This is a genomic window from Helicobacter sp. MIT 05-5294, from assembly GCF_000765675.1.
GTDB lineage: Bacteria > Campylobacterota > Campylobacteria > Campylobacterales > Helicobacteraceae > Helicobacter_D.
The window spans coordinates 57672-115342 of the sequence record NZ_JRPA02000005.1 but is presented as its reverse complement, the minus strand read 5'-3'; the positions used below and the strand labels follow the sequence as shown (position 1 = coordinate 115342).

The 57671-nt window shown below is 38.0% G+C and carries 50 protein-coding genes, 1 tRNA gene and 1 pseudogene (2 of these 52 cut by a window edge); 19 read left to right on the top strand and 33 right to left on the bottom strand.

The window, feature by feature from the left end:
* The 8 genes and pseudogenes from LS69_RS04160 to ppsA all read right to left on the bottom strand — a co-directional run.
* Positions 1-147, bottom strand: a pseudogene (locus LS69_RS04160) (hypothetical protein); its annotated part reaches 917 nt to the left of the window's first position; the annotation flags it as partial.
* A gap of 43 nt (positions 148-190) precedes the next feature.
* Positions 191-1723, bottom strand: a complete 1533-nt coding sequence (gene purH / locus LS69_RS04155) for a bifunctional phosphoribosylaminoimidazolecarboxamide formyltransferase/IMP cyclohydrolase (RefSeq protein WP_138122430.1) — start codon at positions 1721-1723, stop codon at positions 191-193.
* 24 nt (positions 1724-1747) lie between these two features.
* Complete coding sequence (locus tag LS69_RS04150) at positions 1748-2821, bottom strand: LptF/LptG family permease (RefSeq protein WP_138122428.1); 1074 nt, start codon at positions 2819-2821, stop codon at positions 1748-1750.
* Complete coding sequence (gene pth / locus LS69_RS04145) at positions 2818-3495, bottom strand: aminoacyl-tRNA hydrolase (protein WP_138122426.1); 678 nt, start codon at positions 3493-3495, stop codon at positions 2818-2820. Before pth ends, LS69_RS04150 begins: the two co-directional genes overlap by 4 nt.
* A 1-nt stretch (position 3496) precedes the next feature.
* Complete coding sequence (locus LS69_RS04140) at positions 3497-4033, bottom strand: 50S ribosomal protein L25/general stress protein Ctc (protein ID WP_138122424.1); 537 nt, start codon at positions 4031-4033, stop codon at positions 3497-3499.
* Positions 4034-4093: 60 nt separating this feature from the next.
* Positions 4094-5104, bottom strand: coding sequence for a transaldolase (locus LS69_RS04135; protein WP_138122422.1), 1011 nt, complete (start codon positions 5102-5104; stop codon positions 4094-4096).
* A gap of 9 nt (positions 5105-5113) precedes the next feature.
* Positions 5114-5737: a phosphoserine phosphatase SerB gene (gene serB / locus LS69_RS04130; RefSeq protein WP_138122420.1), complete on the bottom strand. Its 624-nt coding sequence runs from the start codon at positions 5735-5737 to the stop codon at positions 5114-5116.
* A 128-nt stretch (positions 5738-5865) separates the two neighbouring features.
* Complete coding sequence (gene ppsA / locus LS69_RS04125) at positions 5866-8289, bottom strand: pyruvate, water dikinase (protein ID WP_138122418.1); 2424 nt, start codon at positions 8287-8289, stop codon at positions 5866-5868.
* A gap of 185 nt (positions 8290-8474) precedes the next feature.
* Between ppsA and purL the strand changes: the two genes are divergently transcribed.
* Positions 8475-10685 (top strand): phosphoribosylformylglycinamidine synthase subunit PurL, encoded by a 2211-nt coding sequence (gene purL, locus LS69_RS04120; RefSeq protein ID WP_138122416.1) that lies wholly within the window; start codon positions 8475-8477, stop codon positions 10683-10685.
* Positions 10591-11172: a hypothetical protein gene (locus LS69_RS10790; RefSeq protein ID WP_238699129.1), complete on the top strand. Its 582-nt coding sequence runs from the start codon at positions 10591-10593 to the stop codon at positions 11170-11172. The genes purL and LS69_RS10790 overlap by 95 nt, the downstream gene beginning before the upstream one ends.
* Before the next feature lie 100 nt (positions 11173-11272).
* On the opposite strand, the gene LS69_RS10785 is transcribed toward LS69_RS10790, so the two are convergent.
* The 8 genes from LS69_RS10785 to LS69_RS04080 all read right to left on the bottom strand — a co-directional run bounded on the left by LS69_RS10785 (position 11273) and on the right by LS69_RS04080 (position 19387).
* Positions 11273-11542, bottom strand: a complete 270-nt coding sequence (locus LS69_RS10785; RefSeq protein WP_238699127.1) for a L,D-transpeptidase family protein — start codon at positions 11540-11542, stop codon at positions 11273-11275.
* Between the two features lie 44 nt (positions 11543-11586).
* The gene (locus tag LS69_RS10780; protein WP_238699125.1) at positions 11587-11811 is read right to left on the bottom strand and encodes a L,D-transpeptidase; all 225 of its coding nucleotides are present in this window, start codon (positions 11809-11811) and stop codon (positions 11587-11589) included.
* A gap of 228 nt (positions 11812-12039) precedes the next feature.
* Positions 12040-13902, bottom strand: a complete 1863-nt coding sequence (gene rpoD / locus LS69_RS04105) for an RNA polymerase sigma factor RpoD (protein ID WP_138122414.1) — start codon at positions 13900-13902, stop codon at positions 12040-12042.
* Between the two features lie 177 nt (positions 13903-14079).
* Positions 14080-14865 carry a carbon-nitrogen hydrolase family protein gene (locus tag LS69_RS04100; RefSeq protein WP_138122412.1) on the bottom strand — a complete coding sequence of 262 codons (786 nt, stop codon included), beginning with the start codon at positions 14863-14865 and terminating at the stop codon, positions 14080-14082.
* The gene (gene xseB, locus LS69_RS04095) at positions 14862-15095 is read right to left on the bottom strand and encodes an exodeoxyribonuclease VII small subunit (protein WP_138122410.1); all 234 of its coding nucleotides are present in this window, start codon (positions 15093-15095) and stop codon (positions 14862-14864) included. Before xseB ends, LS69_RS04100 begins: the two co-directional genes overlap by 4 nt.
* Positions 15092-17506, bottom strand: coding sequence for a flagellar functional protein (locus tag LS69_RS04090; RefSeq protein ID WP_138122408.1), 2415 nt, complete (start codon positions 17504-17506; stop codon positions 15092-15094). The genes xseB and LS69_RS04090 overlap by 4 nt, the downstream gene beginning before the upstream one ends.
* A gap of 65 nt (positions 17507-17571) precedes the next feature.
* Positions 17572-18717, bottom strand: coding sequence for a metallophosphoesterase (locus tag LS69_RS04085; protein ID WP_138122406.1), 1146 nt, complete (start codon positions 18715-18717; stop codon positions 17572-17574).
* A gap of 79 nt (positions 18718-18796) precedes the next feature.
* The gene (locus LS69_RS04080) at positions 18797-19387 is read right to left on the bottom strand and encodes a hypothetical protein (RefSeq protein WP_238699123.1); all 591 of its coding nucleotides are present in this window, start codon (positions 19385-19387) and stop codon (positions 18797-18799) included.
* Between the two features lie 176 nt (positions 19388-19563).
* Between LS69_RS04080 and LS69_RS04075 the strand changes: the two genes are divergently transcribed.
* Together LS69_RS04075 and LS69_RS04070 are read left to right on the top strand one after the other, a co-directional pair.
* On the top strand, positions 19564-20184 hold the full coding sequence (locus LS69_RS04075; protein ID WP_138122402.1) for a hypothetical protein: 621 nt from the start codon (positions 19564-19566) through the stop codon (positions 20182-20184).
* Positions 20185-20385: 201 nt separating this feature from the next.
* Positions 20386-20586, top strand: coding sequence for a hypothetical protein (locus tag LS69_RS04070; RefSeq protein ID WP_138122400.1), 201 nt, complete (start codon positions 20386-20388; stop codon positions 20584-20586).
* Positions 20587-20622: 36 nt separating this feature from the next.
* Here LS69_RS04070 and alaS read toward each other — a convergent pair whose 3' ends face one another.
* From alaS to LS69_RS04050, 4 genes are all read right to left on the bottom strand, one after another.
* Positions 20623-23217 carry an alanine--tRNA ligase gene (gene alaS, locus LS69_RS04065; RefSeq protein WP_138122398.1) on the bottom strand — a complete coding sequence of 865 codons (2595 nt, stop codon included), beginning with the start codon at positions 23215-23217 and terminating at the stop codon, positions 20623-20625.
* Between the two features lie 142 nt (positions 23218-23359).
* On the bottom strand, positions 23360-25660 hold the full coding sequence (locus LS69_RS04060) for a flagellar hook-basal body complex protein (RefSeq protein ID WP_138122397.1): 2301 nt from the start codon (positions 25658-25660) through the stop codon (positions 23360-23362).
* 30 nt (positions 25661-25690) lie between these two features.
* The gene (flgD, locus tag LS69_RS04055) at positions 25691-26602 is read right to left on the bottom strand and encodes a flagellar hook assembly protein FlgD (RefSeq protein ID WP_138122395.1); all 912 of its coding nucleotides are present in this window, start codon (positions 26600-26602) and stop codon (positions 25691-25693) included.
* A gap of 10 nt (positions 26603-26612) precedes the next feature.
* On the bottom strand, positions 26613-28940 hold the full coding sequence (locus LS69_RS04050) for a flagellar hook-length control protein FliK (RefSeq protein ID WP_138122393.1): 2328 nt from the start codon (positions 28938-28940) through the stop codon (positions 26613-26615).
* 148 nt (positions 28941-29088) lie between these two features.
* Between LS69_RS04050 and typA the strand changes: the two genes are divergently transcribed.
* The 3 genes from typA (at position 29089) to LS69_RS04035 (ending at position 34739) form a co-directional block, all read left to right on the top strand.
* Positions 29089-30888 (top strand): translational GTPase TypA, encoded by a 1800-nt coding sequence (gene typA / locus LS69_RS04045; protein WP_138122391.1) that lies wholly within the window; start codon positions 29089-29091, stop codon positions 30886-30888.
* 86 nt (positions 30889-30974) lie between these two features.
* The gene (locus LS69_RS04040; protein WP_138122389.1) at positions 30975-33347 is read left to right on the top strand and encodes a ribonucleoside-diphosphate reductase subunit alpha; all 2373 of its coding nucleotides are present in this window, start codon (positions 30975-30977) and stop codon (positions 33345-33347) included.
* On the top strand, positions 33348-34739 hold the full coding sequence (locus tag LS69_RS04035; RefSeq protein WP_138122387.1) for a PhoH family protein: 1392 nt from the start codon (positions 33348-33350) through the stop codon (positions 34737-34739). It begins immediately after the preceding gene.
* Positions 34740-34783: 44 nt separating this feature from the next.
* On the opposite strand, the gene LS69_RS04030 is transcribed toward LS69_RS04035, so the two are convergent.
* The 8 genes from LS69_RS04030 to LS69_RS03995 form a co-directional block, all read right to left on the bottom strand.
* Positions 34784-35374 (bottom strand): YigZ family protein, encoded by a 591-nt coding sequence (locus LS69_RS04030; protein ID WP_138122385.1) that lies wholly within the window; start codon positions 35372-35374, stop codon positions 34784-34786.
* The gene (locus LS69_RS04025) at positions 35367-36047 is read right to left on the bottom strand and encodes a CheB methylesterase domain-containing protein (protein WP_138122383.1); all 681 of its coding nucleotides are present in this window, start codon (positions 36045-36047) and stop codon (positions 35367-35369) included. Before LS69_RS04025 ends, LS69_RS04030 begins: the two co-directional genes overlap by 8 nt.
* Positions 36048-36051: 4 nt before the next feature.
* Positions 36052-36882, bottom strand: coding sequence for a protein-glutamate O-methyltransferase CheR (locus tag LS69_RS04020; RefSeq protein WP_138122381.1), 831 nt, complete (start codon positions 36880-36882; stop codon positions 36052-36054).
* A 9-nt stretch (positions 36883-36891) separates the two neighbouring features.
* On the bottom strand, positions 36892-38904 hold the full coding sequence (ciaB, locus tag LS69_RS04015) for an invasion protein CiaB (protein WP_138122379.1): 2013 nt from the start codon (positions 38902-38904) through the stop codon (positions 36892-36894).
* A gap of 21 nt (positions 38905-38925) precedes the next feature.
* Entirely contained in the window at positions 38926-39765 is an 840-nt protein-coding gene (locus LS69_RS04010; protein WP_138122377.1) for a TerB family tellurite resistance protein, read from the bottom strand.
* Between the two features lie 9 nt (positions 39766-39774).
* Positions 39775-40002: a heavy-metal-associated domain-containing protein gene (locus tag LS69_RS04005; protein WP_138122375.1), complete on the bottom strand. Its 228-nt coding sequence runs from the start codon at positions 40000-40002 to the stop codon at positions 39775-39777.
* Between the two features lie 35 nt (positions 40003-40037).
* Positions 40038-40114: transfer RNA gene (locus LS69_RS04000), tRNA-Ile, on the bottom strand.
* Complete coding sequence (locus tag LS69_RS03995) at positions 40092-41219, bottom strand: FtsW/RodA/SpoVE family cell cycle protein (RefSeq protein ID WP_138122373.1); 1128 nt, start codon at positions 41217-41219, stop codon at positions 40092-40094. Before LS69_RS03995 ends, LS69_RS04000 begins: the two co-directional genes overlap by 23 nt.
* Before the next feature lie 66 nt (positions 41220-41285).
* On the opposite strand from LS69_RS03995, the gene LS69_RS03990 reads away from it, so the two are divergent.
* The 12 genes from LS69_RS03990 (at position 41286) to LS69_RS03935 (ending at position 54161) form a co-directional block, all read left to right on the top strand.
* Entirely contained in the window at positions 41286-42485 is a 1200-nt protein-coding gene (locus tag LS69_RS03990; RefSeq protein WP_238699121.1) for an RluA family pseudouridine synthase, read from the top strand.
* A gap of 150 nt (positions 42486-42635) precedes the next feature.
* On the top strand, positions 42636-43901 hold the full coding sequence (locus tag LS69_RS03985; RefSeq protein ID WP_238699119.1) for a fibronectin type III domain-containing protein: 1266 nt from the start codon (positions 42636-42638) through the stop codon (positions 43899-43901).
* 1 nt (position 43902) lies between these two features.
* Positions 43903-45309, top strand: coding sequence for a tRNA (guanosine(46)-N7)-methyltransferase TrmB (gene trmB, locus LS69_RS03980; RefSeq protein WP_138122371.1), 1407 nt, complete (start codon positions 43903-43905; stop codon positions 45307-45309).
* Positions 45310-45978 carry an ABC transporter ATP-binding protein gene (locus LS69_RS03975; RefSeq protein WP_138122369.1) on the top strand — a complete coding sequence of 223 codons (669 nt, stop codon included), beginning with the start codon at positions 45310-45312 and terminating at the stop codon, positions 45976-45978.
* Positions 45965-46771 (top strand): FtsX-like permease family protein, encoded by an 807-nt coding sequence (locus LS69_RS03970; RefSeq protein WP_138122367.1) that lies wholly within the window; start codon positions 45965-45967, stop codon positions 46769-46771. Before LS69_RS03975 ends, LS69_RS03970 begins: the two co-directional genes overlap by 14 nt.
* Positions 46772-46779: 8 nt before the next feature.
* Entirely contained in the window at positions 46780-48081 is a 1302-nt protein-coding gene (locus LS69_RS03965) for a peptidoglycan DD-metalloendopeptidase family protein (RefSeq protein ID WP_138122365.1), read from the top strand.
* Between the two features lie 313 nt (positions 48082-48394).
* Positions 48395-48790, top strand: a complete 396-nt coding sequence (locus LS69_RS03960) for a FlaG family protein (protein WP_138122363.1) — start codon at positions 48395-48397, stop codon at positions 48788-48790.
* A gap of 24 nt (positions 48791-48814) precedes the next feature.
* A complete protein-coding gene (gene fliD, locus LS69_RS03955) occupies positions 48815-50896 on the top strand; it encodes a flagellar filament capping protein FliD (protein WP_138122361.1) in 2082 nt (693 codons plus the stop codon).
* A 12-nt stretch (positions 50897-50908) separates the two neighbouring features.
* Positions 50909-51286: a flagellar export chaperone FliS gene (gene fliS, locus LS69_RS03950; RefSeq protein ID WP_138122359.1), complete on the top strand. Its 378-nt coding sequence runs from the start codon at positions 50909-50911 to the stop codon at positions 51284-51286.
* Entirely contained in the window at positions 51273-51524 is a 252-nt protein-coding gene (locus tag LS69_RS03945) for a hypothetical protein (RefSeq protein ID WP_138122357.1), read from the top strand. The genes fliS and LS69_RS03945 overlap by 14 nt, the downstream gene beginning before the upstream one ends.
* A 48-nt stretch (positions 51525-51572) precedes the next feature.
* Positions 51573-52475: a phosphatidylglycerol lysyltransferase domain-containing protein gene (locus LS69_RS03940; protein WP_138122355.1), complete on the top strand. Its 903-nt coding sequence runs from the start codon at positions 51573-51575 to the stop codon at positions 52473-52475.
* Positions 52476-52685: 210 nt separating this feature from the next.
* Positions 52686-54161 carry a glycosyltransferase family 8 protein gene (locus LS69_RS03935; RefSeq protein WP_138122353.1) on the top strand — a complete coding sequence of 492 codons (1476 nt, stop codon included), beginning with the start codon at positions 52686-52688 and terminating at the stop codon, positions 54159-54161.
* Between the two features lie 45 nt (positions 54162-54206).
* On the opposite strand, the gene LS69_RS03930 is transcribed toward LS69_RS03935, so the two are convergent.
* The 5 genes in view from LS69_RS03930 to LS69_RS03910 are tightly spaced (at most 23 nt apart) and all read right to left on the bottom strand, a layout consistent with a single transcriptional unit that may run on beyond the window.
* The gene (locus LS69_RS03930) at positions 54207-54872 is read right to left on the bottom strand and encodes a hypothetical protein (RefSeq protein ID WP_138122351.1); all 666 of its coding nucleotides are present in this window, start codon (positions 54870-54872) and stop codon (positions 54207-54209) included.
* Positions 54873-54877: 5 nt separating this feature from the next.
* The gene (locus LS69_RS03925) at positions 54878-55327 is read right to left on the bottom strand and encodes an AtpZ/AtpI family protein (protein WP_138122442.1); all 450 of its coding nucleotides are present in this window, start codon (positions 55325-55327) and stop codon (positions 54878-54880) included.
* Entirely contained in the window at positions 55317-56636 is a 1320-nt protein-coding gene (hemL, locus tag LS69_RS03920; protein WP_138122349.1) for a glutamate-1-semialdehyde 2,1-aminomutase, read from the bottom strand. The genes LS69_RS03925 and hemL overlap by 11 nt, the downstream gene beginning before the upstream one ends.
* Positions 56637-56659: 23 nt before the next feature.
* On the bottom strand, positions 56660-57496 hold the full coding sequence (locus tag LS69_RS03915; RefSeq protein ID WP_138122347.1) for an alpha/beta hydrolase-fold protein: 837 nt from the start codon (positions 57494-57496) through the stop codon (positions 56660-56662).
* Between the two features lie 6 nt (positions 57497-57502).
* A protein-coding gene (locus tag LS69_RS03910; RefSeq protein ID WP_138122440.1) for a glutathionylspermidine synthase family protein crosses the window boundary here: on the bottom strand, positions 57503-57671 show its 3' end. It continues 1001 nt past the right edge of the window; the window shows 169 of its 1170 coding nt (coding positions 1002-1170); its start codon lies off the right edge, out of view; its stop codon occupies positions 57503-57505.

The window sequence follows — 57671 nt, the reverse complement described above, 5'->3', positions numbered from 1 at the left end:
AATATTAGTGTTTTTCAAAAGGCTTTTAGGAGCGAGAAATAGGATATTTCCACTTCCCGAAAATGCGACTTTAGAATCTCGCAACACCTGCTCTAAAGGATTGAAATGGTAAATAACATTTCCATTTTCCATTAAGGTTTTAAACATTCTTGTTTCCTTGAAATTCCGAAATAGAATCCACTCCACACAATTAATGCAAGAAATGCCGCTTACCCGTGAAATAAAGTGCCATACCATAGGTATTTGCGCATTCAATCACTTCTTCATCACGAATGCTGCCACCCGGTTCAATCACAGCACTCACGCCGACTTTTTGCGCCTCTTCAATGCTGTCTTTAAAAGGAAAGAATGCCTCACTTGCCAACACGCAACCGCGCAAATCCAATCCCATTTCCTCCGCCTTTCTAATAGCAGACTTTGCCGCATCAATACGACTTGTCATTCCCATACCTACGGCTACCATTGCGGAATCCTTGACATAAACCACGCAATTTGATTTAACTAAACTTGCGATTTTATAGGCGATTTTCAAGTCTTGCATTTGCGCCTTTGTTGCGACTTTTTGGCTCACGCACTGCGCGTTTTCCACTTCATCTTCTGCGACTTTATCAGAATCCTGCAAGACAAATCCGCCTTCAATATGCTTAAAGTCTTGATTATCTTTGGGAAACTTCAAAAATTTGCCACCACAAACAAAAAGTTTGATTTTTTTCTTGGTTTCTAAAAACTCCAAAGCCTCTTTGGAAATATCCGCTGCGACTAATACCTCAATGAAGATTTTGCCTATTTCTTGCGCAAGTTCCAAATCTACGATTCCATTGACTGCCACAACTCCGCCAAAAGCAGAGATAGAATCACATTTGAGTGCTTCTATATAGGAATTTTTCAAAGTCTCTTTGATAGCAAAACCGCAAGGATTGGCGTGTTTTACGATACACACACTCGGAACTTCGCCAAAACTTGATGCAATTTTGACTGCGCTATTAATATCGGTAAGATTGTTGAAGCTAATCTCGCCTTTAAGAGTTTTGAAGTTTGTAGAATAAAAATCGCCAAACTCATAATACGCGCCTTTTTGATGAGGATTCTCCCCATAGCGCGTATGCGCGACAAGCTTCCCTGCGATGAAATGGGATTCTCCAAATCCCCCATTAAATCGCGCATTCATATAATTAGCAATCATACAATCATAACTCGCGGTGTGTTCAAATGCCTTAATCATCATGCGTTGGCGAAATTCCAATGTGTTTTGATTGTTTTTAAGGCGCACTAAAACCTCTTCATAATCACTAGGATTTGTCAAAACCAACACAGATTCAAAGTTTTTTGCAGCTGCCCGAACCATTGAAGGACCGCCAATATCAATGTTTTCAATAATTTCTTCAAAATCATTTGTGCGCTCTATCGTGGCTTTAAAAGGATATAAATTCACGCAAACCAAACTAATATCACGGATTCCAAATTCTTGTGCCTTTGTCCTATCCTCTGCATTTCCGCGCCGATGAAGAATCCCTCCATGGATTCTTGGGTGCAAAGTCTTTACGCGCCCATCAAACATTTCCGGACTTTGCGTGTATTGTGCCACATCTAATGCGGGAATCGCATTTTCTCCTAAAACTTTCAAAGTCCCGCCCGTGGATAGAATCTCATATCCTAACCCCACTAATTCTCGCGCAAACTCTACGATTCCTTGTTTATCACTTACGCTTAAAAGTGCCGTCATTTCTAACTCCTTTTGATAATTGATTTATGCTTTTAGAATCTTTAGCAAAACAAAAAAGCTTACCGAAAAAAGCACAAAAATCGGCAACAAAATACTAAATTCTGGTTGCAAAAACCCACTCATAGACAATCTTGAAAAGCTAAAAAATATCCCCCACAACATCAAAACGCCCAAAATCATACCCAATGTCATCAAGCTTAGATTCGCGTAACGATTGGAATTTGGAGTAAAATAGCTTAAACAAATCATTGCAAATGGAGCAAAAAGCGGAAAAAATATCAGACTATAAAGCAAACCACGAATTTTTTGGGTATTGACATTTTGCTCACCTAAAAGAGTGATTGCCTCATACGCATCAATAATAGAAATACTGCCGTTTTGCTCATAGATATTTTCCAAAATTTTAGGCTTAAATCCATGTAAAGTCGTATAAGAGTCTATGTGTTGGATCCTTAAAGGATTCTGCCCAATTTGCAAATCCTTATCCAAATCCACAATTGTAACATTTTGCAAAGTCCATTCTTCTCCATTAAAAATTGCTTTGGGGGACTCCACAATGCGCAGAATCTCGCTATTGTCTTGATTAAATTCATAAATATGCAATCCCTCTGCGCTTTGTAATAGAGGGAAAATCTTTTCAAGATAAATATAGGTGTTATCATATTTGACAAACAAATCGTTTTTGACACTTCCCAAAAACCCCCTATCAACAATCAAATCTACTTGTTCCTTAGCATAAGCAAAAGGCGTGGCATTGAGCGCAATAAAGCAAAACGACATCAAAGAACTAAGAAAAAAAATAGGCAAAAAGATTTTTAGCTTTGAATACCCTAATGCCAAAAATGCAGTCCATTGTGAGCTTTTAAGCAAAACAATCACAAGCACAATTTGTGCTAAAATCAAGGACAGCGGCAAGATGAATTGACTTGCATACATAAAATCATATACCATCAAAAGCACGATTAAATTAGCAGAATTAGGCAATTCGTCCAAATATTTCACTAAATCAATTACAACAAAAAAACATTCCAAAGAAACAAATAAAAAGAAAAAATATTTAAGGTATAAAAAGCCAATATAGCAAAAAAAAAGCTTCATGGATTCTCTTTGCAATGTTTTTGAGATAAAGCATAAGTTTGCATTGTAGAATCTTTAGGGTTTGGCTTGAGGTTTTTGGCTTGAGATTCTTTGTTTTTTGTATTTGAAGTGTTTGGATTTAATGTAAAAATACTAGAAATTTTGTTTGATAATTCTTTGGGTGATTCTAATGTGGCAATCTCCAACGACGCTTTTGCACAATGCGCAATAAGTTTTGGATTCTCCATTTCTTCTTCTTTGGAAAAATCATTCAAAACCCAATGAATCACTTGCTCTTTATTGCTTGGTTTACCAATCCCATAGCGGATTCTATAATATTCATTGCCACATAAAGAATCAATGGATTTTAAACCATTATGACCGCCACTTCCTCCGCCAAATTTAAATTTTACCGCACCAAAGGGCAAATCTAGCTCATCATGCACGACTGCAAAATCTGTAATTTTATAGAAATTCTTGACACTTTGCACAGATTGTCCCGAAAGATTCATAAAAGTTTGAGGTTTTAGAAAAAGAAGTTGGTTTGCTTTATAAACTTCACCTTGAAAGTTTTTATCGCTTTGCTTGATTGCATTAAAAGAGTAGATCAGAGAATCCAAAACTCTAAAACCGATATTATGTCGGTTATTTTGGTATTTCTGACCCGGATTCCCTAAACCTACGATTAAAAACATTTTAGCGAGATTTAATCACACCAACAATCGCAACATCATCTCGTTCTACAATTTTAACGCCATCAAACGCAGGTAAATCGCGCACAAGCACAACATCACCAACATCTAAATCTGTTACATTGATTTCATAGTCTTTAGGCAAATTTTCAGGTTTAGATTTGACTTTAATGCGTTTTTTGGACATCATCAAAACCCCTTTATTTTTAAGACCTTTTGGAGTGCCAACTGTGCGGACTTTTACAGAATATTTAGCCTCTACTCCTTGTTGTGCCAACATTAAATCCACATGGATAATTTCGCTTGTAACAGGATCTTTTTGGTATTCTTGGATTACCACAGGATATTTTTGTGTGCCAACTTCTACTTCAAAGATTAAATCCGTCTTGTTCTTGACTTCGCGAATAAAAGCATTGCGTTTAAAAGCACAATGGATATTTTCTTTGCCTTTTCCATAGATATTGGCAATTAGATAACCATTTTTTCTTAAAGTCTTAGCGTCGGACTTAGAAATACTCTCTCTAATTATTCCACTTAACATTTTGTATCCTTAAAAATTAAAATAAACTCGCCATTATAGCAGGGTTTAATAAAACTTAATTTAAATAGATTCTAAACTTGCTAAAATCTTACTAAAAGCGACTTTAAAATCTTCCAAACCCTGCTCTAAAAGCTCCTTGCTGACTTTATTTAAATCCACACCCGCTTCTTTCACACCAACAAAAAACTCTTCTAATTCCTCTAAACTTGGTAAGTAAGCTTCTTCTATATCCTCCAACTCTACAAACGCATTTAACGCGCTAAGAGGCGCAGTATTGACCGCATAAGGGTGATAAAGCTCTTTGATATAATATGCGGGTTCTAAATCGTTGCCTTTCACGCCTGTGCTTGCAAAAAGCGCACGCACTCCTGACAAAGAATAGCTGTTAAGAATATGATATAAATATTGCGCATTTTTAATCCCTAAAGTTGCATTTGGGATTCCGTGTTCTTGCAAGATAGAATCGCATTTGCGGTCAAAACGAGAAACAAAAATGCTCACAACCGCGCGTGGATAGTCTTTAAGCTCTTTTTTACTTGTTTGTTTGAATTGCTCATAGCCTCTTTTAAACGCTTCCATACAACCTACAACCTGTTCTTTACTGAAAACCAAAGTTGCATTAACAGAGATTCCTTGTGAAATTAGCTCTTCCATTGCGCCAAAACCCGCTTTTGTCGCAGGAATCTTTATCATTACATTCGGATAGCCAATATCATGAAACAAGCGCACACCCTCTTCAATGGTTGCCTTTGTGTCTTCGCATAGATTCGGATCTACTTCTATGCTAATATAGCCGTCATTAGGATTCGTATCATAAAGCGGTTTAAGCAACTCTGCAGCGCGTTGAATGTCTGTTTTAGCAAGTGCTTCATAAATTTCTTTTGCGCTTTTGCCTTTGAGCGAATTTTTTTGCTCTTGATAGCTTTCGTTTAAAAAAGCTTGTTGGAAAATCGCCGGATTGCTCGTAGCACCCTCTACCAAATCTCCCTCTATCATTTTGATAAAATCATTCTCCAAAAAATCCCTTTCAACAAAATCACACCAAAGTGAAAGTAAAGCACTTTCTTGCATATTTCCTCCTTAATCCAAATATTCTTTAATTAGCATAAGATTTTTTTCATCAATGATGATATTTGCGGCTTCTTTTAATACCGCATTCGCACAAAATGCGACCTTTTTTTCTGCATAATCAAACATAGAAACATCATTTGCTCCATCGCCAATAACAATAGTTGTTTGATAAGTTGCATTTAGTAGAATTTGCAATTTCTCTAGCATACGCCCTTTAGAGTATGCAAACATCATCTCGCCTCCCACTTCTCCTGTCAATACATTGTCCTTGCGATGCAAAGTATTGCTAAAATACATATCATAACCAAGCACTTTTTGCCCTGCACTCACTCCCTCATCAAAACCGCCGCTAAAAACAACGACTTTGTAATCCCGTTTTTTTAACTCTGCGATGAGTTCTTTTGCGCCAAAATTGTAATGAAGATGATTGCAAACTGCATAGACTTTTTCTAAAGGCATTCCTTTAAGTGTCGCTACACGCCTTTTGAGGCTATCATGAAAATCTAACTTTCCCGCCATTGCTTCTTTAGTGATTTGGCTTACTTCTGCTTCGCTATGATTTGCAAGTGCAAGTAAATCAATCGTTTCGCCGTCCATTAGCGTAGAATCAAAATCAAATACTGCAAGTTTCAAAAAAATCCTTAGAATCCAAAAATAATAAACATTATACAATGCACAAATTAAAAGTATTTCAAAAATGAAGTTTAGTTTATTTTTTTATCTTTTTTAAAGCAAGTAGAGCTTAGAAGCCCTACTTGTATTTAAGAGATTCCGAGTTTCTTTTCGAGTTGGACGATTCTATCCCAAGTCTCAATCATGGAATCCGGATTTAGAGAGATAGAGGTGATGCCATTTTCAACCAAAAATTCTGCAATTTCTGGATAATCACTTGGAGCTTGTCCGCAGATTCCGCAATATTTGTTGTGTTTCTTGCAAGATTCAATCGCCATTTTAAACATCTTCAGCAATGCAGGATTGCGCTCATCAAAAATATGACTTACTAGCTCACCATCTCTATCGACGCCAAGTGTCAGTTGTGTTAAGTCATTTGAGCCAATGGAAAATCCATCAAAGAGTTGCAAAAACTCATCAGCCAATACAATATTCACAGGCAATTCGCACATTACATAGATTTCCAATCCATTCTCGCCCTGCACTAAGCCATTTTTGCGCATTATATCAAGCACTCTGCGCCCCTCTTCAGGAGTTCTTAGGAATGGAATCATAATTTTCATATTAGAGAATCCCATTTCGTTTCTCGCCATAGCAAGTGCTTGGCATTCCCATTCAAAAGCTTGACGATATTGCTCGGAATAATAGCGACTTGCTCCTCTGTATCCAATCATTGGATTCTCTTCTGTTGGCTCGTAGTTTTTGCCACCTACCATACGACAATATTCATTAGATTTAAAATCACTCGTGCGCACAATAACGGGCTTCGGATAGAAAGCAGAAGCAATCATTCCCACGCCCTCTGCGATTTTTTTGATAAAGAAATCTTTAGGATTCGCATAGCCTGACATGATCTCTTGCACACCCTCAATGCCGTCAAATTCTTTGTTTCCATTATGCAAATCAATCAATGCCAAAGGGTGCGCTTTAATGTAGTTGTTAATAATAAACTCCATTCGAGCAAGTCCAACGCCATTATTTGGAATCATAGAAAAAGAAAAGGCTTTTTCTGGATTCCCAATGTTCATATAAATTTTGGTTTTGGGTTGTTCAAGAGTGCTTAAGTCAATTTTCTCCACTTCATACTCATAAACCCCATTATATACAAATCCATCTTCACCCTCTGCGCAAGAAACGGTAACTTCCATACCTGTTTCCAGCTTTTCTGTCGCGCCCACTGCTCCCACAATCGCAGGGACGCCAATTTCACGCGCAACGATTGCCGCGTGGCAAGTGCGCCCACCACGATTCGTAATCACCGCCGACGCTTTTTTCATCGCAGGTTCCCAATCAGGGTCTGTATTGTCTGTTACTAGAATTTCTCCTTTTTTCAACTCTCCCATATTGGAGATGTTATCAATCACGCGGATTTTTCCAATCCCGATTTTGCCTCCTACTGCTTTACCGGTGAGTAGAATCTCTTTTTCGCCTTTATCTTTAAAGAAATATTTTTCAAAGTTATTGCTTTGTTTTTTCATTTTTTGGCTTTGCACGGTTTCAGGACGCGCTTGGACGATGAAAATCTCTCCGCTATTGCCATCTTTTGCCCATTCCATATCCATTGGGCGATATTCTCCAGCTTCTTTAGAATAATGCTTCTCAATCAACATTGCATAACGCGCTAAAGTAAGCACTTCATCATCTTCCAATGAGAAACTTTTCAACTCTTCTTCGGTGGTTTCAATGTTTTTGGTAGGGTGTTTTGCGCCGGGTGCTGCATAAACCATTTTAATATTTTTGAATCCCAACTGACGCTTCAAGATAGGGCGTTTGCCTAATTCCAAAGAGGGTTTGAAAACATAAAATTCATCGGGATTGACCGTACCACCTACGACATTTTCGCCAAGCCCCCAACTTGAAGTAATGAAAACTGCGTCTTTAAAGCCGGTCTCTGTATCAATACTAAACATAACACCCGAACTTCCCTTGTCTGAACGCACCATTTTTTGCACACCCACAGATAACGCGACTTTGAAATGGTCAAAATTCCTTGACGCACGATAACTCACCGCTCTTTCTGTAAAAAGCGAAGCAAGACAAGATTTAACATAATGGATTAGCTCGGCTTCTCCACGCACACTCAAATAAGTATCTTGCTGTCCTGCAAAACTCGCATCAGGCAAATCTTCAGCAGTTGCGGAACTTCGGACTGCTACATCTGCTTCTTCCATTTTATATTCCGCACTTAAGATTCTATAAGCTTCTAAAATTTCTTCGCGCAAATCTTCTGGCAATGGAGTGCCAAAAATCATATCACGGATTTTTTTGGAGCGAACATTTAATACATCAATTTCGGTTACATCAATCCCCTCAAGTAATTCTCTGATTTTATCACGAATCCCTGCACTATCTAATAGATACCAATACGCTTCACTCGTAATTGCAAAACCATTTGGAACTTTGATTCCCATTGGCACAAGCTCTTGAAACATTTCTCCAATGCTTGCATTTTTTCCCCCAACAATAGGGACATCTTTATTGTTTAGCTCTTTGAAAAACTTGATGTATTTCATCTTAAATTTCTCCTTAAAAATTGCCTAGCGTGAAAATTGTTTTACAAAAATAAAACGCGCATATTCTACTGAATTTAACTTATCTCAATCTTAGGTTTATCTATACTTTATGCGTCATTTGATAAACTTTCAGTATATTTTGTAAATTTTACACACTAAAACAATGTAAAGCAAAAAGGAAAAAAATGGAAAATCTACCTCAAGTCTTAAAACAGCATAAGCTAACGCAAGAAGATTACGACAAGATTTTGAATATTTTAGGAAGAGAACCTAATCTAGTAGAACTTGGTATTTTTTCTGCAATGTGGAGTGAACATTGTAGTTATAAATCTAGCAAAATCTATCTTAGCGGTTTTCCAACCCGCGCTCCATGGGTGATTCAAGGACCCGGCGAAAATGCAGGAGTGATTGATATTGGCGGAGGCTATGGAGCGGTTTTTAAAATGGAATCCCACAATCACCCGAGCTTCATTGAACCCTACGCAGGAGCTGCGACAGGTGTGGGCGGAATTATGCGTGATATTTTCACAATGGGTGCTAGAGTGGTTGCAAGTCTTAATTCTATCCGTTTTGGCGATATTACCAAAAGAGATTCCATTGGTGCAAAACATCGTTATTTATTGCGTGGAGTTGTTGCAGGAATCGGAGGATATGGAAACTGCATGGGAGTGCCAACGATTGGCGGTGAAATGAGCTTTGAACCAAGTTATGATGGGAATATTTTAGTCAATGCCTTTTCGCTTGGAATTGTTAAAAACGATGAAATTTTCTATGGCAAAGCAGAGGGAATCGGAAATCCGGTGATTTATGTAGGCTCAAAAACAGGGCGTGATGGCTTAGGAGGCGCGGTAATGAGTAGTGATTCTTTCAGTGAAGATTCTAAATCTTTGCGCCCCACCGTGCAAGTAGGCGATCCTTTTACCGAAAAATTACTTTTGGAAGCTTGTTTGGAACTATTCAAGCAGGATTTGATTGTAGGAATCCAAGATATGGGCGCAGCAGGGCTTACTAGCTCTAGCTTTGAAATGGCAGGACGCAGCGGAAGTGGAATGATTATGCACCTAGATAAAGTGCCAATGCGCGAAAGTGGAATGACGCCTTATGAATTAATGCTTAGCGAATCGCAAGAAAGAATGTTGATTTGCGCTAAAAAAGGTTGTGAAGCAAGAATCATAGAAATCTTCTCTAAATGGGAGTTAGATTGCGCCATTATCGGAGAAGTTACTAATAGTGGCAAAATGGAGCTTTTTTGGTATAACGAAAAATGCGCCGAGATTCCTATCGCCCCTCTTAGTGAAAAAGCCCCAATACTAGAGCGCGAAGTGTGTGAAACTCCGCATTATTTGGATTCTATTGAAGCTTTAGATAAACAAAAATTAGAATCCCAAAACCCCCAACAAGTGTTTGAAACCTTGCTCAAAAGCCCAGAAATCTGCGATAAAGCTTGGGTTTATACGCAATACGATTCCACCGTGCAAACCAACACCATCATTCCTAGTGGCGCGGGAGGCGCGAGTGTGATTCGCGTCAAAGAAAATGGAAGAGGCTTAGGAATGAGTGTCGCGTGTCAAAGTAGATTATGCTATCTTGACCCAAAAGAGGGAGCAAAACAAGCTGTGGCAAAGGTTGGGCGCGATATTGCTTTACGCGGCGGACGCGCTTTAGCTATCACGGATTGTTTGAATTTTGGAAGCCCAGAGAATCCAGAAGTAATGTGGCAATTCAAGGAGTCTTGTGAGGGGATTAAAGAAGCTTGTAAAGCCTTAAATACTCCTGTTGTTAGCGGTAATGTCAGTCTTTATAACCAAACTAATGGCAAGGATATTTATCCCACACCAAGCATTGCGGGTGTTGGCGTGATTGACGCAGTGGATAATGTCTTAAAATCTTGTTTTGAAACTGCAGAATTGGAAGTTTATCGTCTCGCCCCTAAAGGAATCGCACCAAAATTTGGCGCAAGTCTTGTGGCGAAATATTGCGGTAATTCTCTCAAAAGTGAGATTGCGCAAATCAACTTTAAAGATGAATTGTTTTTATGGAGTTTCCTCAATGTAGCCAACGAACACGGACTTCTTAAAGCAGCAGTGGATATTTATCAAGGTGGCTTAGCACTTGCTCTTGCAAAGGCGTGTATCAGGGGAAATATCGGTGCTCAAAGCGTAACTAATCTCACTTTTGATATGCTTTTTGGCGAAGCTCCTACGCAAATTTTACTTGCTGTGGAATCCCAAAATATCCAAAAACTTAACTCTTTACTTCAAGATTCCAACCTAGTCCTAACCAAAATCGCAACGCTTGGCGGTGAAACACTCAATATCGGCGGAATCTCTCTACCGCTTCAAGAAGCTAAAAAAATCTTTTATCAACAATTCCAAAATGTTGTGGAATCCCTTTAAGCTTCCCTTTGGGATTCTAACAAAGAATCCCAAAAACAAAACAATCAATTTAAAAATTTTATGGATTATATTTTTCCCTTTATTTCTTATTGCGCAGGATTCCAAGATTCCTTTGATTCAGCCTAATTTTATGGATTTTGACCAATTTTACAATCAAGTTCATACGCAAACCCTCGCGCGTAACTTCGTGCGCTTTCGTCATCGTATTGTCGTTTCTCGTGAGGGTTATCATCGCCTAAGCCCCAAAGAAAAGGAAGTTTTAAACCAGCTCCACGCATTAGTGTTGGTTTTTAGCAAAATTTCTTGGTTTATTTATTTTAATGAACAAAGCGGAGTTGGAATCTCTACAAGTGCCAATAGCCATTTGCAGTTTGATATTCGCTATTATGAGACTTTACGCGATATTGGCATAGATGGCGACATCAAGGCAATGTGTGTGTTGCCCTATTTTGACAAATGTATTTTGTTGGGATTTAGAATGTTTTAGGATTCCGCTTAACTCCCCAAAAATCATTTTTGTTTTAATACCTTAAAGGAATCGCAATTTTAAGCAAATGCCAATGCTGTATTTCTGCACCCTCAAGACTTCAAGGAAGTATAGTAATGCGTGTGCCAATAGGAACGAGATTATAAATTTCTTGCATAGATTCATTATCAACAGCAATGCAACCATTCGTCCAATCACCATATAAACGAAAAGCCTCTTTAGCGAAGCCAAACCCATTAGGAAGCCCATGAATCTTAATATCTCCACCTGCACTTTTGCCAAGATTGTGCGCATATTCCTTATCAGCTTCATTAGGATAGCTAATGCCAAGATTCAAAAAAATAGCGCGAATTTGGATTCTTAGAATCAATCCAATATTCCCCTTCAGGTGTTTTTCTGTCTCCCTCAAATTGTTTATGTCCGATAGGATTCTCCTAGAGCAATAGGATAGGTTTTTATCACTTCATCTTTGGCATATAAGCTTAAGATTCGCTTGGATTTTTCTACTACAATATGAGTAATCTGTGCATTCTGTTGATTTTGTTTGGATTTTGGAATCTGTGTTGGTTTATCATAAAAAATCATCACTCCAACGCTTGTCAATAAAACTACTGCAATGATTGCGAAATATTTTTTCATAACTTTTACTTTTTGGGATTTTATTTTTGCAATCGCAATACTTATTTTATGCTTTTGATTGCAATAAGGATTCATTGCAACTAGATGAATTTCAAAGGCAAGACTTCATAAATTATTATAAGAATCCCATGGAGCATTTTATAAAATGTGCTTTAGGGCAACCAAAGATAAATAAGGATTTACCGCTATTTATCTAGTCTTTGCTAAATTACAACCTAGAATCCCACGCTATTCTTCAATATAATTCTTAAGTTTGCGCCCTACTTTTGGGTGTTTTAGCTTTTTAATTGCGCTAGATTCTATTTGACGCACACGCTCACGCGTTACATTTAGCTCCTTGCCAATCTCCTCTAAGGTTCTATCGGATTCATCATCTAACAATCCAAATCGCATACGAATCACAGCTTTTTCGCGCTCATTTAATTGATCTAGCACATCATCAATTTGGCTTTTCAAATCTTCTTTCAAGATATGATCCATAGGTCCAACTGAACTTTTATCCTCCACGAAATCCCCAAACTTCCCATCTTCGCCATTACCAATAGGTGCTTCTAAGCTGATAGGTTCTTTGGTTATTTTGATAACATTTTTCACTTTATCTACCGGCAATCCAACGCTTTCGGCGATTTTTTCCAAATCCGGCTCTTTACCCTCTTCTTGCAGGAACTTGCGCATAATTTTGTTAATACGATTAATGGTTTCAATCATATGGATTGGAATCCGAATCGTGCGGGCTTGGTCTGCGATTGCACGAGAAATGGCTTGACGAATCCACCAAGTCGCGTAAGTAGAAAATTTATAACCCTTTTTGTATTCAAATTTATCCACAGCTTTCATAAGCCCGATATTGCCCTCTTGAATGAGGTCCAAAAAGGGCAATCCGCGATTAGTGTAACGCTTAGCAATGCTCACAACAAGGCGCAAATTAGATTTTGCCATCTTGGTTTTTGCCTTATCTGCAATATCCTTACCGCGTTTGATTTGCTCCAAAATCTGTTTCAACTTTTCTGGCTCTAAATCAAAGCTTCCCTCACTTGCTGCTTTGGTTTGAAAAAGTTTTTTGATTTCCATATAGGTAGAAACCATCGTTGCTTCAGGCACAGCCGCCGTAATATCTGCCTTATTCATTTCTATAATATTATCTAAGATTTTTTTATGATTGTTCAATAAAATATCATTAAACAAAGGCAAACGATATTCCAAACGCTTTAATTCCTTTTCAAATCCCTCATCACTTTTAATCGTGTTTTCCATTGCTTTCACAAGCTCATTAATCAACTTACTTGTAGGTCCTAAATCTAGTAATTTTTCCTTTAAAAGCTGTTTTTTGTGTGCAAGAGTGAGCAGATAAAGCATATCCTCACAAGTTTCATTATCCTTTTCTTGTTCCCAAGTTTTAAGCCAGTCTTTTTTGGCTTTTTCTAACGCTTTGAAGCTGATGAGAACTTTCTCTATGCGTTTTTGGTCTTTTTTGCTAATGGGTTTTTTGGAATCTTCTCCGTCATTTTCCTCATTCTCGCTTTCATTTTCTTCCTCTTCACTTTCCTCTTCTCTGTCGTTTTCCTCATCGTCATCAAAGCTTTTAAATAGCTCTTTTACACGCCTCTCACGATTAATCAAGGCTTCTTTATAATCCAAAATAAAGTCAATCAAATAAGGCACGGAACAAATGGCGTCTAAGATAATATTTTCGCCCAATTCTATATTTTTGCTAAGCTCTACTTCGTCTTCGCGCGTCAAAAGCGGAATCTGCCCCATTTCGCGCAAATACATTCTAACAGGGCTATCGCTACGACTCCATTCTAGCAATTCACGCTCTTTCATAAAATCAAATTCATCTTCTAGTTCTTCATCTAAGAGTCGCTTTTTGTCTTCTTTGATTTTCCGTGCGTCGTCTTGATTGAGAATCTTTGCCACTTCAGAAGCAGACATTAACTTTTTCTCGTATTTTTTTGCCAACTCGCTTACTCTCTTTGCTTGTGCCGCAGTAGGAAGCTTATGTAAAACTTGTGCAATTTTCTCATAAGAAACATATTTTGTTTCGTTTTGGAACAACTCATCTAATTGTTGATTAATATTTTTTGCAGACATAGCCAACTCCAAAAAGTCAATAAATTTAAACTATTTTTAAGTTAATGTAAAAGCTCGGATTATATCTAAAATTGCTGAATCTTAGCTTATAACTTGGATTCCAATACACAACAAAAATCTATGTAAAATCTCTTTGTGCCTCTATTTGTTTGGCTTGATTTTACATTCATTCAAAACTTAAGAACGGAATCTCCAGCATTCTTTGATTTCTTTTAAATATTTTTTATCCACTTCAGCAATCAACAATTCCTCTCTATCTCCCAAACAATCAATCACTTCACCATTAGGGCAAACAAACAAAGAATCTCCATAAAAGTTCCACAAGCTTTTTGTCGCTGTATCTTCGTATTGCCCAATTCTATTAGCGCGTAAAATATAGCAACTATTCAAAAAGGCGCGCATTTTAATAATGCTACGCCAACGCAAAGAAGAATCAAAAGTTGAAGCACTCGGCAATAAAACACAATCCACATTTTCATTTTTGAATTTCAACCAAAACTCATCAAAATGCAATTCATAACCAAAAAGCACCGAAAATTTAATCCCTCCAACGCTAAAAATCGGCGGCGTTTTAAGCATTTTAGGCGAAGTATTGGCAAAAAACTTCGCTTCGTTCCAATGCTCATAGGGCATAAGTTTCTGTGCTCTATAATGCAATGCCTTGCCTTTGTTGATAATCAGAATCGTTTTGTAGATTTTGCGAGAAACAACTTCCAAAATAGGTGTTACAATGATGATTCCATATTTCGCAGAAAGCTGCAAAAGACTTTCGTTTTCTTTGTTGATTTGTTCTAGCCATTGGGATTTTTTATCACTTTTAGATTCCAAATTTTTAAAAAACGGATTGAGTAAATATTCCCCAAAAAGAATGATTTTAGCCTTTGCTTCCACGGCGGCTTTGAGATAGGATTCTATCTCGCTTTGACTTTTGGTATTTGAGAGTTGTAAAGCGGCGATTTTCATTGTTCTTCCTTTTTATACTGCGTTTTGAGTTCCTCGCATTGAAGTTGTGCATTTTCTAAGATTTTTTGCGCTTTTTGCAAGTTTTCCATACCTTCTTGATAAAATTTCAAACCCTCATTAAGAGAAAGATTTTCGTCTTCTAATTTCTCCAAACATTGCGAAATAATACCCAAATAATCTTCAAAATTCTTTTCCTCATTGACTTGTTTTATTGCATCTGTTTTTTTCATTGCTGTCCTCTTGTTGGAATCTCATTTTCTTGTTCTAGCAGTTTTTTCGCATCTACACATAGATTTTTCCAAGCAGATTGCGCTTCTACCGCCTCGCATTGATTGTAGGATTCTATTGCTGCGGCTTTGTTGCCTAATTTATCATTTAAATATCCTTGCAAATAATAAATTTGGATTCGTTCATTGCCAGAGCTAATATGCGCTTCTGCACTTTTTAATAAATCCAAAGATTCTTGAAACCTGCCCTCGCGATTGAGTGCTTCCACCATACCCAATTCCGCCCATGGCGAATATTCAAAGCGTTGGTGTTGCTTTTGGAGTGCGATGAGTTTGTTGGCATAAACTTGGATTGCAGTATCATCTTTGCTTACAAGTGCCCTTTGCAACATTTCCTTATAAACTTCAATCATCTTATCATCATCTTTAAGCTTTTCTTCTAAAATTGGCAGAATCTTGAAAGCCTCTTCGTATCTTCCTTGTTTGCTTAAAGACATAAACAATACCCACGCACTATCATTATGTGCAGGATTGCTAAGGAGATTCAAAGCATCTCTTGCAGCAAGGGTTGCTTTAGGATAATCTTGCATTTGGTATTGCACCCACGCAAGACGATAGAGCCAATCCTCTTTATCTGTTGCAGTTTTTGCGTCTTGAGATTCTATTTGGGCGATTGTTTTTGCGACATTGTATTGTCTGTTTTCTAACAAACAATCAAACATTTGCAATCTCTCTTTGCTTGTTAGCGGAATCTTCTCGCCATATAAACTTCCATAATACGCTACTTCTTTGCAGTTTTGGTTTTTTAAAGAATCCCTTGTAAGCGCACTTAGAGAATCTAGCAAAACTTCAGGACTTTCGCCTAATTCTTCTTCTAACTCTTCTCTCATCGCAAAGATTTCTTGGTATTTGCCCAATTCATACAAAGTTTGCGCCTTTTTCTCCAAAGCCATTTTGGCTTCTTCTTTGCCTTGATAGCTTTGTCTTACATAATCATAATGTTCTAATTTTTTCGTCGCATTTTCTTCATCATAATTTAGCAATAAATTATCATCAAGATTCCGCACTTCGCGTCGCTCTGAATCGCTTTCAGTATCTTTAAGCAAAAGCTGATAATATTGGTGTGCTTTTTTAAGGTTGCCCGACTTATCAAACCATATCGCCATACTTTTTAAAAGTGGTAAATAAAGCGGGTCGTCTTTGTCCTCTATTGTTTCAAATATCACTTCCGCAACCTGTGCTGGAACTTCATAGATTCCTGCTTCTGCCCATCTTTGTAGCATATTATAATGCTTTGGAATCTCTTTTAAGAAAAAGTTTGGATTCGCGTCTAAAACATTTTTGAGATACCTTTGCGCTTCCGCCCGATTTTCTGCCTTGCGATAATAATCTCCAAGCAAAACAGAAGCCAAAGATGCGACTTCCAAATCTGTTGTTTCATTCAAAGTAGATTCATACATACTTAAAACAACCTTGCGATCTCCCCTCATATAGAGGTTTTCGCCATAATCCAACCTTGCTAGAAGCTCGTATTTGTCTCCTTTGTATTCAGTAAAAAGCCTATCATAGTAATACTTAGCTTCTTCAAAAAAATTCATTTTAGCATAGGTTTTTGCCAAAACAAAAAGCGTTTGTGGCACATGAACATCTGTCGGATAAGCGTCCAACCACGCTTTAGCAAGCATCATAATATCTTCGTAGTTTTCTTCTTTTTCTAAACTATCCAAAGCGACGATTTTAAAATACAGCACATCGCGTTTAAAAATCGTATCAGGATAAAGCCCCAACATCTCTTCTATTGCGTTTAAAGCTTCTGTGTAGGATTCGTTTGAAATCGCAGATTGTATGCGCAAGAAATAATCCTTATCCGCCCCTACTTCATTATTCATCGGGCGCAACTGCACATCTAATGCCCCAATTCTTGGCAACTCTTCTTCAAAAGATATTGGGAAATTCAAACCATTGCTTGGCTTGTCGTTTAAAAACGGAATTCTATTTTCATAGCCCAAGATTTGCCACCGCTTAGAAGATTCGTTATGCTCTTGCGGGATAGGCTTTCTTGAAACAAGGCTAAATTCAGCATTGTAGAGTTTGATTTTTTTGCCATTTTTGGGTTTAATTTTTAAAAAGAATCCCTGCGTGTTGTCATCAAAACTTTCAGGAGTTACAGAAAAAAATAAAGTCTCGCTTCTCGCAAACCGCGATAATAAGGGAAAGTCAAATCTGCAAACAATTTCGCTTACTTCCGATTCTCTATTAAAGGATTCTGTGCAGATAAAAGGTTGATTATCTAGCAGATTTAGCACTGCAAAATTTCTATTATCTTCCCTGCCGCTATTAATATAAAATTCCAATCCAAACAGGGAATTTGTGATAAACAATAGTAAAAATGCCCAATATTTCTTGTTTCTCATAGATTTCCAAATTTTAAATATGAAATTATACTTTACTTTCTTTGAAAAATACTTTTAGCATTTCTTTAACCTGCAATAAATTCAAAATATGTAATCTCTGCACGCGCCAAGATTCGCATAGGCGGTCCCCAAAACCCCGTGCCACGATTCACATAGATTTGTGTGGTTGGATTGTGTTGATACAAACCTGCAAGATAAGGTTGATCCAGCGTAACAAGGAATCGGAATGGAAAAATCTGCCCTCCATGCGTATGTCCGCTTAAAATCAAATCCACTTGATGAGATTCTTGCACTTCATTAGCAAATTTTGGCTGATGGGACAGGAGAATCAAAGGCTTAGATTCCACTCTTTCCTTTAGGGCTTGTTCTAAATTTGGCTTTAAAACTCCGATTCTTCGCCCAAACAAATCATACACTCCCGCAAGATTCAGCACCACTTCCCCCTCTTGTATCAGCTGCACACATTCATTCTCTAGCACTCTAATCCCGATAGATTTTAGCTTCTCTAAAAGCGGCTGAATGTTATGAAAATACTCGTGATTTCCTGTTACAAAATACACGCCTAAAGGCGCGTTTAGCTTGGCAAGTTCTTCTATCGCCTTTAGCACTCTTGCTACTTCTGTATCTATAATATCGCCTGTAAGCACGATAAAATCAGGCTTTAGCTGATTAGTCTGCTCTACGATTTGGCGCACGACATTTTCTTCAATCAAGCCCCCAATATGCAAATCGCTAATTTGCACTGCATTTATTGGTATTTTAAGATTCCTTAATGTAATCCTAATGTGCTCTATTTTAGGTGCTAATCTACCTTCAATCAACCCTGCGCCCAAATACGCAAAGGCAAAAATTCCGCTTGTGAGATTCAAGAGGTTTTGAAAAAACCCTCTTCTCTCTTGGGAGAATTTCGGAAACAACCAAGCAATCAGGCGCAAAACCAAAGAAAAAAATTGATAAAGCAACATTACAACAAAAAGAACAAATCCCACACCAATAGACAAAGAAACCAAGAAATAGAGGCTTTGCGGGAAATCCACAAAATACCGCGCGGCAAAATAACTCACCACACCCAAAAAGTTAAAAACCAAAAAATACTTCAGCACCAAGCGCGGAATCTTAGGCTTGACAATCTGTCGTATCAAACCAAAATAAATACCCAAATGCAAAATCAAAAAAACTGCCAACGCCAAAAACGGAAAATAACTTTTCAATCAACCCTCCTTTGCGATTCCTTTCAATCTTTGTTTTGCCTTTTAATTTACTTCACGATTCTTGATTTGTTTTTAAACTTTATTTGTTTTCGGATTTGTTTTTCTCCAAGCCTCCCAAAAGCAAGAGGATTTGCAAACCACAAATAAGAAGCATGACATAAAGTAGAATCTGCAAATTGCTTTGCGATTCTTTAAGGAGATTTTGCGCATAGAATTGTTGGCTAAGTGTGGCGAGTTCTAAACTTGCAAGTAATCCATTATCCCCTTCTAATTGTGTTAAAAGCTCTTGATTGACGCGAAAAAGATCTTGTGTAGATTGCAAAAAGAATATTTTATTGGCATCATTTAAAAACTCTTCCATTTTGACATTTAAATTTCCATCGCCAAAGTAAATTTCGTCCAAAGTCGAATGGGTTTTATCGCCAACAATTGTGGAAATTACGAAATTTCGCAAAATAAGATGAATAGAATTGAGTTGATTAATACATTCGCGAAGCTCTGTGAGACTTGAGGGGTTATTGCGATTTAAAATGCGGTTTGTAACGACAATTTGAGACAAAAAAACGATTCTTTGGGCTAATTGTCGCTGTTTGCCGCTTAAATTAATATAATACAACAAAGTATCTTGTTTGATGGATTCTTGTTTGCTATCTTGCACATAAAAGGTCATTCCGATTCCTATAATAATGCACAACAAGATTGCTAAAAGAGTGGATTTTTTGTGTTTTAGAAAATGCAATTTTTTACCTTTAAATTATTTGCGTATTGTATCAATCTTGCATAAAATTAGCAATAAATTGTGTTAAAATTAGCCTTTTAAATCAGCCTATTTTTAAAGGAGTGTTTATGGAATTGTTGAAGAGATGGAATCCCAAAAGCCTTTGTGCTAAAACTTGCTACTTGTCTCTTAGTGCATTTTTATTGAGTGCATGTGCGCAAAAATTTGATGATTTGCCGAATTCTCGCGTTTTGAAAACTTGCCAAAACCCTATTGTAACCTATCAATTAGTAGATTTAAAAAGAGGCGATTATAATGATCTTGAAATTTCCAATGCACAAATCCAAGAAATGATAGAAAATTCTCTCGCCCAAAGTGGTTGTTTCGCGCAATCTTCGCAGACTGAAACCATAGAATCCAATAATGCTTATTACCAATTAAAAGTGATTTTTGGCAACATCAACACGCAAAAGCGCGAGGGTGGATTTTGGAGTGAATATACGAGTGATGAGGCGATTTTTGAAGTGCAATTTAACTTTAGCCAAGCCGAAACTTTAAGAATCTTTCGTGGGAAATCAAGCATTCAAAACCAAAACAGCCGATATTTCGTTTTTGGAGACAAAGCCAAACTGAACCCAAACCAAATCCAAATCACACTCCAAAACGCCATCAATTCCGCAATCAACGAAGCAACACGCAATTTTATCCAACTCCAAAACACAGATTCTACATTTTATCCTAGCTTTTAGGCTAAAGCCTCTTGCGTAGGCAAGAGGACGGGCAAATAATCCCCTAATGTTGTAGCATTTCATTGCCAATTAGAGATTCCATAATCCACAATCCAAAATAACCTGCAATTCCACTGCATCATTGCGAGATTCTGCGATAGCGGAATTGCGGCAATCCATAGTCTAAACAACCATTATTACTACTGCGTCATTGCAAAGTCTTTGCAAAAGGCTGCGGCAATCTATAATTTGGGTTACCAAAGATGTTACTATGGAATCTTTTTTAGCGAGATTTTAGGGTGCGGATTGTCGCGTCAGCTTCACTTCCTTGCAATGGCGAGAAAAGGCGAGATTTCAGATTCCATTCACAGAATCCCAACGCGCCAAAGCCAAGTAAAGACTTCAACAAAATCCAACCTCTAATTACAATTAAAAACCCCCTATTTTAGGATTCTCTACCTATCCAATCGCCTTTTTGGCAATTTCTTTGGCAGCTTGCAAAGCTTGTGGAATCTTAGCCTTATCCTTGCCTCCAGCAGTTGCAAAGTCATCGCGTCCTCCGCCATTGCCCCCTAAAATTTGTGCAATCTCTTTGACCCATAGACCTGCTTTTAAGTCAATTCCTTTCACGCCGGCGGTAATCACGATTTTATCCTTTTGGGATTCTGTTGTGAGCAACAAAACCGCGACTTTTTCATTCTCATTTTTAGCATTATCTACGAGTTTTTTCGCCTCACTTGCTTCTATATCTTTAAGCTCTGACACAATCAGTTTCACTCCTTGAATACTTTCTGATTCTGCTTCTTTAAGGTTACTTGTAGATTTGTTGGCTTTACTCTTTAGCTCCCGCACTTGTTCTTTTAACTTTTCAATGCCTTGTAAGAGGTTTTGCGCTTTAAGGCTTTCTTTTGCAGATTCCACGCTAAGTAATGCAGTTTTGCCCCACTCATAAGCTGCTTTGCCACAAACCGCTTCAATCCTGCGCACTCCGCTACTTACGCCCGATTCCTTGATGATATAAAAACTGCCAATATAGGCGGTATTTGGCACATGGATTCCACCGCATAATTCCACAGAATCCCCAAAACTCACCACGCGCACTTCCTTGCCATATTTCTCACCAAACAAAGCAATCGCGCCCTTTGCCTTTGCTTTTTGCAATTCCATTTGTTCGCAAACTTGCGCATTTGCGCTTAGAATCTGCGCATTGACATTTTGTTCAATCCGCTCTAACTCTTCAGGACTTAGCGCACTTGGGTGGCTAAAGTCAAAGCGCAAACGATTGGATTCTACGAGACTTCCCGCTTGGGCGATATGCTCACCCAAAACCTCACGCAATGCCTTATGCAACAAATGCGTTGCACTATGGTGCTTAGCAATTTCCAAACGCGCAGAATCCACGACTGCAAACACGCCTTCTTGGATTCTTAAATTTCCAATCGCTTGAACTTGACTGATATTTAAGCCAAAATATTTTTTGGTATCTATCACCTCTGCGATGATTTCTTGATTATGTTTTAGGATTCCTTTATCTCCCACAGGACCGCCGGATTCCGGATAAAAGGGTGTAATATCCAACATCACAAATCCCATTTCTCCCGCCTTTATCGCCTCTGTGCGTTGCAAATTGCTATCCAAAAGGGCAAGGATTCTGCTTTGGGATTCCATTTTTTCATAGCCGACAAACTCATTTTGTCCAAACTCGCTAAGCAGAATCTTAAAGTCCCCCTCTTTTGCGCTATCTCCGCTTCCTTTCCAATTCGCCTTTGCTTGTTCTTTTTGTGCTTTCATACAAATTTCAAAGCTATCCATATCCACGCCAAAGCCATTTTCGCGCAACATATCTTGCGTCAAATCAAGCGGAAACCCATAAGTATCGTATAATCTAAAGGCAACTTCCCCGCTAAAGAGTTGATTTGCTTTTTCTTGTTTTAGCTTTTCTAGCTCTTTATTAAAGAGATTCATTCCATTTTCAATTGTTTCAAAGAATCGCACTTCTTCAGCTTTGCATTGCGTCATAATTGTTTGTTGCTTTTCCAATAGATATTGATAATGCGCCCCCATATTTTCGCACACACGACCTACAACTTCATAAACAAAAGGCGCACGAAGCCCAAGCAAATATCCATGACGAATCGCGCGGCGTAGGATTCTGCGTAGCACATAACCCCTGCCCTCTTTGTCAAAATTCACGCCTTGTGCAAGTAAAAACGCCACACTTCTAGCATGGTCTGCAATCACGCGAAAACTTGCTCCGCTCTCATAAACATAAGTCTGCTTCGTAATTTCTTCTACTTTGGCAATTAGCGGCATAAACAAAGACGAATCAAAATTACTTCGTTTTCCCTCCAAAAGTGCCACCACGCGCTCTAAGCCCATTCCTGTATCAATGCTAGGCTTAGGAAGTGGCTTAAGATTCCCCTCTTTGTCGCGTTCAAACTGCATAAAGACAAGATTCCAAATCTCTAAAAACCTATCCCCATCTCCTCCAAAATAATCTTCTGGTCCATTGAAGTTTTCTTCTCCTTGATCTACAAAAATCTCGCTACAAGGTCCGCAAGGTCCAACATCGCCCATTTGCCAAAAGTTATCTTTATCGCCCATTTTTTTAATACGCGAAGCATCTATATGCGCACTCCATAGCTCATAAGCTTCCGTGTCGTTTTCATGCACGGTTACATAAAGCACCTTTTTATCAAAGCCTAAAACTTCTGTAACAAACTCCCACGCATACGCAATCGCTTCTTTTTTGAAATACGCTCCAAAGCTAAAGTTTCCTAGCATTTCAAAAAGCGTATGGTGTCGTGCGGTGTAGCCGACATTTTCTAAGTCGTTATGTTTGCCACCTGCGCGGATACAAGTCTGCGCACTTGTCGCGATATTTGGAGTAGGAATCGGGATTCTACCGGTGAAAATATCTTTAAACTGCACCATACCCGCATTGGTAAATAGAAGCGTAGGGTCATCAGGCACTAGGGGCATAGAATCATAAATCTTATGCCCTTTGTTTGCAAAATATTCTAAGAATAAAGCTCTAACATCTTTTGTATTCATTCCATTTAACCTTAAAAATTTTTGCCAAATTCTACTTTTTTTCAATTAAAATCTTGCTTTGGCAAACTCAAATTCTTGGGTTTGAAAAATTAGGAGAATTAGCAGAATAAAATTAAGAATCCCAAAAAGGGATTCCACTTGATTAGTTGCGTTTAAGCTGGATTGCTTCTTGCATTAGCGCGTCGGCAGTTGTGATAGATTTCGCGCTCATTTGATAGCCTCTTTGATAAACGATAAGGTCTGTCAAAGCAGTGCCGGTATCGGCGTTGCTAGTCTCTAGCATATGGTCTAGCACCCTACCAAACTTCAAGTTTGCAAGTCCATTTTCTTCCCAAGCAAGAAGCGGAGGACCGCTTACAACAGCGGTTTGCCCGTTAATCGTTCTCGCATTCATTTCAAATAAATTTCCGCCCACTTTGCTTAAGCCTTGATCATTGACAAATGCAGCGATTCCAAAGCGTCCGATTGGTTCTAGTTTGCCATTGGTGAAATTCACCATAATAATGCCATTCTCATCAATCACAACATCTTTCATAATCCCCGCATTAATGCCATCTTGTGAAACAGCTTTCACATCAGAATCCGCATAAGCAAAGTTGCTTGTGGTTTTGCCATCAGCAGATTGTGTCAAATCTACGCTTATATTACTACCATTAAAAGGCACTTGAAAAACCTGTGCATTCGCAGTCCCATCATCATTAAAAGTAATCTCGCTGATTGTTGGATTCTCGCTAATCATTACTTTCCCAACGCCATCATAAATGCTACTGCGCACTTCCCAACGCTCCAAAACTTCCGGTGTTACTTCGCGGTTTGCTTGTTCTAGCAAGATATATTGTGTTTTTAAAATAAACTTTTCACCTGAATCGCTGTAAATTTCGGTGTTTGTTTCATAAGTAGGCACTTGAAGTTGTGTGCTACTTAGACTTGAAACACTTACCATACTCCAACCCAAAGTATCTTCTGTGGGATTCGTATTTCCTGCGCCATTGGTTTTGCGATAAAGGATTCCATTATAGCTGACAATGGAATCTTGAGCATAAGTTGTGCCATCAGTATATTCTGCAACTTCGCCTCTCACTGCAGTAGCGACTTCTTCCCAATTTGCTGCGTCTTCCTCTGGAGCTGCGATACTGATTGCACCTGTTGCTGGGTCTGTAACTTCTGTAACATCATCGGTAAGTTTTCTATAAACTTTACCATTACTAACTACTAAAGAATCTTTGTCGTAATTTGTCGCTTGTGCATTTTGATAAGGAGGCACTCCGCTACTATCTACAAGCGTCCAACCATCGGGATTATCCAAAGGATTCCCATTTGCAATGCCCTCGCCATTTTTTTGGAAAATCATTCCTTGATATTTCACATAATCTTGATTTTGGTATTCGGTATTATCCACAAAATCTTTTATCATACTTCCAAAAGCAGATTCTAAATTAATGCTATTTGCTGTTAATCCTAATTTATCTGCGAGTTTGCCATTTACGCTCACTTTGACATCTTGTGCGCCGCCATTACTAAGATACATAGAACAATCGCTAGGATTCCCCTCACTATCTAGTTTCAAGCCCAAAGTTAAGCCGGTTTGCTCTTTGATGAGTTCCATAAGCTCACCCATAGTAGTAAATCCATTTTCCGCTGCCCCATAAGTAAAAGTGTATTTAGTCGTAACTCCTGCTTGTTCAATGCTAATACTAATATCTTTATAGTTTTTAGGGTCTAACGCTTCGCCATTTGCATTCATCATTGCATTGAGATTTTGAGAGAGGAATTTATCCATACTAAAATTTCCATTCTCATCTTGTAATTTCCCGATTCCTTTAGGGTTTTGTGTGCGATTAAGATTGATAGATAATCCCACTTCTGTAGTAAGCGTAGGCTTGTATTGCAAGTTTTTTGGAATCTGCAAAGGTTGTAAATTAGAACCAGAAAGTCCTGCATAATCGGCTTCTAAATTATTTGTGCCTGTGAGTGTGCCATCAGCTGCGATTTTGCCTAGATTGATTCCATACATATAATATCCGCTAGAATTGACAAGATACCCTTCGCCATCTAAGCTAAAAGAACCATCGCGTGTGAAATAGTTTTGTTGTGTGCCATTATAAGTAGGCGCATTAATGTCAAACGCGCCATTTTTGTTTAGCCCAACGACAAACCAACCCTTGCCACTATAAGCAACATTATAATCTCCATCAGCACTCACATAAGTTCCGTCATTTGCGTTAATCGCATTTGAGCCAATCGTAGAACCATAGTTATAGTCATTGGAGATTGGAGAGTTTGCATTGACATAGTTCATACTTGTGGCAAATAAACTCTTAAACTCTGGCAAATTCGCGCGATAACCGATTGTGTTAATGTTTGCGATATTGTTAGAAGTCGAATCAATCCCAAATTGATGTGTTCTAACCCCGCTGATTCCATTATAAAATGCGCCTACCATAATCAATCCTTTCTTTTATGTAGCTTATTATTAACTCTTAGATTCAAATGAATAAACATAAGTGATTGGCACAACCATTTCGCCAAGTTTCACATAAGGAATGCCTTGATCAAAAATCACGCTTTGCACTTCGCCACGCCCGTGTGTAGTTTCTAAATATTTGTTGGTTGTAGAATCCAAATTGTATTCCGCAGAAATCGTATAATCTCCGGCTTTAACATAACCGCCACTATTATCTTTAGTATCCCATTCAAAAGTAATCCAACCTTTTTGTCCATCATACGAACTAAGGTCAATTTCTTTGACGATTGTTTTTTCTGTGGATTCTTTTCCGTCCTCACCTGTGGAAACTTTGCTAGTAATAATAGAAATTTTAGGATTCCCTTTGCTTGCATCAATAGCTTCATCAAAATACAAAGAAAATTCCATTTTTTCATTCTTTTCAATCGTGATTGTATCCAAGCCGGTTTCCGCCATTTTCCCAATTACGCTTACAGAATTATAACCGCTTAAGATATTGGTATCTTGGATATTATCCACCAATGCACCAAAAGAATCTAGGATTTTTTGTTGGGATTCCACCATTTTTTCTTGCGCTTCAATCGTTTTTTCATTAGTTGCTTGCATGGATTCCATCGCACTTGTCATTTTTTCCATCGCAGTTTTCATTTTTTCTTGCGCTTCTACTTGTGTGAGCTGCGCAGTTTGTGTTAGAATCTCTTGCGTTTCCATTGGTGCAGTTGGGTCTTGGTTTTTAAGCTGCTCTAAGAACAACCGCATAAATGCTTCGTTAGAGAGAGAGTTGCCCCCCGTTTCTGTTTCCGTTGTTGGAATCGGATTATCATCTAAAGCACCTCTTGTTGTCGCATTGTTTGTTGTGCTACTTGTAGAAGTTGCTTGATTGTAGCTTCCATCTAAAGTTGAAGTAGATGTTACAGACATATTAGCTCCTTTAAGCAATATATGAGAAGTTAATCTCTACCAACGCTACTTTAGCGTAAGGGTTGTTAGCTTCTTTTGGAATATATAAGCTATTTTCGTTCCACTTTTGAGCATTTTTTGGATTTTCATCAGAATTTTGCTCTGAATTTTGTTGCGAATGCCCCCTAGGATTCTGCTCTTGGAATCCTCCATTTCCGCCTTGAGAGTTTCCAAAATCCCCACTTCCTAAGCTATTCCCCGCATTATCTTTAAATTCCAAATTCACATCATTGAAGCCTAAGTTATTCAAGCTGTTTTTAAATTCCTGCGCATTTTGCATAAAGAGTTGCAAGGCGTTTTGGTTTGAACCAATCTGCACAGAGAGTTTGTCGCCCCTCTTAGTAATCGTCAATTCCACGCTTCCTAGATTCTCTGGATTGAGTTCCAAAGATAGTTTTGTAACAGGCGGACGATAATTCTGCAATGCGTCCCTTAACTTATCACTAAAGTGCAAGAAAGTGTTTTGCACACTTACGCGATTCTCTACTTGTGCTTGTGTTTGCGCACTAAAAACTTCTTGGTTTGCCTTTGCTTTTTTCTCCACATTTTCTTTCGTCGCTTCTGCAATCACTTCTCTGTGAGATTCTTTAGTGGTTTGCAAACTTGAATCTTTTGTCTTTAGCAAATTATCCAAGAAAATATCTTGCATTTTTGTTTCTTGCCTTATATTTTCTTCTTTTAAGGCAGTGTTGAAACTATTTGTATTTTGCGTCCTTATTTTGGAATCTTTTGTGCTTTTTTGGCTTTCATTGTCTTTAAGCAATGAATCCTTGACTTCCTTTTTTTCTTTTTGGATAAAGGGATTCTGCTCTAAATCTTGAGCAAACTTCGTTTCTTTAGTAGTTTTTGCGTTTTTGGAATCTTTAACTAATTCCTCTTTTATAATCTTTTCTTCTACAATATTCTCTTGTTTTTGTGCTTCTTTTTGCGTGAAACTCTGCTTGGAATCTTGGGAAGTTTTTAGGGATTCTTGCGCCTTGCTTTGCGTTTGCGCTGGTTTTTCTGCTAAAGATTCTTTTGTGCTTTCTGTTTTTTCTATACTTTGAGAATCTTTGAGTTGCGTGTTTTTCACACTGCTTTCTTTAGCTTTGGATTCTGCATTTTTGACTTCTTTAGAATCTATTTTGGATTCCACTTTGGCTTCTTTAGAATCTACTTTAGAATCTTTTGCCTCTTTTTGGGTTTGCAAGTTTTTAACCTGCGTGGTTTTGACTTTAGAATCCTCTACAATCTCTGCGGATTTTGTTTTCAAATCCACTTTGGAATCTTTTAGAGTTTTAGATTCTTTTGTGCTTTCTGTTTTTTCTATACTTTGAGAATCTTTGAGTTGCGTGTTTTTCACACTGCTTTCTTTAGCTTTGGATTCTGCATTTTTGACTTCTTTAGAATCTATTTTGGATTCCACTTTGGCTTCTTTAGAATCTACTTTAGAATCTTTTGCCTCTTTTTGGGTTTGCAAGTTTTTAACCTGCGTGGTTTTGACTTTAGAATCCTCTACAATCTCTGCGGATTTTGTTTTCAAATCCACTTTGGAATCTTTTAGAGTTTTAGATTCTTTCGCCTCTACTTTGGAATCTTCTTTTTGATTTTTAATAGAATAATTTTTGGAATCTTTTTGAGATTCTTTCTTTAACAATTCTTTATCTTGCAATAAATTGCCCAAAATATTAGAAGATTCTTTGCTGGTTTTTTCTGCTTTCAAGTCCGCATTTAATGCTCTTTGTTTTGTATTGGGATTAATGATTTTATCAGACAAGTTTTCAGATTTTATTGTATTTTTAACTGCTTTTTCCTCGCCATTTTGTAAGCTTATTTTTTGGACATTAAGCTTCAAATCCTCCGCGACTGCTTTTAAATCTTTCAAAGTCTTTGTTTCTTGCTTTTGAGACTTTGAAAACTCTAGCAATTCCTTCGCACTATTAAATGCAGTATTGCTTGGCAAAGCGCGGGTATTTTGGTTTTGGATATTAGCTTTTGGATTCTTGTTTTGGGATTCTTGTTTTTGAGTATTAGAAAAATTTTTAGAAAGATTGTATTTTTCATCTAAACTTTTAAGGATATTACTGCCTTTATTGGCATTTCCAGAAAGCTTATCAAGGCTACTTTTTTGATTGTTTTCAGGCGTATTTTGTGGAGTTTTTTTAGCACTAGATTCCGTTTTTTTAGAATTTTTATCCAAACTTAGAAAATTAAAAATTTCAGCGAATCCTCCACTTTCATTTTCACTTGCAATTTGGCTGTTTTGAGTTTTGACAACATTTTTTTGACTGACTTTTTCAATATCCACTAAAGGTAGCATTTTACGCCTTTATTTAAAATTTTAGAATCTCTGTTTCCAAAAAGATAAGCAAAAGCTATTCCAAATATATTTTACGCATTCGTTAAGATTCTTTTAGTTTCTTTTTGGATAGAATCCGCTTCTTAATTTTTATTTTTCAAGGAACACAATGCAAGAAATCAGAAATATTGCTGTGATTGCGCATGTTGATCATGGGAAAACCACTCTTGTAGATGGTTTGCTTAGGCAATCAGGAACTTTTGCAAATCACGAACAAATAGACGAACGCGTAATGGATAGCAACGAGATTGAAAAAGAACGCGGAATCACGATTCTATCCAAAAACACCGCAATTAATTATAAGGGAACAAAAATCAATATCATTGACACTCCCGGACACGCAGATTTCGGGGGCGAGGTTGAGCGTGTATTAAAAATGGTAGATGGCGTTTTGTTGCTTGTAGATGCGCAAGAGGGCGTAATGCCACAAACCAAATTTGTAGTTAAAAAAGCCCTAGCCTTTGGAATCCGCCCGATTGTTGTTGTCAATAAAATTGACAAACCCGCCGCACAGCCCGACCGTGTGATTGATGAGGTTTTTGATTTGTTTTCTGCTATGGGGGCAAACGAAGAACAACTAGATTTTCCTGTCATTTACGCAGCGGCGCGTGATGGCTATGCGATGAAAGAATTAGAAGATGAGAAGAAAAACCTAGAACCGCTTTTTGATGCGATTTTGGAATTCGTGCCTCTTCCTAGCGGAGAAAGTAGTAACCCACTACAAGTCCAAATTTTCACCCTAGATTATGATAACTATGTAGGGAAAATTGGAATCGCAAGGATTTTTAATGGAAAAATCAAAAAAGGCGAGAATGTTATGCTTGCTAAAGGTAATGGAGAAAAAGTTACCGGCAAGATTACTAAATTAATCGGTTTTTATGGTTTGGCTAGAACTGAAATTGACGAAGCACAAGCTGGGGATATTGTCGCGTTAGCCGGATTCCATTCTATTAATGTGGGAGATTCTATTGTAGATCCTAATAATCCGATTCCGCTTGATCCTATGCACTTAGAAGAACCAACAATGAGCGTAAATTTCGCCGTGAATGATTCACCTTTTGCAGGGACAGAGGGCAAACATGTAACCGCAAACAAACTCAAAGAACGCCTAGAAAAAGAAATGCAAACCAATATCGCAATGAAAATTGAAGAGTTAGGCGAGGGGAAATTCAAAGTCAGCGGACGCGGAGAATTGCAAATCACAATTCTAGCAGAAAATTTGCGTCGTGAAGATTATGAATTTAGCATTTCGCGTCCTGAAGTGATTGTCAAAGAAATTGATGGGCAGAAATGCGAACCTTTTGAGTCTCTAGTGATTGACACACCACAAGATTATTCCGGAAGTGTGATTGAAAAACTAGGACGCAGAAAAGCGGAATTAAAAGCGATGAATCCAATGGGCGAAGGTTATACGCGCTTGGAGTTTGAAATTCCCGCACGAGGATTGATTGGCTATCGTAGCGAATTTTTGACTGATACCAAAGGCGAAGGCGTAATGAATAATAGCTTTTTGGAGTTTCGCCCCTTTAGTGGCAATGTAGAAACAAGAAGCAATGGTGCGTTGATTTCAATGGAAAATGGCGAAGCGACTCCGTTTTCTTTGGGCAATATTCAAGAAAGGGGCGTGTTGTTTATCCCTCCGCAAACTAAAGTTTATGTGGGTATGATTATTGGCGAACATAGCCGCGAAAACGACTTAGATGTCAATCCTGTAAAGGCAAAACATCTAACCAATATGCGCGCAAGTGGAAGTGATGAGGCAATCAAACTCGTGCCGCCAAGAGATTTAAATTTGGAACGCGCCTTAGAATGGATTGAAGAAGATGAGATTTTGGAAGTTACTCCAAAAAACATCAGAATCCGCAAAAAAGTATTAGACCCAACACAAAGAAAAAGAAAGAAAGGCTAATGCGGTAAGATTTGCCCAAAAGGGCAACCGAAAAGATTTCATCTAAATGATGAGCTTGTAGAATATCAATAATAAGGATAGAAACTATGCTAACTGTTATTAAAAGAAATGGAAGAATTGAACCGCTTGATGTAACAAAGATTCAAAAATACACGCGAGATTCTGTCGCGGGATTAGAGGGAGTTTCACAAAGCGAACTAGAAGTTGATGCGAAACTGCAATTCCACGACAAAATCACCACACAAGAAATCCAACAAACTTTAATCAAAACTGCTGTAGATAAAATTGATATTGATTGTCCAAATTGGACTTTTGTTGCTGCAAGGCTTTTCCTTTATGATCTCTATCATCGCATTAATGGCTTTAATGGCTATAAATCATTGCGCGAATACTTGGAATTGGGCGAAAATGAGAATCGTATCATCAAAGGTATGAAAGAAAAATTTGACTTGGAAAGATTGGATAAAAAAATTGACAAGAGTCGTGATTTGCAATTTACTTATCTAGGAATAAAAACCCTTTATGACCGCTATTTGCTCAAAAACAAAAAGGGAGACCCTATTGAACTGCCACAACATATGTTTATGGGTATTGCGATGTTTTTGGCGCAAAACGAACAAGACCCTAATGCTTGGGCTGAAAAGTTTTATGATTTGCTCTCCAAATTTGAAGTTATGGCAGCCACTCCCACACTTTCTAACGCGAGAACTCCGCGTCATCAACTAAGCTCTTGTTATATCGGAAGCACTCCAGACAATATTGAAGGTATTTTTGATTCCTATAAAGAAATGGCACTTTTAAGTAAATATGGTGGTGGAATTGGTTGGGACTTTTCTAAGATTCGTGGGCTTGGAAGCTTTATTGATGGGCATAAAAACGCAGCGGGGGGTGTGATTCCGTTTTTGAAAATCACCAACGATATTGCCATTGCAGTGGATCAATTAGGCACACGCAAAGGCGCAATTTCGGTTTATTTAGAACCTTGGCATAGTGATATTTTTGATTTCGTAGATATTAAGAAAAATAGTGGAGAAGAGAGAAGAAGAACACACGACTTATTTCCTGCACTTTGGATTCCGGATTTGTTTATGAAAAGGGTTAGCGAAGATGGTTTGTGGAATCTTTTTGATTCGCTAAACTGCTCTGATTTAACAAACCTCTATGGAGAAGCATTTGAAGCGCGTTATATCCAATACGAGCAAGACCCAAATATCCCCAAAGAAACTATTAAAGCAAAAGAATTGTGGAAAAGGATTCTTACGAGTTATTTTGAAGTAGGCTCTCCTTTTCTTTGTTTCAAAGACAATGCAAACCGCGCTAATCCAAACCCACACACAGGCGTGATTCGTAGCTCCAACCTCTGCACAGAGATTTTTCAAAACACCGAACCTAATGAATGTTTTATTCGCGTAGAATATGAAGATGGCACGATTGAAGATTTCCCAGAATCCCAAGAAGTCATTACGGATTGTGGAGTGAAAAAACCCTCCAACAAAATCACTTCCACCGATAGTATTCGGGGCAAAAAAGTCTTCATCGCGCAAAGAGAATCTAGAGATGGAAAAACCGCAGTGTGCAATCTCGCTTCTATCAATCTTTCTAAAATCTACACCAAAGAAGACATTGAACGCGTTGTGCCTATTGCCGTAAGAATGCTAGATAATGTGATTGATTTAAATTTCTGCCCCAATCGCAAAGTCAAAGTAACCAATCTTAACAATCGCGCAATTGGTTTAGGCATCATGGGTGAGGCGCAAATGTTGGCAGAAAACCACATTGAATGGGGAAGCGAACAACATTTGACGAAGATTGATGAAATTATGGAAATGATAAGCTACAATGCGATTGCTTCAAGTTGCAAACTTGCTCAAGAAAAAGGCGTTTATGGTGAGTTTGTCGGCTCGGAATGGTCTAAAGGAATCTTTCCAATTGACAAAGCCAATAGCGAAGCCAAAAAACTCATTGATAGGGGAGGATTATTTGGGTTTGTTTATGATTGGGATTCCTTGCGTGAGGAAGTCAAGACAAAAGGAATCCGCAATGGTTATTTAATGGCGATTGCACCTACAAGCTCTATTTCTATTCTTGTTGGCACAACCCAAACGATTGAACCTATCTACAAACGCAAATGGTTTGAAGAAAACTTAAGCGGATTGATTCCTGTGGTTGCTCCAAACTTAAGCTTAGAGAATTGGAATTACTACACTTCTGCCTATGAGATTGACCAACGCCTCTTAATTAAAGCCGCTGCGATTCGTCAAAAATGGATTGATCAAGGGCAAAGCACAAATATCTTTATCAACCTCAATCTTGCAAGTGGAAAATATCTCAATGAGATTTATAGCTTAGCTTGGAAATTAGGACTAAAATCTACCTATTATTTGCGTTCCCAAAGCGTGGAGGCAGAAGCTAGCACGGAAGCATTAGACCGCAGCATTGAATGTGAGGGTTGCCAATAGGTGAAAAAATCTTATTTGATTGATACTTCTATTATTTTAGATGATGTAGAAAATCTCTTTTTTCTGCATCAAGAGGGTGAAAATACAATTTTTATTTGCGATGTAACCCTAAGCGAATTGGATAAGAAAAAAGATTTAAACAATGAAACGGGGTTTTTTGCGCGAGAATTTTTTAGAAATATCTTAAGCGATTCCGCCTCTATCTCTGAATTCCAAAGCATACAAGAGGACAAAATCCACACCATTTACTTTGCAATTCATCAGCACAAAATTCCGCTTCAAATCCTACATAGACCTAATTACAAAACAAAATTTCAAGACTATGGGCTTAATGACGCGCAGATTTTAGAGATTGCTAAGGATTATCATTTTGTGTTGCTTACCAACGATATTTCTCTAAAAGTCTATGCGCTCTCTTTAAATGTTTCTTCACAATCCTTAAGGAGAGACCGCATTGAAAACCCTCAAGCGATTCAGTTTTTAAACCATTTTGAAATCCACAAAGACAAAACAAAAGAAATCCTTGAATGCGATTCCGCATTTACTGCGCTTAAAAATTGGAGTTTGATTGAAATATCCGAGCAAGACAACACAGAAAACAGCCTCTATTTCACAGGAAAAAAGCGTTATGGAATCAAACTTGATCACGCGTTTGAAGAATTAGATTTTGATATGCGTTTAGAAGAAGACAAGCTCTATATTAACCCCATTAATTTAGAACAAAAATTTCTCTACGCCCTGCTCACGCACCCCAAAAACAAAATCACGATTTGTAGCGGTGCAACAGGAAGCGGCAAAACACTCATCGCACTTCAAGCGGGTTTGCATTTACTTAAAAAGGGCGCAGTAAATGGAATCGTCTATCTGCGCAACACCATAACCGCAAACGATAAAGAAGCAGAACTTGGATTCCGCAAAGGCGATGAGAACCAAAAATTAAATTATTTTATGTATCCACTCTTCAGTGCGATTAATTTTATGATTACCAAAATGCAAAAGGAATCCCTCGCCAAGCGTATTGAATACCGCGGAGAAGCAAACAGCATACAAAGTCAAGAGGCAACAGAATATTTTTTAAATAAACATAATATTGAAGTTTTGGACATTGCACACGCGAGAGGAGTGAGCATTGCTAAGAAATTCGTTATTTTTGATGAAGCCCAAAACGCTTCTAATGCCACAATCAAACTCATCGGCACGAGAATGGCAGAGGATTCTAGAATTGTGTTTTTAGGCGACCCTTTGCAAATTGACCACCCTTATCTTAGCAAATACCGCAATGGACTTATTAGCCTACTACAAAAAGCAAAACAAGATGACTTCCTTGCGGGTATTGTGTTGCACCAAACCATTCGTAGCGAAATCGCAGGTTGGTTTGAAGAGAATTTTTAGATTCTATGATTTTTGCATTTGGCAAGTTTCATATCTCTTTAAAATTAATACAGCAAGGATTCTATCTTCTCTAAAAACGCTTGTAGATTTTCAAAACTTGCTTCGAGTTTTAAATGCACACCATTTTCCAAAAACTCTTTTTGCGAGATTCCAACTTCAAACTTCTTAGCCAAATATTCCACTTGCGAAAAAACCGCAAAAGGAATCTGTATCGTCCTAGAATCTTTAGGGATATAAGCTTGTAATGCGCCCTGCTCTTGCGCCTTAGCAATCACTTCTTTCGCGCTTTGTGTATAAGCACGGACAAGCCCTCCCGTGCCGAGCTTCACGCCACCAAAATAACGCACAACAAGTAATCCGCATTCTATCAAATCAAAACCGCGCAAAACTTTGAGTGTGGGCATACCCGAAGTGCCTTTAGGCTCTCCATCATCGCTAAAGCTCTCTTCAATCTGTCCTTGCGCGTTAAAACCTCTTGAAGAAGTTACGAAATGCACTGCTTTAAAGTGTTTCAAACGCATTTGTGCGACAAAATCTCCAAAGCCCTCTAATGCAACAAGATGAGAAATAAACTCTGAACCTTTCGCTTCAAAGCGGGATTCCACAGCTTCAAGCGGATAATACAGCTTAGCCATTCTCCCCTGATGATTCCTCTTTGTGGAAGCGTTTGAGATTTCCTGCCGCAAAACTTAGAATCTTATCCACCATAGAATCTAGGCTCACAACTTCGCAAATCGCCCCTTTGGCAATGGCTTGTTTGGGCATTCCAAACACAACACAACTCGCTTCGTCTTGCGCAATCGTGTAAGCTCCATTGTCGTAAAGCTCTTTGATTCCGATACTTCCGTCATCTCCCATTCCCGTCATAATGATAGCCAAAGCATTTTTCCCTGCGATATTATTCACACTCCGAAACATCACATCTACGCTTGGACAATGGCGCGAAATCCGAATCCCCTCTTGCGGACTAGCATAATAATCGTTATGCCCTCTTCCCAATATCATATGAAAACCACCCGCCGCCAAATATGCGCAAGAATCATTAAGAACGATCTTTTCGCGCACCTCATAAACATCAAGCTTAGAGATTCTATTTAATCTCTGCGCAAAAGAAGTAGAAAAATTGCCCGGTATGTGCTGTGTGATAACAATCGGCGGTAAATCTCGCGGTAAAGCTTCCAAAACCTTTGCAATCGCATCAACTCCGCCCGTGCTTGCACCAATGGCAATGAGCTTTTTGCTCTCTCCTCCCTTCCAAGGATTGGATTTCAACAATAAATCTGGGTGATGTTTTTCGTTGGTATTCATTGGATTAATCCATTATTTTAATAAAAGTGTTTTTTCCTAAACGATCTACTTTGGAGGCAAGATTCAAAATGCTTTCTGAATGCCCCAAATACAATGTTCCACCAATCTTCAAATGAGAAAACATTTTGCTTAAAATCTGCTCTTGGTCTGATACCTTAAAATAAATCAACACATTACGACAAAAGATAATATCAAATTCTTTTACGCCAAAAGGATACCTTGCGTCATAAAGATTGTGTTGTTTGAAAGTCAAAATGTTTTTGAGATTCTGTTTAGCGTCCATAAAAACTTCATTTTCGCTTTTATGCCGCATTTCAAAATAATCTTTCAAATCTAGCCAATTTGGCAGAGGATTTAGCTTCGTATTCACAAGATATTTGCCCTTTTTAGCAAACTCCAATACAGAAGTATCAATATCTGTCGCCAATACACTTACTGGGGTGCTGGAGCGATAAATATCTTTTGCATAAAGCAAAGTGGTCGCGATAGAATAAGGCTCTTCTCCTGTGGAACTTGCCGAACAATAAACTTTGAGCGGTTCACTATCTCGCAATCTATGCGGTAAGATTCTATTTAGCATATCTTCAAAATGGAATCCCTCACGAAAAAAATCTGTTTTATTAGTCGTAAAAGCATTGATGAACTCTTGCTTAAATTGTCCCACCCTCACCTGATTAAAAAAAGCTTCAAAATCTTGGATTCCAAGCTTACGCTTTAATATATCCAAACGATTTTTAATCGTGGAATCCTTACTTGGTGGCAAATAAATTCCTGCGATTTTATAAATTACTTCTCGCGCCTTATTGATGTCGTTACTACTGATATTGTTGGACATTCTTCCTCTTTAATTTAAATTGTGTTGTTTTTTGTAATCTTCTTGCCATTGTTGTGAGGTTAGCGTATCGGTTACTTGACCAATCTTTTGATATTGCAAATAATAATCCTCCACAAAAGCCCTAACCTCCTCATTTTTAGGCTTATAATTACCCTCTAAATCTTTCATCGTATAAGAATCCAAAAAAATCTTCGCGTCTTGCTTTTCTAAATAAGTCATCACGAGCTGCCTATAAACATTTAAATATTGTTTTTTCAAAGTTTGCATTGTCTCTTCATTGATCTTCACTTCCAAAGCTTCCGTGTCAAAATTACCTTTATAACGCAGAATCCCTGCACTAAATAATACCTCTAAATGTATCAAACTTTCACAATAATAAGGCAAAACTTCATCTTCTTTCATATAGGCAATCAATCCAACGGCACGGGCGATAGTGTTGCAAATCAATTCCTGCAACAAAGGCTGATTGGCGGACAAGAAATAATAAGTTAGCCCACCCATTGTCGCCTTAAATTCTTCTATATTTTTAAATTGACCACTTAGATTCATTTGCAACTCACTATCAGAACTCACCCACAAAATATGCCCAAACTCATGCCCAATCGTTGAAATTTCATAAACTTTATACCATTCTTCTTTTCTAAAAAACAACAACTCACGATTAAAATCTAAGAATTTTTTAGGGAAAGTTTTAGAAGTTAAAAGCATAAAAGGCTTAGCTAATGCCAATTCGCGCACTCTATCGGGAAAATAAAAAATCTTTTTGCCATATTTTTTGCTAACTTTTTCGTCATTTGGCACAACTTGCGCACTAAAAAGCCCATTTAACTCTGCTCCATAAAAAAGCGCGGGCAATCCGCCATAACTTTGCGTTTTAAGCAAAGATTGCTCCACACACGCGCTAATTTCATCTTTGTATTTTGTATTGGGAGTTTTGGAGCAACAATATTGATAAAACTTCAACATAGATTCTTTAGAAATCTTGCCTTCTTGCGATTCTTCAGGATTTAGCAAATCCACGCCCTCATAGATCCGCGCAATACGCAAATCCCACTCTGGAGCAACTGCTTTTCTAAAATGATCTTCATAATATTCTAAAGGGTGTCCGATTTGCAGAGGAGTTGAAATCTCCATCCAAGCTTTATCTACAAGCCTCCAAGAATCTAACAAACGATGCGTATCTGTCTGCATTAAAGCCGACCTTAAGGCTTTAAAATATTTCAAATAGGCGTTTTTTTGCTCCATTTTTGGGAGAACTTCAGGAGTTTTTGTTAGAGACTCAATCCCCAAATCAAGCGCATTTTTCAAAGCCGCAAATTCTTCTTTAAAAAACTCCGCATACGCTACGGCTTGATAAATAGAATCTTTAAGCACAGGCACAGAGTAGCTTCTATCTGCGATTTCGCCCTCTTGCGTTAATTCCTCTTCTTGTTGGTGTTTGGGAAGATCTTTTAAAGTCTCATTGGTTAAAATATTTGTTAAAGAATATGCTTGAAATGAGGAAACTTCTAAGCTAGGTTTTAAAACTTCCAAAATCTTTTGCAAATCTTTGTTGTAAGTTTGATTTAGCTCACGATTGATTCCAAGTATCAAATCTTTTTGCCAAGCCATAAAGAAATCATTAAAGCACAAACCAATTTGATGCACTGCTTGAATCAACGCCCTCAAAAATGGGCTTAACAGCTGTTCTTTGGAGATAAACATTATCAGTGCTTTGTGCTTTTCCATATGAAAATCACGCGCAATCTTAAGAAGCTGCATTCTTAAGCTGATCACTTGTTCCTCGTCCATTTCAAGGCTTTGCAAAACATTCATCAACGGAGCTTCTTGTAGTGCAACCACGCGGTCTAAACATGCAAGTAAAGATTCGCGATTATGCGGAATCCTAGCGAAAACGCTTTCTAAAAAATGCGGAATTTTATCGGATTTAATGGACTCATAAAGCGCATTGGTCTGTTTGTTTTGGTTTTCTATTCTTCTATAAATCTTCACAATATCTTGCAAAATATCCGCTTCTGTCATCTGTGCTTACTCCATATTATTTTAATGCGATTCGTTGGTTTTTCTATGTTCTTTAATCACTTGATACGCCCGATTGATGGACTGCAATTTGCGCGTGGAGTTTTCCATAATAGATTGGTCTAGCCCTTTATGATACAAAATATCAGGGTGAAACTCACGCACGAGATTCTTATAAGTCTTCTTGATATGTTCCATATCATCTTCTTCTTTGACGCCTAAAATCGCATAGGCTTCCTGCAAAGTAGAATCCGCTTGTTTTTGCGCATAAAATGCTTCAAACGCATCATAAAGGGCGTTAAAATCATCATTAGCAATTTCCAAATACGCGGCGACATCAAGGATTATTTCACGCTCTTGAACGCCAAGCTCATTATCCGCATAAGCAAGAGAAAGCAAGTATTCTACTAATTTTAAACGACTTTTATATTGTCCTTTGGTTAGATTAGCATAACTTTGTGTTAAAGTTTCCACACTCTGATGCGTTGTATCAAAAATCTTGTGTAGAATCTCTAATATCTCTTCTTTTTGATTCATCGCACTTTGCAAACACAATGCCTCTGCAATATCCTCAATCGTATTTTCCATAAGCTCCAATTCTAGCTCACACACTTTGCCATCACTTTGTGCGAGTTTAGATAGAAGCGCAACAATCAAACCATACTCGCTATTTCGGATTTTTTCCTCTCTGCTTAGCGTTGGGATTGGTTCTTGATCTTTATAAGGATTCTGATATTCCTCTACTTCACCGCTGTTTTCTCTATATTCAATGCGCGGACGCTTTTGGGGATTATTTAAGTAATCTTTGAAATTAATCACTGCGATTACGACAATCACAATGGTAACAAATAATAAAATTTCCATTACAAACCTTTATTTTACAAAGAAGCCCTTTAGTTTGCCAAAGATTCCTTCTTCTTTTAAAAATCCTAACTCTTGTAGCTTTTGCTTGATTTGTGCGATTCCATTGCTATCTGCTTCCACTTCTACGCTTTGACTTGCTATATCTACTTTTAAAGAGGGGTATTTTTCTAAAAGTGCTTCATTGATTTTTTTAACACAACCTTGACATTTGATATTTTGACATTGTATTTTTTCCATATTATTTTCCTAAAAACATTTGATATGTTGTATTGTGGTGGGCCCTATAGGACTTGAACCTATGACCAATCGGTTATGAGCCGAGTGCTCTAACCAGCTGAGCTAAGGGCCCTTTTTGAAAAGGAGCTATGATTATACACAAATTTGTATCTAAAGGCAAGTAAATTTTCTAATACTGCAAAAAGAATCATAAAATTAATAAAACTACTTCCGCCATAACTAAAAAGAGGCAGCGGAATCCCAACTACAGGAGCTAATCCAATCGTCATTGCAATATTCACGCCCGAATAAATAAATATCAACAATCCCACACAATACGAAACGACTTTCAAAAAATAATCTTTGTCATTTTCATAGCTCATAGAAAAAATATGAAAAATCAAAGCACCATACAAAATAAACAATCCAATCGCACCCACAAAACCAAATCTTTCTACAAAATACGGGAAAATAAAATCACTCGTCGCAATGGGCAAAAACTTATATAAAGATTGCGTTGCTTCTTCTTTTTCTTTACCATAAAATCCGCCCGAACCCACTGCAATCATTGCTTGTTTGACTTGATAATCAGGTTCTTTAGAGATAAAATCCACAATGCGTTTTTTCTGATAATCGTGCAAATTCGCATACAATACAGGCGAAAGCAACAAAACGCCAAGCGCCAAAACAAGCCAAATTTTGTAATTCACCCCAATTAAAAACAACGCGCCAAATCCCATGAGCAACAATACAAGCGCAGTGCCTAAATCAGGCTGTTTTAAAACAAGCACAAAAGGTAAAAGAATCAATGCAGATAATTTCAGAAAATCTAGCAATTTATAGCCATTTTTAGGAGGTGGCTTTTTGCCCACATAATAAGCTATCATAAAAATCAATGCGGGTTTCATTGTTTCAGATGGCTGAAATGTGAAATGAACCAATGGAATCTCAAGCCATCTTTGTGCACCCAAACGCGTATCACCAAAAAACTCCACCAAAACCAAAAAAACAAGATTTAAACAATAAAAACCAATAATCAGCCACGGAATCCTGCGCACAGGAATCAGAAAAACAATTGAAAAAATCAAAATGCCCACGCCTACATAAATCAAAACTTTATTGCCCAAAAACTCATTGTTTTCATTGATTAAAAACCACGAAAGCAAGACGATTGGAGCAATAAGCAGTGGCAAAGTATAGTCAAAATATGCTAGAATTTTAGAATTAAACTTAAACAAAACGAATCCAAGATGACAATTTTAAGGATAATTTTAACATAATTTTCACACAAAGATTCCATTAAAATGAAAAAGATTTCACAGATATTTTACGCCAATGATTTCTCTCTTACTTCCTTTTCATCACAGGCTTTAAATTCTGCGCCAAAACTTCCCCAAGCTACGCAGGATTCTATTGCCTCTCAAATCTACATTCCAAACGCCGATGAAATCGGAATTCGCGCCGATGTTTTTATAGCTCAAAAGCTCCAAATCTCACGCTCAAAAGCAGAAAAGCTATTTGCAAAAGGTCAAGTTTTGCTTAATGGCGCAATTCCCACTAAACAAGGGATTCCTCTCAAAGCACAAGATGAAATTGCTCTTCTCAATCCACCGCAAACCCTTAATACTTCTTTAAATTCAGATTCCGCGCCTCTTGGTTTTTCTAATCCCAAGCAATCTTACCACACAAAACCCGAAGGCTTCAAGATTCCAATCCTTTATCAAGATGAAGATTTGTTAATCCTAAACAAACCTGCAGGATTAGTTGTGCATCGCACCAATGAGCAAGATGAGCAATTCACGCTTGTGCAATGGCTACAAAACCAAAACTTCCCACTCTCAAATCTTGGCGATTCTTATCGTGCTGGAATCGTGCATAGGCTAGATAGAGGCACAAGCGGGGCAATCGTGATTGCTAAAAATAACTTTGCGCACGAGAATCTCAAACAACAACTTCAAACGCGCCAAATGGGACGCTATTATCTGTGCGTGATTGACCAAGCACTTAAGGAATCACTTATCATTAATTCCCCGCTAGTGCGCCATTCTAAAAATCGCCTAAAATACATTACAACAAATTCCCAAAACCCCAACGCAAAACCCGCCAAAACCGCGTTTTTTAAAATCGCTACTACGCGCAATATCCAATCAAATTGCGAACTCATCGGAGCGAAGCTTTTTAGCGGGCGCACACACCAAATCCGTGTGCATTTAAGCAGTATCAACCGCCATATTTTAGGCGATTCCTTTTATGGCTATCAGGATTGTAAATGCAAAAATCTTTTAACGCAAAATCTGCAAGATAGAATCCTGCTCCATTCGCATTTATTGTATTTACAGCACCCAAAAAGCGGTGAGATTCTGCATATTTACGCCCCAATATTTCAAGAAATGCAAGATTTTTTAAATTTAAACTTTGATTTAAAGTCTTTTTGTGATTCTTTGGGGAATCTCATCTTTCCCCTTGATAAACTCTACCAATCCGCTTTTGTCCCCAATGACTAATCTGCCTTTTGTCAATCCATACATTAAAATTTCTTGATAAAATCATACAAAATTCTTTTGATTTATCTTGCACTCATTTATGTAATTATGTTAAAATTAAGCTTTATATTGTATTTATGATTCTACATTCTCTTTTAAGGATTTTCGGAAATGACTTTAAGCAATCCCTTTGAATTTTTCTCTACTAGATTCCTTTCTGCTAAAATGATTTTTGGCGGATTCTTCGCCTTTTGGATTCTGATTTTTGGCGGTTGTGCTACGACATCAAGCCCTAGTATTAATCATTCTTTGACACCACCAAAAGACATTCGTGTTTTAAGTGATGTCAATACAATCGGCTTGGAATGGGATTTGGTTCAAGACCCAAATGTCGCAGGTTATCATCTCTACCGCAAAAAAGCAAATGCGCAAAGCTTTAGCAAAATCGCCACGCTTGATTCACGCTTTACGACGCACTATGCAGATAATAAATTAGAATCCGATACAGAATATATCTATCAACTTGTTTCTTTTGATAAGCAAAAAAATGTTTCAGATTTTTCTTCAGCTATTTCAGCTAAAACACATTCTATCAGCGCAGTAAGCTATGTAGAAGCCATTAGCAATTACCCGCGAAAAGTTAAAGTGATTTGGAATCCACATCAAGACACGCGCGTAAGTGGCTATATCATAGAACGCAGGGATAAAAATGGAAATTGGAAAGAGCTTGACAAAATCCAAAATCGCCTTTTAGTGGAATATTTAGATACCAAACTAGAAGATAATACAACCTATGAATATCAAATCATCGCTTATAACGCCAATGGTTCGCGCTCACTTCCCTCTAAAAGCGTCAAAGCAACCACCAAACCAAAACCCACACAAATCACTAATTTTAAAGCGACAAACAATATCCCACGACAAGTAAATCTTAGTTGGGATCTCCACAGCAATCCTGAAGTCGCTTCCTATAAGATTCTGCGCTCTACGCTAATTTCAAGCTTCTATACTACACTTGTAACCCTACCGAGCAACACAAATTCTTATCAAGATTTAATAGGAAAAGATGGCGAACAATACAATTACAAAATCATCGCTACCGATAAAGACGGCATTGATAGCCTAGAAGTCGGACCAATTAGTGGCGCAACTTTAGCGATTCCAACCTCTCCAAATATCACTTATGCGCAAATTGAAGATGGTTCTGTCGTGCTAAAATGGTATCCTACAGATTCACGCACTAAAGAATATGTGGTGTATAAAAAGGATTCTTTGTTTTTTGGGGAAACTTTGCGCTATAACAAAGTTCTAACGACAGAGTTTATAGATAGAGAAGTCAAAGCAGGACAAAAATATTATTATAGCGTCAGCGCATTAGATGAAAATGGCTTAGAATCCAAACCTTCGCAAGAAGTTACGCTATCCTTACCCAAATAAAATGCCACACTTCAAAACTACACAACTAAAACTCCCTAATCTTCCGCTAAGGGTTGCACACCCATTGGGCGAGTTTTGTTTTGTCCAAAATTTTCATTCCACGCAGAATCCTAACTTTTCTTTATTGCAAGTAAGTTTTATTCCAAAGGATTCTACAAAAAACACCAAAAAATTTTTCCTAGAAATCAAAACGCGCCCCAAATCCAAAGATAAACTGCAAGAGACTATCGTTCGCTTTGACAAAAACTCGCGCATTTCTCCTGTGGAAATTCTCAAAAACGCTTTAAAGATTCTAATGGATTTTCAAGATTCCATTCTCACGCACAACCTCAATAGCAAAGGAATCGCGCTAGAACACAAACTTCCTTTCATTAAAAGCATTGAAGATTTTTTGGATTTTGAAAATCTATTAAACTTACAAAAACCAAAGCTAAAGTTAGAATTTCCCCAGAATCCCATGAGTAGTGATTCCAAAGATTTTCCACAAATTTGGCTAGAAATTGGCTTTGGGAGCGGACGACATTTACTGCATAATGCCAAAAATCACCCAGAGATTCTACACATTGGCTTAGAGATTCATTTCCCCTCACTAGAGCAAGTCGCGCGACAAATTGGGCTTCATAACCTCCAAAACATCTTGATTCTTAGCTATGATGCGCGGATTTTCTTAGAGCTTTTACCCTCCAATGTTTTGGATAAAATCTTCGTGCATTTCCCTGTCCCTTGGGATAAACAACCCAATCGCAGAATCCTAAGCGAAGCCTTTTTACAGCAAAGCGCACGCACTCTTAAACCACAAGGACATCTACAATTACGCACAGATAGCTTAGAATATTTCAACTACGCCAAAACTCTAGCGCAAAACTTCACAACAGAGTTTACCACACATTCTCAAATCAACGCTGATGAGGCAATCACAAGCAAATACGAAGCAAGGTGGAAAAGAGAAAACAAAACCCTTTACAATCTTGAATTTTTTGCCTTGCGTCATTCTAATGAGCGCAAACTAGATTTTGCATTTGACTTTTTGGATTCTCATTCCCAACCTCTTTATCTTTACCCTAAAAATTTCCAAAAAACAAAAATCGTGCAAGATAATTATTTCTTGCATTTGGAGGATTTATTACTTGAAGATTCTGCGTATTTTTCGCCCTATCAAACTGCGCAAAATAAATCAAACAAGCCTCGCATTCAAGAATCCTTTAGGGATTCTAACACCCCGCATTCTTCTTGTTTGTTAAAATGCTCCTTCGGTGATTTTAATTATCCACAAACCCGCTATGTGCTGCAAACAGATTCTATGGAGTATTTTAGAGAAACTCCACTGCCAACTTATCTGAATCATCAAGCGCATCTTCGCTTATTAGAATTAATCCAAAATAACTTTAAAATCAGCAAGGAATCGTAAATGGACGCAATCGTTCAAGCACAAAACATCAATCTGGGTTACAAAAACGAAATCATTATTAAAAATTCAAGCTTTAGCATTTATCCTAAAGATTTCGTCTTCATTAGCGGTCCAAGCGGAAGCGGCAAAAGCACTCTAATGCGTTCTATTTATGGGGATTTACCCTTAAAGAGCGGTTCTTTGGAAGTTTGCGGGGTAGAAATGTTTAAGGCAAACAAAAAAAACATTGAGATTCTACGCCGACATTTGGGGATTATTTTTCAAGACTACAAACTCATCAAAGATTTTAATGTAGAAAAAAATGTAATGCTTCCGATGATTATCGGCGGATTTACTAAGGAATCCTGCCAAGCACAAACCGATAGACTTCTTGCGCATATCAAACTTTCTCACAAAGGAAGCAAATATCCGCTAGAACTTAGCGGTGGAGAGCAACAACGCGTGGCAATGGCGCGCGCACTCTCGCATAATCCGCTTTTGATTCTCGCCGATGAGCCGACAGGAAACCTAGATGATTATTCCTCTGAAGTGATTTGGAATCTCCTTAGGGGTGTGAATGTGCAACTTGGAATCACGGTGGTGGTTGTAACCCACAGAATCCCAGAAACTCTAGGGGTGAATTATCGTCATTTTCATATTGAAGAAGGGGTTATTTATGAACTCTCTTAAAAACCACTTAAGCTTAATTATACCGCTCATTGCTTTGCTTTTCGCACTAGAGAGTATTTTGTTAGTTACTCGCACTCTAAGTGATTATGAAAGCAAATTAGGCAAAAACTATGCCATCATTCTTGCAAGCACCAAAGAGCTAGACTTAGAGCATTTGCGCAACAAAATTAGCGAAGCGCAAGACTTAAGCCCGATTGATTCCAAAATCATCTTGGAGAGATTAAGCAAAAATGTTAGCCAAGCCAATATTGTATTGCTCAAAAAATCACTTCCGAGATTCTATTCTTTATCACTTAGCACTTATCCAAGCAGTGCGCGTTTGGAAATAATCCACAAAAGCCTAAAAGAAATAGAGGGAATCCTACGCATTGAAACTTTCACCAAAAGCCATAGTCAAATCTACCAGCTTCTTTTAATTATCAATGGTAGCATAATGATTTTTTCAAGCTTTATCGCGCTAATTAGTTTGCTTTTGATGTTTAAACAAATTGAAATTTGGAAATTCCAACATTTAGAGAGAATGGAGATTATGACTTTGCTTGGTGCACCGCTTTGGATGCGTTCTCAAATCCTTTTCCGTCTTGCTTGTATAGATACGATTCTAGCGACTTTGATTGTCGCGGGTGGTTTATTTTATGTTTTTCAAGACCCCACTTTGTTGATATTTTTTCAAGAACTCGGGTTGAATCCTGAAATTTTCTCACCGATTTTGGATTCTATTGTGTTGCTTTTAACCGGACTTGCACTCTCGCTGATTGCAGTATGGATTGTCAGCCTACAACAAAGAGATTAAGGATTCTTATGCGTATTGGGTTTTTTCTTTTCTTGTTTATCGCTCTGCTCTTTGGTGCCAATCAAGATATTAACCAAAAAATCAGCCAAAACAAAAATGCTTTAGAAAACAAAAAACTACAAGAGAAGCAAATTAACGCGAAGTTGCAAGAATTAGGTAATGCCATCAATCGCCAAAAAGAAGAAAACAAGCTACTCCAAAGCACCATTAAAGAAAACGAACAAAGTATCGCCAAAAATAAAAAGGAATACGATTCTAAGACTGCTTTAATGAAAAAACTTAGTAACAATCAAGATTCTTTATTCCAAACACGCAAACAAATTGAACTTGAAATGATGGATTTGATTATCAAAGATGTTTCCTTTGCGATTCTGCTTAATGATTTCCAACCCGAATCCATACAAGACCTAATCACAGAAGAGGCATTCAAATCCTTAAGTAGCGCGACCAAACAACACTTAAGCGCTCTAAGTAATAAACAAAGCGAAGTGATTGCCAATCTTCATCAACTTAAAACCGAAATTGACCAGCTCAAAGGGTTTTTGGAAGTTGAAAACCAAAAGAGAACCCACCTCAAAGCCCTCCAAAGTGAGCAAGAAAAGCTCCTTGCAAACTATCAAAAAGAAATGAAAAAATACAATGGCGAACTACAAAAAATCGTCAAAGAACGCGACGAAGTGCAAGGGATTCTTGTCAATCTCAACATTCTCAAAAGCCAAGAAGAAGAAAAGCGCAAAAAGCGCGAAGAATTAGCCAAAACCAAGCTAACAGAATCGCAAAAAACAGAATCCGCCCAACAAACAAATAAAACTTCAAGTAAGGATTCCGCAACCAAAGAATCGCAAACCCCAAAAACCAATGATGATTTTGATGTGCGCCAAGTGGCAAGCTCCTACCACAATATCGGCACGACAAAATATAAAGGAGCAAAGACCATCGCGCCTTTGGATAATTTCACGATTGAAAAGCGTTTTGGACCTTATTTTGACCCGGTTTATAAGATGAAAGTTTTTAACGAATCCGTAACTTTAGCTCCCAAAGGAGACGATAAGGTAAAAAGCGTTTTAGATGGCAAAGTCGTTTTTGCTAAAGACACGCCTATTCTTAAACGCGTAGTGATTATTGAACACAAAGATAATATGCACACAATCTATGCGCAACTAGATAAAATCGCGCCCACAATCAAACCCGGAAGCGCGGTAAAAAAGGGCTATACAATCGGGCGCGTGGAAAATGCTTTGAAATTTGAAGTAACGCTCAAAGACAAGCATATTGACCCGCTAGAATTAATAAACACTAAGAATCTTTAGGAATCTCAAGGATTCCACACTCAAGCCTTGATAGCCAATACAAGCAATTGATTTTTTACTTTTTTGACACATAATAAAATAAAACCGCCAAATATTTTTGCGATTCCTTGATAAATTTACACAATTTCTCGTAAATTTCTTGCAAATTTTAATTATTTACTCTTTATTTTTTTGGATAATATCCGATATACTTTCGTAAAGCATTTAATTGCGTAAAGCATTAATTGGCTTATTTTGCACAAACTATTTTGTTAGGTTGTTTGAAATACGCAATTTATTCTAAATCTAATACATAGATAATAAGGAGGTTACTATGACAATTGTAGAAAATGGAATGAATATTGCTAGCACACAGGGAAGCACTTACTCAATGCAAGGAAGCGTGAGTAGCCAAAACAGCCCAATAGTGCAAGAATCAATGACGAAACAGGAGCAAACACAAACAGAGATTGACAAATCCGGCGAAGAGCAAAAGGTTCAAGAGCAAAAACAAAAGCTCAATGAATTAGCTCAACAGCTTAATAAAGAGTTGAATCCTTTGAATACCAATGTTACTTTTGGATTCAATGAAGACATTGAAGGGCTTTTTATCACCGTTAGCGAGAAAGACACTAATCGTGTGATTCGTAAGATTCCAAGTGATGAAGCAATGCAGCTTATGGCGAAAATGAAAGAAATCGTTGGAATTATCTTTGACAAACAAGCTTAACAAAGCTTTAGGAAGGAGTTTATTATGGCATTAGGAACTTTCGCATCATTAGGTATTGGAAGTAGTGGTGTCCTCTCATGGGACATCATTGAACAAATGCAAGAACAAGAAGTCAAGAATCGTGTAGATCCTATCACGAAAAAAATTGAAACCAATATGGAAAAGCAAACCGAGCTTACTTCACTTCTAACAATGATGGGTTCGCTTAATACTAATTTTAAGAATCTATCAGATTTTAGCACTTACCAAAAGCGTTCTACTTCTGTGGAAGGCAATGGGGTAAAAGCAACTGCGGGTGAGGGTTTGGCAGTCCAAGATATTAAAATCAATGTCAAACAACTTGCACAAAATGATGTGAATCAAGTAGGTATGAAATTCGCTTCAAGAGATAGCGTTTTCAGCTCCGAAAACACTTCGCTTAATTTCTACCACAATGGCACAAATTACAGCATTGATATTAAAGCTGGTATGAGTGTCGCGGAAGTTGGGCAGGCGATTACAGATGCAACCGATGGTAATGTAATGGGAATCATTATGAAAACCGGTGGGGACAATCCTTACCAACTTATGATTCAAGGCAAAGATTCCGGTGCAGCAAACAAAATCTACTTTGGAAGCACACTTGAAAGTGCGGCAATGCCGGGCGGACATATCCAAAGCGGGACATTCAAGATTGAGGTTGGCGGTCAATCTGTGGAAATTGACTTGGCAACTGATTTGACAGGTAGCAAAATTGGAAATAACGCCGAAGATAATGCCAAAGCAATCGTAGAAGCGATTCATAACAAAATAAATAACGATGCTAGTTTATCTGATTTGAAAGACAAGCTAGATAGCGGAGAAATCACGATTGGCTTAAACTCCACAGGCAAAGGTTTAATGATTAACGATTCTAAAGGCGGAGATATTAATGTTACAATCACTGACGCCAAAGTAAAAGTAGCAGATGGTGTGAGCGAAGTTGAAACCGACTTAGGATTCGTCAAAACTCACGCGGGTTCTAATGATGGCGGACTTATCAAAGGCACTGCAGTGCAAGCTGGTCAATTAAGCGGGACACTAACAATTAATGGTGAATCCATTGACTTAAGCACGATTAATGAAAGAACAGGCGCAGACAATGCCAAAGCAATTGCTGACGCAATCAATGCAAATGCAAACTTAAAAGACAAAGTTTCTGCTGAAGTCAAAGACGGCAAACTCGTCATTAATAGCCTTGATGGCAACAGCATTAGAATCGGCGCAGAGGGAGAAGCAGCAGAGCAAAAAAGCACATTGGATAAGATTGGGCTAACTGCGGGAAGCTATACATCAAGTCAAGAGTTTTTGGATAAAATGAATATTACCAATATTCAAAATGCGCAAAATGCGCAATTTACTTATAATGGGATTGAAATAGAAAGGGATAAAAACAGCTTTGATGATGTGGTTTCAGGACTATCTTTGGAGCTTACTGCGGTAACAGAGACAAACAAAGATGTAATTGTCCGTGTCTCTCGTGATGATAAAGGAATCGCAGAAGAAATGGAAAAATTTGTAGAAAACTACAATACCATGTATAACAAGATTCAAGAGCTTATGCGATATGATGAGGATACAGGAGTTGCAGGAGTATTTAATGGCAATAATGATATTAGACAAATTCTCCGACAATTCAACTCCATCATTACTTCCAACGATGTAAATGGAGTCAATCTTGTAAAATATGGAATCTATTTCAACGATGATGGCACACTCAAGATGGACAAAGAGAAGTTTGAATCCACTTTCAAAGAAGACCCAGACGCGGCGGTATCTTTCTTTAGAAGCTCTACAAGCGTAGTAAGAGGCGAAGAAACTGAAATTGACGGAGTTTTCACTAAGCTTAGAAACACAATGGATAGCTTGATTACGGGCAGTAATTCTACTTTGAAGCTTTTGGAGACTTCACTTACTGATGAGCAAAAAACTCTTAACGAGGACAAAACTAGCACACAAGAATCTATTACTTCTCGTTATGAAAGTATGGCGGAAAGATGGTCTGCTTACGATCAAATGATTGCGAAGATTAACCAACAATCCCAAGCGGTTACTAATATGATTCAGTCTATGTATTCATCTAATTAAAAGAGGTAGAATATGAAAGGTAGTTTAGCATATAGTTCTTATCAACAAAATTCTGTTGCGGTAGAATCCCCAGCAAAGCTTGTTGAAATGCTTTATGAGGGTATTTTGCGCTTTGCTTCAATGGCGAAGCGTTGTATTGATTCTCAAGATATTGAGAAGAAAATCTATTATATTAATCGCACCACAGATATTTTTGTGGAGCTTCTTAATTCGCTTGATTATGAGAAAGGTGGGCAAGTAGCCCACTATCTCACAGGGCTTTACACTCACCAAATAAAGCTTCTCACTCAAGCGAATATGGAAAACAGCAAAGATAAAATTGACATCGTGATAAAAGTAGTCAAAGGATTACTTGAAGCATGGAAAGAGGTAAATCATGAATTGGCTTAATGAATTAAAAGTAGCATATCTTAACAAAAACGACAGCAAATTAAACGAGCTTTTGGATAATACGCCTATCCTAAAAACACGCGATGAAATGTTTGAAGCATTAGCGATTATGGAGCAAATCACCGAATATGCCAAAGCACAGAAAGAAAGATTGGGCGTAGAAATGCGCAAACTCAAGCAAACAAAGAATTTTCTTCCCAAACAAGACAATTCACAAAGGCTTAATATTTCTTTTTAATTGTATTTGTATTAAAATTTTCCTTTTATAATATAAAAGGAAATACAAATGCAATGGAAGCCTATTGATATTGAAGATAAAGAATCGCTAACTCATTTCTTTGCTTCTCACAAGATTCTTGTTTCAGACTTAACCTTTACTAATCTTTATCTTTGGCATTATGCGCGTCATATTAGTTGGGCGATTTTAAACGATTGCCTCGTGATTAAAACCCAATATCCCAACGAAAACCCATTTATTTTTTATCCAATCCACAAACAAAACGACCTAAATTGCAAAAAACAAACTCTCCTACAACTACAAGAAATTTGCAAAGCAAAGGGTTTGACATTTTCCATCCATAGTCTAAGCCGAGTAGATAAAGAAGAATTAGAATCCCTCTTGCCCGATACTTTTGACTTTATTTACCGCGAAGACCGCAGTGATTATATTTATTCCACTTCCGAGCTTATTGAATTAAAGGGAAAAAAATACCATAAGAAAAAAACCCACCTAAACCGCTTTGTAGAAAGATATGCTTTCACCTATGAAGCATTAGGAAGCGAGAATCTTAACGAATTGATTGCGACTTATCAAAGCTGGTTTGGTAAAATAAGCGACACTGCAAGTGATGGCTTGAGGAATGAATATGTAGGCATTATAGAATCCCTCAAGCAGTTTTCAAGACTTGATTTCAAAGGTGGAATCCTGCGCGTTGAAGGCAAAATCATCGCTTTTAGCTTTGGAGAGCCTTTAAACAACGATACCGCGGTGATTCACATAGAAAAAGCCGATATTGAATACCAAGGAGCTTATCAGGCAATCAATCGCGAATTTTTAGCCCACGAATGGAGTGCATATCCGTTTGTAAATCGTGAAGAAGATTTAGGGATAGAGGGTTTGCGCAAAGCCAAACAATCCTACCAACCACTTTTCTTACAAGAAAAATTTGACGCGGTGTTAAAAGCCTAAACTCTAACGATTCCATCACTGCTTTATTGCGAGAAGCCGTTAGGGTTTCACTCATTTCATCATTGTGAGATTCTGCGATAGTGGAATCGTGACAATCCAAGCAAAAGAATCCTGCTAAATACAATCCAAAAACGCAAACAAAATCAAAATAGCCAAAATTCTGCTATAATTGTATCTTTAAAGTTTTAATTACATTCTCAAGGCTTCTAAATGTTTCATATTGTCTTTAATGCAGATGAAAACTATATCAAATATAACGCAGTTTTAATCACTAGCATTATCCTACAAGCCCACAAAGCTAATAATGGTAGTGATTTACCCCCCCCCCCCGCACAATCCACGACACAAAACTTAGAAGATGAGGGCTATTGCTTCCATATTTTAAGCGATTCGCTTCAGCCCTCCACACTTACAAAGTTAGCCAATCTTGAATCCTCACTCCAAATCATCTATCCTTGCAAGATTCTCGTGCATTTCCTTGATGATAAAGACTTCAAAGATTTACCAAAGCGTGCAAATCGCACCAACTATTCAAACTTTTTTCGCATTAAACTCGCTTCTGTTTTGCCTGAAATTGATAAATGTCTGTATTTAGATGTGGATATGCTAGTAATTGGCGATTTGCGGGAGTTGTTTGCACTAGATTTAGGCGAAAATATCGCGGGGGTTGTGCTAGATTGTAGCAATCCCTACCGCCAAAAATCCTTAAAAGCACGGGATTCTACACGCGCAGATTTTACTTTTCCTTTTAGAGAAGAATATTTTAATTCTGGTTTTATGCTCATCAACCTACCTAAATGGCGCGAATTAGATATACAAGGCAAGGCTTTAGAATTTGTGCGCAACTTCACCACAAATATGGACCAAGACATTTTAAATGCAGTCATTGGCAACCAAACCCTAAAATTGCCCCCTAAATGGAATCTTTTTGTCAATCACTTCACCGCGCAAAGACTTGGGAGGCAAGATAATTTTTGTGCTGATGAGAGTAAAAACTGCCTTTTTGGCTATACTAGCAAAGAACTGCAAGAATCCTTAAAAGATATTAGAATCGTGCATTTTACTTTCTTGTGTGCAAAACCTTGGGAGAATGAATGCAAACTGCTAGATACGGCTTATTTGCCCCTTGATTATCCTTATTATAAACAATGGTGGGAAGTCGCAAAGCAAACGCCAATTTTCAAAGAAGAGTTGGAATCGCATTTGCAAACCCTCCAAAATAACGCTTTGCAAGATTATGCTAAAGCTCTCTCACACAAACTCATCGCCCATAGGAATCAGATTCAAAATCTCTCTCGCAAATCTGAAGAGTTGTTCAAATCTCATAACAAAATCCTACAAAGGCATTTTCTAGGTGCTAAACAACGCGTAGAAAATCATCTAAGCTATAAAATAGGCAAAGAGATTCAAAACAGCCAAAAAAGCATTCTTCGCATTACCCTGCCCTTAAAGCTTGGTTTGATGATTTATCATCATAAAAAAGCTTTGAAAGATTATCAAACTTTATGCGCCATAAATCCGAGCTTGAAACTCCCTCTATTGCAAGAATATCAAGATTTTGATGAGGCTGTGCATCGTAAAAATTGCGCTACTTATCAATTAGGCGAAGAGTTTTTAAAGTCTTGCAAAAAATGGTATCGTAGCGATTTTATAAAATTCTTGTTTCACTTGATGACAAAGTCGTAATGCTAGAAGCTATGATTCTTTTATCAAGCCTTTATGGAAATTAGTTTAAGCCTTTTGTTGGCTGAAATTTATCAAAAGCGCAAAGACAACCAAAAGATTCGCAACGATTAAACCGCCAAAAAAAGCCAAAGGCTGAAAAACTTGTCGCTGGATAAGAATCAAGATTCCAAGCATAAGGAATCCATAGGCAAGAAGTCGCGGTGGGTAAAAAAACATTTTCGTGCCATTTTTAATATTTTTTGGGTTAAGATTCCGCAAAAAGCTTTGTTTGGCTGGTTTTGGCATTTCTTCTTGCGAAAGGTTACTTGTGTTTTCTTGAGATTTCATTTGCGCATTATTGGTGCTATTGACCATTGGATTCTCTTTGTTTTGCGATTCCTTTGATAATCCTTGTGATAGCCCTTGCACAGCGGAATTCTGAGCGGATTCTTTTGTTTTGTTTTCCCAAAATTCTTCTTCCTCTTCTTCTGCAATCTCTTGATTGCTTTTGTAGCTTTGTGTTAAGGCTTCTAACTCTTCTTGTGTTGCGTTTTGGATTAGGTTTTGAATCTTGCGTTTTTGTGTATAAAAAACCACCAACACAATCACGCTAAAGCTAAGAATCGCAAATGCAAAATTTATGGCACATATTCCATCAAAGCCAATCCACACGCCACCACTTAATGCCAAAACAACGCAACAAAAAACCAAAATTAACTTTGGTAATTTCATCGTCTCTAATCGTCCTCGTCGTCAAAGTCTTTCGCGGACTTTTGCGCATTATATGCGTATTTCGGGTCTTTTGCGAGTTCATCAAGTTCGCACTTTTGTCGCTTGTAAGCTTTAAAAACATTTAAAATTGCTGCACACACCCCCCAAACAACGCCAAGCCAAAACAACCAACGCACACCAAAAAGTGATTCCAACCCATAACCAATTCCCACTCCCATCAATACCGCAACGACCATTGAAATCCCCAATGTCGCGTTGGAATACGCCAATACCGCGTCTTTGTATTTTGGCTCTTGTTGGGCGGATTCTTTTTGTGTGGAATCTTGATTTAGGTTAAGATTAGTATTTTGCGATTCCGAATCTCCAGCGATTCTATCAGAATCCACGCGACTTTCTCGTGCATTTTCTGTTTGGGATTCTGTGCTTTTTGCCGCAAATTCTTTTTTATTTTCCATAAGCATAAATCTCCGATAATACTTCTTTCGCCCTCTCTAGCACATTTTCAATCAGCTCTTCATTCATCGCTGTGCAGATAAATCCAGTTTCAAACTGCGAGGCTGCGAGATAAACGCCCTTGCTTAACATTCCTTGATGAAATTTCGCAAACATTTCTGTATCGCTTTTGAGTGCATCTTGAAAATTTTTGACTTGTTTTTCGTTAAAAAAGAATCCAAACATACTTCCGCGCACACAAGTTTGCAAGGGGATTCCAAACTCTGCGCAAATCTCTTTTAAGCCTTGCGTTAGTTGAATCGCTAAAGATTCCAATCTCTCATATACTTTAGAATCCTCGCGCAGTTTTCGCAGAGAAACAAGTCCCGCACTCATCGCAACAGGATTTCCGCTTAAAGTCCCCGCTTGATAAACCGCGCCTTTAGGAGAAAGCAAATCCATAATCTCCGCGCGTCCGCCAAATGCGCCCACAGGCATACCTCCGCCAATCACTTTACCAAAAGTTACCAAATCCCCGCGCACAGAATAGAATTTCTGCGAACCACACAAACTTGCTCTAAATCCGCTCATTACTTCATCTAAAATCAGCAAGATTCCGTGCTTATCACAAAGTTTTCTTAAACCCTCCAAAAACGCCGCATCACTTGGCACAAGCCCCATATTTCCAGCAATTGGTTCAATAATCACACAAGCAACACCCTTGCCCTGTTTTTGGCTAAACTCAATGCAAGATTCCACACTTGCTAAGTCATTGTATTGCGCAACTAAAGTGTGTTGGGTAAAATCCTGTGGCACTCCGGGCGAACTCGGATTCCCAAAAGTCGCTAAACCACTTCCAGCAGAAACAAGCAAAGAATCGCTATGTCCATGATAGCAACCCTCAAACTTAATAATGTCTTCTTTACCGCTAAAAGCACGAGCAAGACGAATCGCGCTCATCGTCGCTTCTGTCCCACTTGAAACAAAGCGGATTTTCTCGACTTCTTCAACAATTCCAATGACTTCTTTAGCAAGTGCAGTTTCTAAAGTCGTAGGTGCGCCAAAGCTCAAGCCTTTTCTGACAGATTCTATCACCGCTTCTTCAATTTCTTTGTCGCAATGCCCAAAAATCAAAGGTCCCCAACTCTGCACAAAATCAATGTAGCGATTCCCATCTTCATCTATCAAATATGCTCCGCGCCCACTAGAAATAAAAGGCGGAGTGCCGCCTACGCTTTTAAAGGCGCGAACAGGTGAATTGACACCACCGGGTATAACTTGCTTCGCTTCATTAAAATCATTAATGCTATTTAGATGATTTAAAGATTCCATTTTTTTCCTTTTAATAAATTACACTAAAGTTGCGCTCCATTGGATTTTAAAAACTCCAAGATTGCCTCTAGGATTCCATCTCCATGCCCTTTATCTTTAAAGATAATAAACTCTACTTCTTGCCCTTTATCTTTTAATTGCTTGGCTAAATCTCGCACTTCCATAGGGCTATAAGCCATTTTTGCAGGATTCTCCAACTCTCCTATACTTAGAATGATTGGCTTGTTTGTATGAATATTTTTGATGTCTTTTAAAATTTCGCCCTCACCCCACCACAAGGAGGGAGAAGCGCAAAAATAAGAATCAAAAGAATCAGCAGAATTTAAATAACTCCAAAGGCAAAACAAGCCCCCAAAAGAATGCCCAAAAAGGCTAATTTCTGCTGTTGGATATTGTTTTTTAAGAGGCGTTAGAATCCTTTGCTGCAAAAACACAGAAAACTCCTCTGCCCCGCCACCTTTTTGAAATCTTTGGGGATTCTTTAGGGATTCGTTGGTGAGTTTTGGCGTATAATCTAAAGTGCGGTTTTCTAAATCATACGCGACATTGCCAACATAGCCGACGCCCACAAGCATTAAAGAGCTTATCGGGAATTGCGCTAAAAGATTCAAAGCTAGAGGAAAATGCGCGTTGCCGTCCAACAAAACAAGAATCTTTTGTATGTTAGGCTTTTGGGATTCTTGATTGGATTTAGCAATCGCAGTAAAAACACGATATTTAGCATCAAAATCTTGCGTGGTGAGGACGAAATTTCGTTGCGCCACATCACTTAGGGGCGGAATCTTCAAGAAGTCTTCACTAGGCTTTGTTTGTAGGATTCCACATAAGCAACAAAAAGCAATAAAAAATCTTAACCACATTCAAAATTACCTAATTTTATGCGCGACAAATTTAGACATATTATCCAAAATCTCGCCGCCTTTGCGGAATCCCAACGCACACGCTTCATAAGCATAAAAAACATTGGGCTGATAGAGGCTTCCATTATGGCTATTTTGTGCGGTAAATGCTTGATAGATTGCAGGATAGTTTCCA

Bases quoted from the DNA above. Each gene is read 5' to 3' on its own strand.
- purH (WP_138122430.1), bottom strand. From the start codon at position 1,723: ATGACGGCACTTTTAAGCGTAAGTGATAAACAAGGAATCGTAGAGTTT.
- LS69_RS04150 (WP_138122428.1), bottom strand. From the start codon at position 2,821: ATGAAGCTTTTTTTTTGCTATATTGGCTTTTTATACCTTAAATATTTT.
- pth (WP_138122426.1), bottom strand. From the start codon at position 3,495: ATGTTTTTAATCGTAGGTTTAGGGAATCCGGGTCAGAAATACCAAAAT.
- LS69_RS04140 (WP_138122424.1), bottom strand. From the start codon at position 4,033: ATGTTAAGTGGAATAATTAGAGAGAGTATTTCTAAGTCCGACGCTAAG.
- LS69_RS04135 (WP_138122422.1), bottom strand. From the start codon at position 5,104: ATGCAAGAAAGTGCTTTACTTTCACTTTGGTGTGATTTTGTTGAAAGG.
- ppsA (WP_138122418.1), bottom strand. From the start codon at position 8,289: ATGAAATACATCAAGTTTTTCAAAGAGCTAAACAATAAAGATGTCCCT.
- purL (WP_138122416.1), top strand. From the start codon at position 8,475: ATGGAAAATCTACCTCAAGTCTTAAAACAGCATAAGCTAACGCAAGAA.
- LS69_RS10780 (WP_238699125.1), bottom strand. From the start codon at position 11,811: ATGAAAAAATATTTCGCAATCATTGCAGTAGTTTTATTGACAAGCGTT.
- rpoD (WP_138122414.1), bottom strand. From the start codon at position 13,902: ATGTCTGCAAAAAATATTAATCAACAATTAGATGAGTTGTTCCAAAAC.
- LS69_RS04100 (WP_138122412.1), bottom strand. From the start codon at position 14,865: ATGAAAATCGCCGCTTTACAACTCTCAAATACCAAAAGTCAAAGCGAG.
- xseB (WP_138122410.1), bottom strand. From the start codon at position 15,095: ATGAAAAAAACAGATGCAATAAAACAAGTCAATGAGGAAAAGAATTTT.
- LS69_RS04090 (WP_138122408.1), bottom strand. From the start codon at position 17,506: ATGAGAAACAAGAAATATTGGGCATTTTTACTATTGTTTATCACAAAT.
- LS69_RS04080 (WP_238699123.1), bottom strand. From the start codon at position 19,387: ATGACCTTTTATGTGCAAGATAGCAAACAAGAATCCATCAAACAAGAT.
- LS69_RS04075 (WP_138122402.1), top strand. From the start codon at position 19,564: ATGGAATTGTTGAAGAGATGGAATCCCAAAAGCCTTTGTGCTAAAACT.
- alaS (WP_138122398.1), bottom strand. From the start codon at position 23,217: ATGAATACAAAAGATGTTAGAGCTTTATTCTTAGAATATTTTGCAAAC.
- LS69_RS04060 (WP_138122397.1), bottom strand. From the start codon at position 25,660: ATGGTAGGCGCATTTTATAATGGAATCAGCGGGGTTAGAACACATCAA.
- flgD (WP_138122395.1), bottom strand. From the start codon at position 26,602: ATGTCTGTAACATCTACTTCAACTTTAGATGGAAGCTACAATCAAGCA.
- LS69_RS04050 (WP_138122393.1), bottom strand. From the start codon at position 28,940: ATGCTACCTTTAGTGGATATTGAAAAAGTCAGTCAAAAAAATGTTGTC.
- typA (WP_138122391.1), top strand. From the start codon at position 29,089: ATGCAAGAAATCAGAAATATTGCTGTGATTGCGCATGTTGATCATGGG.
- LS69_RS04040 (WP_138122389.1), top strand. From the start codon at position 30,975: ATGCTAACTGTTATTAAAAGAAATGGAAGAATTGAACCGCTTGATGTA.
- LS69_RS04030 (WP_138122385.1), bottom strand. From the start codon at position 35,374: ATGGCTAAGCTGTATTATCCGCTTGAAGCTGTGGAATCCCGCTTTGAA.
- LS69_RS04025 (WP_138122383.1), bottom strand. From the start codon at position 36,047: ATGAATACCAACGAAAAACATCACCCAGATTTATTGTTGAAATCCAAT.
- LS69_RS04020 (WP_138122381.1), bottom strand. From the start codon at position 36,882: ATGTCCAACAATATCAGTAGTAACGACATCAATAAGGCGCGAGAAGTA.
- ciaB (WP_138122379.1), bottom strand. From the start codon at position 38,904: ATGACAGAAGCGGATATTTTGCAAGATATTGTGAAGATTTATAGAAGA.
- LS69_RS04010 (WP_138122377.1), bottom strand. From the start codon at position 39,765: ATGGAAATTTTATTATTTGTTACCATTGTGATTGTCGTAATCGCAGTG.
- LS69_RS04005 (WP_138122375.1), bottom strand. From the start codon at position 40,002: ATGGAAAAAATACAATGTCAAAATATCAAATGTCAAGGTTGTGTTAAA.
- LS69_RS03990 (WP_238699121.1), top strand. From the start codon at position 41,286: ATGAAAAAGATTTCACAGATATTTTACGCCAATGATTTCTCTCTTACT.
- LS69_RS03985 (WP_238699119.1), top strand. From the start codon at position 42,636: ATGACTTTAAGCAATCCCTTTGAATTTTTCTCTACTAGATTCCTTTCT.
- trmB (WP_138122371.1), top strand. From the start codon at position 43,903: ATGCCACACTTCAAAACTACACAACTAAAACTCCCTAATCTTCCGCTA.
- LS69_RS03975 (WP_138122369.1), top strand. From the start codon at position 45,310: ATGGACGCAATCGTTCAAGCACAAAACATCAATCTGGGTTACAAAAAC.
- LS69_RS03970 (WP_138122367.1), top strand. From the start codon at position 45,965: ATGAACTCTCTTAAAAACCACTTAAGCTTAATTATACCGCTCATTGCT.
- LS69_RS03965 (WP_138122365.1), top strand. From the start codon at position 46,780: ATGCGTATTGGGTTTTTTCTTTTCTTGTTTATCGCTCTGCTCTTTGGT.
- LS69_RS03960 (WP_138122363.1), top strand. From the start codon at position 48,395: ATGACAATTGTAGAAAATGGAATGAATATTGCTAGCACACAGGGAAGC.
- fliD (WP_138122361.1), top strand. From the start codon at position 48,815: ATGGCATTAGGAACTTTCGCATCATTAGGTATTGGAAGTAGTGGTGTC.
- fliS (WP_138122359.1), top strand. From the start codon at position 50,909: ATGAAAGGTAGTTTAGCATATAGTTCTTATCAACAAAATTCTGTTGCG.
- LS69_RS03945 (WP_138122357.1), top strand. From the start codon at position 51,273: ATGAATTGGCTTAATGAATTAAAAGTAGCATATCTTAACAAAAACGAC.
- LS69_RS03940 (WP_138122355.1), top strand. From the start codon at position 51,573: ATGCAATGGAAGCCTATTGATATTGAAGATAAAGAATCGCTAACTCAT.
- LS69_RS03935 (WP_138122353.1), top strand. From the start codon at position 52,686: ATGTTTCATATTGTCTTTAATGCAGATGAAAACTATATCAAATATAAC.
- LS69_RS03930 (WP_138122351.1), bottom strand. From the start codon at position 54,872: ATGAAATTACCAAAGTTAATTTTGGTTTTTTGTTGCGTTGTTTTGGCA.
- LS69_RS03925 (WP_138122442.1), bottom strand. From the start codon at position 55,327: ATGGAAAATAAAAAAGAATTTGCGGCAAAAAGCACAGAATCCCAAACA.
- hemL (WP_138122349.1), bottom strand. From the start codon at position 56,636: ATGGAATCTTTAAATCATCTAAATAGCATTAATGATTTTAATGAAGCG.
- LS69_RS03915 (WP_138122347.1), bottom strand. From the start codon at position 57,496: ATGTGGTTAAGATTTTTTATTGCTTTTTGTTGCTTATGTGGAATCCTA.